General features: G+C 41.2%; 57 protein-coding genes, 5 tRNA genes and 1 riboswitch (1 of these 63 running past the window's edge). Of the genes, 23 read left to right on the top strand and 39 right to left on the bottom strand.

Features of this window, described 5'->3' with window-relative positions; translation table 11 throughout:
• Both FAX86_RS21255 and FAX86_RS21260 read right to left on the bottom strand, forming a co-directional pair.
• A partial coding sequence (locus FAX86_RS21255; RefSeq protein WP_144395516.1) for a helix-turn-helix domain-containing protein occupies window positions 1-366 on the bottom strand: 366 nt, incomplete at its 3' end.
• 8 nt (window positions 367-374) lie between these two features.
• Window positions 375-608, bottom strand: a complete 234-nt coding sequence (locus FAX86_RS21260; RefSeq protein ID WP_144395517.1) for a helix-turn-helix domain-containing protein — start codon at window positions 606-608, stop codon at window positions 375-377.
• 215 nt (window positions 609-823) lie between these two features.
• On the opposite strand from FAX86_RS21260, the gene FAX86_RS21265 reads away from it, so the two are divergent.
• Entirely contained in the window at window positions 824-1264 is a 441-nt protein-coding gene (locus FAX86_RS21265) for a helix-turn-helix domain-containing protein (protein WP_144395518.1), read from the top strand.
• A gap of 58 nt (window positions 1265-1322) precedes the next feature.
• Here the strand turns inward: FAX86_RS21265 and FAX86_RS21270 are convergent, their stop codons facing one another.
• The 5 genes from FAX86_RS21270 to FAX86_RS21290 all read right to left on the bottom strand — a co-directional run bounded on the left by FAX86_RS21270 (window position 1323) and on the right by FAX86_RS21290 (window position 3749).
• Entirely contained in the window at window positions 1323-1991 is a 669-nt protein-coding gene (locus tag FAX86_RS21270) for a peptidoglycan-binding domain-containing protein (protein WP_144395519.1), read from the bottom strand.
• Complete coding sequence (locus FAX86_RS21275) at window positions 1984-2583, bottom strand: hypothetical protein (RefSeq protein ID WP_144395520.1); 600 nt, start codon at window positions 2581-2583, stop codon at window positions 1984-1986. The genes FAX86_RS21270 and FAX86_RS21275 overlap by 8 nt, the downstream gene beginning before the upstream one ends.
• Before the next feature lie 73 nt (window positions 2584-2656).
• Window positions 2657-2992 carry a hypothetical protein gene (locus FAX86_RS21280; protein WP_144395521.1) on the bottom strand — a complete coding sequence of 112 codons (336 nt, stop codon included), beginning with the start codon at window positions 2990-2992 and terminating at the stop codon, window positions 2657-2659.
• The gene (locus FAX86_RS21285; RefSeq protein ID WP_144395522.1) at window positions 2989-3516 is read right to left on the bottom strand and encodes a hypothetical protein; all 528 of its coding nucleotides are present in this window, start codon (window positions 3514-3516) and stop codon (window positions 2989-2991) included. The genes FAX86_RS21280 and FAX86_RS21285 overlap by 4 nt, the downstream gene beginning before the upstream one ends.
• Window positions 3517-3518: 2 nt before the next feature.
• Complete coding sequence (locus FAX86_RS21290; RefSeq protein ID WP_144395523.1) at window positions 3519-3749, bottom strand: hypothetical protein; 231 nt, start codon at window positions 3747-3749, stop codon at window positions 3519-3521.
• Window positions 3750-4106: 357 nt separating this feature from the next.
• Between FAX86_RS21290 and FAX86_RS21295 the strand changes: the two genes are divergently transcribed.
• From FAX86_RS21295 to FAX86_RS21305, 3 genes are read left to right on the top strand one after another with little or no spacing between them, the layout of a single operon-like run.
• Window positions 4107-4289 (top strand): hypothetical protein, encoded by a 183-nt coding sequence (locus FAX86_RS21295; RefSeq protein ID WP_144395524.1) that lies wholly within the window; start codon window positions 4107-4109, stop codon window positions 4287-4289.
• 17 nt (window positions 4290-4306) lie between these two features.
• Window positions 4307-4492: a DUF4224 domain-containing protein gene (locus FAX86_RS21300; RefSeq protein WP_144395525.1), complete on the top strand. Its 186-nt coding sequence runs from the start codon at window positions 4307-4309 to the stop codon at window positions 4490-4492.
• 12 nt (window positions 4493-4504) lie between these two features.
• Window positions 4505-5578 (top strand): site-specific integrase, encoded by a 1074-nt coding sequence (locus FAX86_RS21305; RefSeq protein ID WP_144395526.1) that lies wholly within the window; start codon window positions 4505-4507, stop codon window positions 5576-5578.
• Between the two features lie 73 nt (window positions 5579-5651).
• On the opposite strand, the gene FAX86_RS21310 is transcribed toward FAX86_RS21305, so the two are convergent.
• The 7 genes from FAX86_RS21310 to FAX86_RS21340 all read right to left on the bottom strand — a co-directional run bounded on the left by FAX86_RS21310 (window position 5652) and on the right by FAX86_RS21340 (window position 11539).
• Window positions 5652-5728: transfer RNA gene (locus FAX86_RS21310), tRNA-Arg, on the bottom strand.
• Between the two features lie 158 nt (window positions 5729-5886).
• Window positions 5887-5978: transfer RNA gene (locus tag FAX86_RS21315), tRNA-Ser, on the bottom strand.
• Between the two features lie 58 nt (window positions 5979-6036).
• Window positions 6037-6228: a carbon storage regulator CsrA gene (gene csrA / locus FAX86_RS21320; RefSeq protein WP_144395527.1), complete on the bottom strand. Its 192-nt coding sequence runs from the start codon at window positions 6226-6228 to the stop codon at window positions 6037-6039.
• A 377-nt stretch (window positions 6229-6605) separates the two neighbouring features.
• Window positions 6606-9203 (bottom strand): alanine--tRNA ligase, encoded by a 2598-nt coding sequence (gene alaS, locus FAX86_RS21325; RefSeq protein WP_205859282.1) that lies wholly within the window; start codon window positions 9201-9203, stop codon window positions 6606-6608.
• Between the two features lie 5 nt (window positions 9204-9208).
• Window positions 9209-9694, bottom strand: a complete 486-nt coding sequence (gene recX, locus FAX86_RS21330; protein WP_144395529.1) for a recombination regulator RecX — start codon at window positions 9692-9694, stop codon at window positions 9209-9211.
• Window positions 9681-10712 carry a recombinase RecA gene (recA, locus tag FAX86_RS21335; protein ID WP_144395530.1) on the bottom strand — a complete coding sequence of 344 codons (1032 nt, stop codon included), beginning with the start codon at window positions 10710-10712 and terminating at the stop codon, window positions 9681-9683. The genes recX and recA overlap by 14 nt, the downstream gene beginning before the upstream one ends.
• A gap of 323 nt (window positions 10713-11035) precedes the next feature.
• Entirely contained in the window at window positions 11036-11539 is a 504-nt protein-coding gene (locus FAX86_RS21340) for a CinA family protein (protein WP_144395531.1), read from the bottom strand.
• 68 nt (window positions 11540-11607) lie between these two features.
• Between FAX86_RS21340 and mutS the strand changes: the two genes are divergently transcribed.
• Window positions 11608-14187: a DNA mismatch repair protein MutS gene (gene mutS / locus FAX86_RS21345; protein ID WP_144395532.1), complete on the top strand. Its 2580-nt coding sequence runs from the start codon at window positions 11608-11610 to the stop codon at window positions 14185-14187.
• A 4-nt stretch (window positions 14188-14191) separates the two neighbouring features.
• The gene (gene fdxA, locus FAX86_RS21350) at window positions 14192-14515 is read left to right on the top strand and encodes a ferredoxin FdxA (protein WP_144395533.1); all 324 of its coding nucleotides are present in this window, start codon (window positions 14192-14194) and stop codon (window positions 14513-14515) included.
• A gap of 88 nt (window positions 14516-14603) precedes the next feature.
• On the opposite strand, the gene FAX86_RS21355 is transcribed toward fdxA, so the two are convergent.
• From FAX86_RS21355 to sdhC, 9 genes are all read right to left on the bottom strand, one after another.
• Window positions 14604-15038: a DUF2057 family protein gene (locus FAX86_RS21355; RefSeq protein ID WP_144395534.1), complete on the bottom strand. Its 435-nt coding sequence runs from the start codon at window positions 15036-15038 to the stop codon at window positions 14604-14606.
• A 287-nt stretch (window positions 15039-15325) separates the two neighbouring features.
• Window positions 15326-16198 (bottom strand): succinate--CoA ligase subunit alpha, encoded by an 873-nt coding sequence (gene sucD / locus FAX86_RS21360; protein WP_144395535.1) that lies wholly within the window; start codon window positions 16196-16198, stop codon window positions 15326-15328.
• Window positions 16199-16200: 2 nt separating this feature from the next.
• On the bottom strand, window positions 16201-17367 hold the full coding sequence (gene sucC / locus FAX86_RS21365) for an ADP-forming succinate--CoA ligase subunit beta (RefSeq protein WP_144395536.1): 1167 nt from the start codon (window positions 17365-17367) through the stop codon (window positions 16201-16203).
• A gap of 38 nt (window positions 17368-17405) precedes the next feature.
• A complete protein-coding gene (gene odhB, locus FAX86_RS21370) occupies window positions 17406-18623 on the bottom strand; it encodes a 2-oxoglutarate dehydrogenase complex dihydrolipoyllysine-residue succinyltransferase (RefSeq protein ID WP_144395537.1) in 1218 nt (405 codons plus the stop codon).
• 32 nt (window positions 18624-18655) lie between these two features.
• The gene (locus tag FAX86_RS21375; RefSeq protein ID WP_144395538.1) at window positions 18656-21475 is read right to left on the bottom strand and encodes a 2-oxoglutarate dehydrogenase E1 component; all 2820 of its coding nucleotides are present in this window, start codon (window positions 21473-21475) and stop codon (window positions 18656-18658) included.
• Window positions 21476-21596: 121 nt separating this feature from the next.
• Window positions 21597-22295 carry a succinate dehydrogenase iron-sulfur subunit gene (locus tag FAX86_RS21380; RefSeq protein WP_144395539.1) on the bottom strand — a complete coding sequence of 233 codons (699 nt, stop codon included), beginning with the start codon at window positions 22293-22295 and terminating at the stop codon, window positions 21597-21599.
• Between the two features lie 9 nt (window positions 22296-22304).
• Window positions 22305-24071, bottom strand: a complete 1767-nt coding sequence (gene sdhA, locus FAX86_RS21385; RefSeq protein ID WP_144395540.1) for a succinate dehydrogenase flavoprotein subunit — start codon at window positions 24069-24071, stop codon at window positions 22305-22307.
• Window positions 24072-24419 (bottom strand): succinate dehydrogenase, hydrophobic membrane anchor protein, encoded by a 348-nt coding sequence (sdhD, locus tag FAX86_RS21390; protein WP_144395541.1) that lies wholly within the window; start codon window positions 24417-24419, stop codon window positions 24072-24074. It lies immediately after the preceding gene.
• On the bottom strand, window positions 24413-24787 hold the full coding sequence (sdhC, locus tag FAX86_RS21395; RefSeq protein WP_144395542.1) for a succinate dehydrogenase, cytochrome b556 subunit: 375 nt from the start codon (window positions 24785-24787) through the stop codon (window positions 24413-24415). The genes sdhD and sdhC overlap by 7 nt, the downstream gene beginning before the upstream one ends.
• A 348-nt stretch (window positions 24788-25135) precedes the next feature.
• Between sdhC and gltA the strand changes: the two genes are divergently transcribed.
• Window positions 25136-26425, top strand: coding sequence for a citrate synthase (gene gltA, locus FAX86_RS21400; RefSeq protein WP_144395543.1), 1290 nt, complete (start codon window positions 25136-25138; stop codon window positions 26423-26425).
• An 88-nt stretch (window positions 26426-26513) separates the two neighbouring features.
• On the opposite strand, the gene FAX86_RS21405 is transcribed toward gltA, so the two are convergent.
• Both FAX86_RS21405 and FAX86_RS21410 read right to left on the bottom strand, forming a co-directional pair.
• A complete protein-coding gene (locus FAX86_RS21405; protein WP_144395544.1) occupies window positions 26514-27554 on the bottom strand; it encodes an XrtA/PEP-CTERM system-associated ATPase in 1041 nt (346 codons plus the stop codon).
• Between the two features lie 24 nt (window positions 27555-27578).
• A complete protein-coding gene (locus tag FAX86_RS21410) occupies window positions 27579-28973 on the bottom strand; it encodes a TIGR03013 family XrtA/PEP-CTERM system glycosyltransferase (protein WP_144395545.1) in 1395 nt (464 codons plus the stop codon).
• 154 nt (window positions 28974-29127) lie between these two features.
• Here FAX86_RS21410 and FAX86_RS21415 point away from each other — a divergent pair, with 154 nt between their 5' ends.
• Window positions 29128-30234 carry a tryptophan 2,3-dioxygenase family protein gene (locus FAX86_RS21415; protein WP_246128715.1) on the top strand — a complete coding sequence of 369 codons (1107 nt, stop codon included), beginning with the start codon at window positions 29128-29130 and terminating at the stop codon, window positions 30232-30234.
• Between the two features lie 4 nt (window positions 30235-30238).
• Here the strand turns inward: FAX86_RS21415 and FAX86_RS21420 are convergent, their stop codons facing one another.
• The gene (locus FAX86_RS21420; protein WP_144395546.1) at window positions 30239-30739 is read right to left on the bottom strand and encodes a GAF domain-containing protein; all 501 of its coding nucleotides are present in this window, start codon (window positions 30737-30739) and stop codon (window positions 30239-30241) included.
• Between the two features lie 21 nt (window positions 30740-30760).
• Window positions 30761-32494 carry a putative bifunctional diguanylate cyclase/phosphodiesterase gene (locus FAX86_RS21425; protein ID WP_144395547.1) on the bottom strand — a complete coding sequence of 578 codons (1734 nt, stop codon included), beginning with the start codon at window positions 32492-32494 and terminating at the stop codon, window positions 30761-30763.
• A 220-nt stretch (window positions 32495-32714) separates the two neighbouring features.
• Between FAX86_RS21425 and FAX86_RS21430 the strand changes: the two genes are divergently transcribed.
• The 4 genes from FAX86_RS21430 to FAX86_RS21445 all read left to right on the top strand — a co-directional run bounded on the left by FAX86_RS21430 (window position 32715) and on the right by FAX86_RS21445 (window position 35193).
• Window positions 32715-32909, top strand: coding sequence for a DUF1289 domain-containing protein (locus FAX86_RS21430; protein WP_144395548.1), 195 nt, complete (start codon window positions 32715-32717; stop codon window positions 32907-32909).
• A gap of 17 nt (window positions 32910-32926) precedes the next feature.
• Window positions 32927-34324, top strand: coding sequence for an asparagine--tRNA ligase (gene asnS / locus FAX86_RS21435; protein ID WP_144395549.1), 1398 nt, complete (start codon window positions 32927-32929; stop codon window positions 34322-34324).
• Window positions 34325-34335: 11 nt separating this feature from the next.
• Entirely contained in the window at window positions 34336-34911 is a 576-nt protein-coding gene (locus FAX86_RS21440; protein WP_144395550.1) for an NADPH-dependent FMN reductase, read from the top strand.
• 102 nt (window positions 34912-35013) lie between these two features.
• Entirely contained in the window at window positions 35014-35193 is a 180-nt protein-coding gene (locus FAX86_RS21445; protein WP_144395551.1) for a CBU_0585 family protein, read from the top strand.
• An 86-nt stretch (window positions 35194-35279) separates the two neighbouring features.
• Here FAX86_RS21445 and FAX86_RS21450 read toward each other — a convergent pair whose 3' ends face one another.
• The 3 genes from FAX86_RS21450 to FAX86_RS21460 form a co-directional block, all read right to left on the bottom strand.
• Window positions 35280-35837, bottom strand: coding sequence for a nitroreductase family protein (locus FAX86_RS21450; RefSeq protein WP_144395552.1), 558 nt, complete (start codon window positions 35835-35837; stop codon window positions 35280-35282).
• A 33-nt stretch (window positions 35838-35870) separates the two neighbouring features.
• A complete protein-coding gene (locus FAX86_RS21455; protein ID WP_246128717.1) occupies window positions 35871-36254 on the bottom strand; it encodes a c-type cytochrome in 384 nt (127 codons plus the stop codon).
• A 258-nt stretch (window positions 36255-36512) separates the two neighbouring features.
• A tRNA-Glu gene (locus FAX86_RS21460) sits at window positions 36513-36588 on the bottom strand.
• A 139-nt stretch (window positions 36589-36727) separates the two neighbouring features.
• On the opposite strand from FAX86_RS21460, the gene FAX86_RS21465 reads away from it, so the two are divergent.
• From FAX86_RS21465 to FAX86_RS21490, 6 genes are all read left to right on the top strand, one after another.
• Window positions 36728-38116, top strand: coding sequence for a M61 family metallopeptidase (locus tag FAX86_RS21465; RefSeq protein WP_205859278.1), 1389 nt, complete (start codon window positions 36728-36730; stop codon window positions 38114-38116).
• Between the two features lie 107 nt (window positions 38117-38223).
• Window positions 38224-39588, top strand: a complete 1365-nt coding sequence (purB, locus tag FAX86_RS21470) for an adenylosuccinate lyase (protein WP_144395554.1) — start codon at window positions 38224-38226, stop codon at window positions 39586-39588.
• Window positions 39589-39621: 33 nt separating this feature from the next.
• Window positions 39622-40767: a cupin domain-containing protein gene (locus FAX86_RS21475; protein ID WP_144395555.1), complete on the top strand. Its 1146-nt coding sequence runs from the start codon at window positions 39622-39624 to the stop codon at window positions 40765-40767.
• Between the two features lie 30 nt (window positions 40768-40797).
• Window positions 40798-41235 carry a GNAT family N-acetyltransferase gene (locus FAX86_RS21480; protein WP_144395556.1) on the top strand — a complete coding sequence of 146 codons (438 nt, stop codon included), beginning with the start codon at window positions 40798-40800 and terminating at the stop codon, window positions 41233-41235.
• Complete coding sequence (locus FAX86_RS21485; RefSeq protein ID WP_144395557.1) at window positions 41232-41759, top strand: DUF7931 domain-containing protein; 528 nt, start codon at window positions 41232-41234, stop codon at window positions 41757-41759. The genes FAX86_RS21480 and FAX86_RS21485 overlap by 4 nt, the downstream gene beginning before the upstream one ends.
• Before the next feature lie 137 nt (window positions 41760-41896).
• Window positions 41897-43276 carry an MATE family efflux transporter gene (locus tag FAX86_RS21490; RefSeq protein WP_144395558.1) on the top strand — a complete coding sequence of 460 codons (1380 nt, stop codon included), beginning with the start codon at window positions 41897-41899 and terminating at the stop codon, window positions 43274-43276.
• A gap of 126 nt (window positions 43277-43402) precedes the next feature.
• On the opposite strand, the gene FAX86_RS21495 is transcribed toward FAX86_RS21490, so the two are convergent.
• Together FAX86_RS21495 and FAX86_RS21500 are read right to left on the bottom strand one after the other, a co-directional pair.
• Window positions 43403-43478: transfer RNA gene (locus FAX86_RS21495), tRNA-Glu, on the bottom strand.
• A 14-nt stretch (window positions 43479-43492) separates the two neighbouring features.
• A tRNA-Ala gene (locus tag FAX86_RS21500) sits at window positions 43493-43568 on the bottom strand.
• A 350-nt stretch (window positions 43569-43918) separates the two neighbouring features.
• Between FAX86_RS21500 and pyk the strand changes: the two genes are divergently transcribed.
• On the top strand, window positions 43919-45364 hold the full coding sequence (pyk, locus tag FAX86_RS21505; protein ID WP_144395559.1) for a pyruvate kinase: 1446 nt from the start codon (window positions 43919-43921) through the stop codon (window positions 45362-45364).
• A 68-nt stretch (window positions 45365-45432) separates the two neighbouring features.
• On the opposite strand, the gene FAX86_RS21510 is transcribed toward pyk, so the two are convergent.
• From FAX86_RS21510 to pepN, 3 genes are all read right to left on the bottom strand, one after another.
• Window positions 45433-45858, bottom strand: coding sequence for a DUF3718 domain-containing protein (locus FAX86_RS21510; protein ID WP_144395560.1), 426 nt, complete (start codon window positions 45856-45858; stop codon window positions 45433-45435).
• Between the two features lie 79 nt (window positions 45859-45937).
• Window positions 45938-46030: riboswitch (cyclic di-GMP riboswitch) on the bottom strand.
• Between the two features lie 92 nt (window positions 46031-46122).
• Window positions 46123-46449: a zinc ribbon domain-containing protein gene (locus FAX86_RS21515; protein ID WP_144395561.1), complete on the bottom strand. Its 327-nt coding sequence runs from the start codon at window positions 46447-46449 to the stop codon at window positions 46123-46125.
• Between the two features lie 14 nt (window positions 46450-46463).
• On the bottom strand, window positions 46464-49082 hold the full coding sequence (gene pepN / locus FAX86_RS21520) for an aminopeptidase N (RefSeq protein ID WP_144395562.1): 2619 nt from the start codon (window positions 49080-49082) through the stop codon (window positions 46464-46466).
• Between the two features lie 295 nt (window positions 49083-49377).
• Between pepN and pdhA the strand changes: the two genes are divergently transcribed.
• From pdhA to FAX86_RS21540, 4 genes are all read left to right on the top strand, one after another.
• Window positions 49378-50463, top strand: coding sequence for a pyruvate dehydrogenase (acetyl-transferring) E1 component subunit alpha (gene pdhA / locus FAX86_RS21525; RefSeq protein ID WP_205859279.1), 1086 nt, complete (start codon window positions 49378-49380; stop codon window positions 50461-50463).
• Window positions 50463-51443, top strand: a complete 981-nt coding sequence (locus FAX86_RS21530) for an alpha-ketoacid dehydrogenase subunit beta (protein WP_144395564.1) — start codon at window positions 50463-50465, stop codon at window positions 51441-51443. The genes pdhA and FAX86_RS21530 overlap by 1 nt, the downstream gene beginning before the upstream one ends.
• Window positions 51440-53164 (top strand): 2-oxo acid dehydrogenase subunit E2, encoded by a 1725-nt coding sequence (locus FAX86_RS21535; protein WP_144395565.1) that lies wholly within the window; start codon window positions 51440-51442, stop codon window positions 53162-53164. Before FAX86_RS21530 ends, FAX86_RS21535 begins: the two co-directional genes overlap by 4 nt.
• Before the next feature lie 154 nt (window positions 53165-53318).
• Window positions 53319-55055 carry a GGDEF domain-containing protein gene (locus tag FAX86_RS21540; RefSeq protein ID WP_144395566.1) on the top strand — a complete coding sequence of 579 codons (1737 nt, stop codon included), beginning with the start codon at window positions 53319-53321 and terminating at the stop codon, window positions 55053-55055.
• Window positions 55056-55060: 5 nt separating this feature from the next.
• Here the strand turns inward: FAX86_RS21540 and FAX86_RS21545 are convergent, their stop codons facing one another.
• From FAX86_RS21545 to FAX86_RS21560, 4 genes are all read right to left on the bottom strand, one after another.
• The gene (locus FAX86_RS21545; protein WP_205859280.1) at window positions 55061-55879 is read right to left on the bottom strand and encodes a DUF2797 domain-containing protein; all 819 of its coding nucleotides are present in this window, start codon (window positions 55877-55879) and stop codon (window positions 55061-55063) included.
• Window positions 55880-56058: 179 nt separating this feature from the next.
• The gene (locus tag FAX86_RS21550; protein WP_144395567.1) at window positions 56059-56643 is read right to left on the bottom strand and encodes a gamma-glutamylcyclotransferase; all 585 of its coding nucleotides are present in this window, start codon (window positions 56641-56643) and stop codon (window positions 56059-56061) included.
• A 246-nt stretch (window positions 56644-56889) separates the two neighbouring features.
• The gene (locus tag FAX86_RS21555; RefSeq protein WP_144395568.1) at window positions 56890-57522 is read right to left on the bottom strand and encodes a GAD-like domain-containing protein; all 633 of its coding nucleotides are present in this window, start codon (window positions 57520-57522) and stop codon (window positions 56890-56892) included.
• Window positions 57515-57671 carry the final stretch of a polymorphic toxin type 15 domain-containing protein gene (locus FAX86_RS21560; protein WP_205859281.1) on the bottom strand. 7838 nt of this gene lie beyond the right edge of the window, so only the last 157 of its 7995 coding nucleotides appear in the window; the start codon falls outside the window, past its right edge; it ends in the stop codon at window positions 57515-57517. The genes FAX86_RS21555 and FAX86_RS21560 overlap by 8 nt, the downstream gene beginning before the upstream one ends.

The following is a 57671-nucleotide window of genomic DNA, read 5'->3' on the forward strand; positions in this document are numbered from 1 at the left end:
GGTACCGTTTTCGGGACTGCTTTTGGCCTTGCTATCAGCGGGCTGCAGCGATGCCTTAAAATGAGTGGTACCGTTTTTGGGACTCGTCGAAATTTTATAGCGTAAAAAATTAAATTTATAATTCGTGCGAACGCCTTTTCTTTTCACCACGGATATCAAACGGTGTTGCTCTAATTCAGCAATTCCCGCCATCACCGTTTTACGATTTAAACCGGAATACTCCGCAATGTGTGCCACTGAGGGATTGCACTGTCCAGTCTCTTGATTATGACAATCGGCTAATTCACGTAACACCGAACGTTGCGCTGCGGTTAGCTCTAATAGCCGCCCTACTTCTCGCGCCCAAAAGGTTGCTTTTGCACTCATGACGCCACCTATTTAGTTTTTTGTTTGTTTTGTTTTTTCTTTTGCGCTTGATAAAAATCGTACAATAACTCTTGCTCAGTTAAACTATGATCAAATAGCTCTAATAATCTGGGATAATGCTTTGGAGGAAAGCACCCTTCTGATTTAAACTTGCTTATCGACTTTTGAGAAATATTCAATTTTTTTGCTAAACAAGATTGAGTTCCACCAGATAAAAGAATACACCGCTCGACAGTGCTCACAGGTATATATTCTCCTTTAGGTTCTACCGTAGAACCATTATAAGTACTTTGAGAATTTAATCAATTGGTCCCGTAGTACTTTTAGTGGTATATTCACCTGTAAGTACTATGAAAATTTCAATTCGAGAATATATTCTTACGAAGAAGGGTATACTTTTAGTACTATGTTTAAACCATTTTATTTTCATCAAAAGTTTGGCATTGAGGTTTAGTTAATGCATCCAGGTTCTAGAGTTCGCATAGCCCGTAATCAACTTAAAATGAAACAGTCCGAGCTTGCAGAAAAAACCGGCTTGAGCCAAAAAGCTATTAGTAAAATTGAAACGGGAGTAACCCAACGTTTTGATACGTCAGTTTTTGCAGATGTATTGAACGTTTCTAATGACTGGATATTAACTGGCGAGAATTCACCTGACTGGCTAAAAGTAAAGTCTCTTCACGGATTAAGCGATAAAGATCTTGCAAGTATTTCCATGGCATTTCAATTAGCTATTGATGCAGGAGTTACTTCGAACCCAAACATTGATGACAAAGTTAAAATCGAATTATTTAGACATATCTCTCCTCTCGACTTAGCTAGAATGGCTTTGTATGCTTACAAAGAAGGAGCAAAAGATAAAGAAGATGTTTTTAAAATATTAAAAATGGGGCTTTAACCCCGCTAAGTAAACCAAGTTTTTTTACTAAAGATAATCATTTTAAATAAACTGAATGTTATTCTTCTATTCTTTTCATTAATATCGAAAAAAGCGACTTTTCAGCCTGATTTTCAAGTGTTACAAAATCTAACTTTCCGGTTTGGGGTAATCCGTTTTCTGATTGATATAGTTTAACTTTATCAACAAAAAACTTAGTGAGTACAGTTGCATTTTGTTGCGGATCAAATTGTATAACTGCATCTTCATCAGTTACGTTCAAAGACTTCGCAAAGGATAAATAAGCACTAACACGAGCGCTACTAGCTTTTTCTGAATCTATTTTATCCATCCGATAAGCAAACTCGGTATAACCCAGTGCGGCAGTACCATATTGCCCTTTTTCTTCCAAATTAATTGCATTATTAATCAAATTATCAGCAAATGATTTTGAAGTAACCTTAACAATGGTATTTTTACTTCTACTACTACAGTCTGAAGTTCCCTTGTAATAAAGAGAGTTAATAGGCTCAGCTTCAACCAATTCCCCAGGCTGGCAGAGGTTGCTTAGCGCCAGATTTCCAGAGTCATCTGTGATACCTTTTGGTTCGTTATCATTACCCAATAAAACAAAGATTTTGCTTTTTACTCCTTTCCCAGAGTCATCTAGTACTTGCACAATTTGTTCTTCGGAATAAATATCTATAGAGAAAAGAGCGAATACAATAACGCCTATGTTTCTAAGCATCTTCTTTGTCCTCTTTTTTAGAACCCTCACTTTTCAAAAAAAAATGCAATAGTAATAATAAAGACAGAATGATAAAAATAGTTAGTAAAATTTCTGTTTCATATTTTACTATACATGTTTCATAATTTGTTTTGGTTAAATTAATTGGAGTCGAGCTTTCTTGCAGTCTTAAAGATAATTTTGCACCTGTACTAGCTTGAATATCTAATAAAAAAGCAGCTCCTGGATGAAACTTCATGTTATAAAATTCGGCATGTGTCAAATAACATTTTTCAGGTGTGTCAGCAGATACTGCAGGTTCAACAGCGCGCATTCTTACGCTAAAAATTTTTCCAACATCAGCTCTGACCATCAAAGAAACTTTTTCAAGTAATTTATTAATTGACAAATTCTTAACTATGTATCGAGTAACCTCTACCTCTTTGGGCTTTAAATTGTCCTCACAACTAACTAAATCCTTCACAGAGTCAACTGAAATTACTCGATATTCTAGAATAGGCTTTTCTAATGTTCGATCAACAATGTGAGTTATAATCCAAGAGATCACGCTTACACCTATCACTATAAGATATGTAGGTTCCGTCTTATTCAAAATCATAAAACTCCAAAATTCGAGAAATCTACCTAGAAAATAGAATTATAAATCGAGTTAACAAGTGACAATACTAAAGACTAAATGTTTTGTCTGTTAACCTTATTGGTTCCTGAATCACTGACTCTATCTCAAAATTTTCAATCCGAATAAGAGTATTAAGCTTCGCCATTTTAAGCTCCATCGAGCGATCAAACTCAGCAATACTAACTTGTCTTTCTTCTTCAAGTATATTTTTAAGTTCAATTAGCAGTCCAATTGCTAATCTTTCATTATGATTTTTTGCACTCTCAACTCGCTCATCATAAAGAGAACGTTTAGAGACAAGCTTTTTAACTTCGAATGTCAAATACACAAAGGACACTAGAAGGGCTACCGCAATAATAAATAGTCCAACATATTCATTCATATTCTAGTTATTCCCTGATTCGATTTATTAGCGTGCTTGTGGAGCAAATGAAAAGTCCGAAGAGCTAAATTTATCAGCTTTCCAATCAGATTTTTAAGAAGGTCTTGAGTAAGGACAACAACCAATAAAGTATTAATGGTTGGAGTTGTAAATCGCACAACATCTCTCATTACAATATGCCCATAAAAATTCCAATCTACAAACTGCATCGCCTGGGTTAGCATATAAACAAACGATAAGCCTAAAATGTACAAATCTCGCTTATCAGGCCAGAATCTTCTCTTTAAAACCACAGCGCTAAACATCAAAAAATCCAAAAGCATCCATGACAAATTCCAAGTCACGCGAACGTTCGGAAGATGATATATCGCATCATACAAACATCGATACAATACATGAAAAGAAAATAAGATAAGTGCTAAATAGCAAATTGATTTGTTATTGCGATAATAAAATGCTGCAAATAACATAAACCCCATTAGCACAATATCGTAATCAATCCTTAAAATTTCTTCAGCTAACAATCTCAGCTCCCATTGTTTGAATCTCCGGACTCACCGGTTTCTCCAACGCCGCCGCCGCCATCTTTATCTCCATCAGGAGGAGTATTTCCCGAACCGCCACCCAATATCATTTGTGGCGACTCATCAATTGGCTGTGTCTGGCAAATGTCAGGGTTGTTTTCACAGTAAACTAAAGCTTCCGATTCCGAAAAATTAAACTGCAGCATTATCCAAGTAAAGAATGAAAGAAACATTGAGATATACCCTTTTATTGTTTTGTTAATGCCTGTTTTAGTGTGGAGAAGGCCTCACAGGGTAGTTATATCAAATTCATTCATCATTGTTGACAACAAATAGTACTCTCGCAAATCTTGACTTTCAAGTACCTACGGTACTACAGTAGAACCATAGGGTATATATTCTCCTTAAAGGCGAGTTTGGAGATTAATATACGCGGGTAAATTCGGTTTTTAGTTCTATTGAATGGATATTAAACATTGAATAATTCAGATTATCAATCGAAGTACCATGCGCTCCAACATCTTTCCAATGTAATTCACAACTAAAGGTATACGAAGTACCAAGTGTGAACATTAAAAGAGGCGATGAAAATGTTGAAACAAATCGTGTATGACAAAAATGGCTTTAGACTACACACGCATTTTTTTGGTTGGGTAAACAGCAAAGATTGGACTGAACATCTGGAACATTCTGTTTGTGATGAAATTTATCGACAAAATCCCAAAACCGGTAAATTCGAATTAATTGATTTTAACGGTTTCGTAATTCATTAATCATCGGAAACTATACAATGTTAGTGAGCCAAGAAGATATTGAAAGAGTTACACAATACAGTCGTGTGTCAGACATTGAGAAATGGTTGAAGCGTCATGGAGTTGCTTACTGGACAGCCAAAAAAGGTAAAGTAGTAACAACTACCGAAGCAATCAATAAAGCGCTGATATCATCAAACGAATCGACCATAGAGTTTAAATAGTCGTCAGTTACGATGAGCAAAAGTAAAGCGCCTAAATATTGCTACTTCCGAAAAGGTCGATGGGTATACATCCCCTATTCAGATGGGAAGCTCGGAAAAGAAATTCCACTTCGTAGAGAAGGCAACCTTATCCGAAAAACTGATCCTATGTCTTGGGTATGGGTCGCCTATGAAAAGCTCATCGATAGCCCTTCAGATTCTTTACGCTACTTGATCGATAAATATCTACAGTCGGAAACGTTTATCGCTTTAAAGCCTCGCACAAAAGACGATTATCTTTCTTCCGCAAGATATCTCAAAAATAAAGAATTAACTAATGGCGATACTTTTGGTGATGTCGCGTACGAATCCATAACACCTGGTGTATTAACTAAGCTGATGGATAAAATGTCTGACACACCGATAGCCGCGAATCATCGTCTGCAATTTTTAGCGGCCGTATATTCTTGGGGATATGCGCGTGATATATGTTCAAAAAATCCATGCCAAGGTGTTAAACAGTTTTCAAAAGTCACAACAAAAGAATACGTGAGCGATGAACGTTTCTATTTTGCCCTGAGCGTCGCGAAAGAGCTAAAAACATATCTATATCCCATGATGATAATTGCGTACTGTTGTCGCGCGAGAATCAGCGAAATAAGTCGTACTCAAAATATAAACAACGAAACCATCTGTTCGGGTATTCGAATGAACGACATAAATGATGAAGGAATTTTTATTTATCGATCGAAAGGCAGCTTACCTGAGGTTACTCTTTGGTCAGATTTTTTAAAACAAGGATTTAATGCAGCCATTGAGTACAGCAACAAACAAGATGCACGTTCAAAAATAATCTATATCGAAAAAAATTCTTTTCTCATTCACGATCAGTTTGGTAACCCGATTAAAAAAAATGCATTTGATAGTGCCTGGCAACGACTCATGAAAAAATGCAAAAAATTAAAAAAAGAATTTAAACCGTTCTCAGTTCACGAACTTAAAGCGAAAGGTATCGATGATCATAAGACACAAGAGTCGGGCCATAAATCGGAAAGTGCTAAGGCAGTTTATTTAAGAAAAACAAAACGCACTGAGAGTACTAAGTGATAAGTTTTTTGGGAATTCTTTTGGGAAAATTAAAAAAGGCTAGTTTACACTAACTGCAAACTAGCCTTGGATATGGCGCGCACGGAAGGATTCGAACCTCCGACCGCCTGGTTCGTAGCCAGGTACTCTATCCAGCTGAGCTACGTGCGCGAAGTGAGTCTTGCAACTCGCCCTCTCTGAGGGTGCGCTATTATGCGTATCTGATCTTAGCTTGTCAACTTTAATTCGATAACAAAATAGCTTGCAATTTAACGCCTTAAATTGAAATTTTTAATTGAACAAAAGTCATTTAATTTATTTCAATAAAGTGGCGGAGAGAGAGGGATTCGAACCCTCGATACGGGATAAACCGTATACTCCCTTAGCAGGGGAGCGCCTTCAGCCGCTCGGCCATCTCTCCTCGTCAGCGGCGGCAAATGTTACCTTAATGAATTTAAATTGCAAGCATTATCTTAAAGTTATTCTGTTGAATTACCTGACATTTCTTTTTCACGTTGAATGCGTAAATAAATCTCTTCACGATGAACAGAAACTTCTTTCGGCGCGTTGACACCAATCCGAACTTGATTACCTTTCACACCTAACACTGTGACGGTTACTTCATCACCAATCATTAATGTCTCGCCAACACGACGTGTTAAAATAAGCATCCTAAATCTCCTTTATTTGCCCCATTCCCTGACAGGGCATAATTTCAGCACTTGATATGAGGCGCGCATTATAGCAGCAACTATTCTCATTGTTTACTATTTGTAGCTGTACGTTGCTGATTTTGTTTTAGATTTCTTGTCGGCCTCTATAATTTATTTAATTTTACGAGGCCCCAAAAGTCAATCGTAATATAAACATCGAAAATTCACTTTCGGTCGAAGAACGCCAATAAGTATAGCCTATCGAAGCTTTATTTCGATATCTCAAAAACAGCTGAAGCAAGGTACTATTAGACTAGGAAAAAGAATAGATATCAATAGGTTACTTTAATCTCTTAAAGTAACCTATTATTTTCAAGAATTTCGCAGACTATTATTTAGTTAATAGACTGCTCAATAAATGGAACAACAGAGCTGATCGCTTGGCCGAGCTTTTCGGGGTTTGGTCCACCCGCTTGCGCCATATCAGGACGACCACCACCCTTTCCGCCAACAAACTCAGCCGCGTGTTTAACCAAATCTCCAGCTTTAATTTTGTCAGTAAGATCTTTTGTCACTCCCGCAATCAGAGAAGCCTTTCCTTTGCTTTCAACACCGAGAACAACGACGCCACTCCCCACTTTATTTTTAATTTGGTCCATTAAATCTCTAAGCGATTTGCCATCAACACCGGTTAGCTCTTCAGCTATGACCTTAATCCCTTTTACGTCTTTAGCATTAGCGACTAATTCTGTTCCTCGATTAGAGGCTAACTTACCATTCAGCTTTTCTAGCTGCTTTTCGAGTTCTTTTGTTTTATGCAAAAGCTGTTCAACTTTTTCTGACACTTTAGCAGGTTCAGATTTAACTTGATGCGCTAATTGTTGAATAAGCGCCATCTGCTGTTGCGAAAACTTAACAGCAGCCCTGCCTGCTAAGGCTTCAATTCGTCGTACGCCAGATGCAATGCCTGACTCTTGAATAATTTTAAAGCTACCAATATCACCCGTACGCGAAACATGTGTACCACCACATAGTTCTGTCGAATAATCACCCATGGTTAACACACGAACGTCATCACCATACTTTTCACCAAATAGAGCCAATGCACCACGTTCTTTTGCTTTATCCATTGGCATCACTTCAGCAGACACGGCGTGATTTTTACGAATTTCATCGTTGACACGCTTTTCAATTAAAGCAAGTTCGTCACTAGATACAGCTTCAGGATGAGCAAAATCGAACCGAAGCCTCTCATGATCAACATACGAACCTTTTTGCGTAACATGGTTGCCTAACACCTCTCGCAAAGCGGAGTGCAATAAGTGAGTTGCCGAATGGTGTACTGCGGTCGCGGACCGCTTATCCTCATCGACTATTAGTTGCACAGAATCCGATTGGGCCAATCGTCCTTCTAGCACCTTAACCTTATGAGCAAACGCATTATTTACTTTTACGGTGTCGAAGACCGCAGCCTTGCTATCACCTACAATCAAGATTCCTTTATCGCCGACTTGACCGCCGCCTTCGGCATAAAAAGCTGTTTTTTCAGTAATCACAACGCCAGTTTCGCCTTTTTCTAATTGCTCGACGGCATCGTTGTCTTTAAATAGATAAACGACTTTTGCTTCCGACTCGAAACGGTCATATCCTAAAAATTCGGTTTGAGTGTCAATGTTAAGTGATTCATTGTAATCAACACCAAATTTGCCAGCAGCTTTTGAAGTTTCTTTTTGTTTTTTCATCAATCGATCAAAACCTTCTTGATCGATTGTTAAGCCTTTCTCACGAGCGATATCAGCAGTAAGATCATCGGGGAAACCATAGGTATCGTACAAGGTGAATACAACCTCACCAGAAATAACCGTTCCGCTCATATCCTCAAGAGACTGCGCTAAAATTTTCATTCCTTTATCAAGGGTTCGGGCAAATTGCTCTTCTTCTCGTTGGATCGTCGACTCGATATGCGCTGACTTTTCTTTCAACTCTGGGTATGCATCACCCATTTGCTTAACTAAAGCGGCGACTACCTGGTAAAAGAAAGCGTCCGTTGCGCCTAACTTATGACCATGACGGATCGCTCGACGCATAATTCGACGCAATACATAACCTCGACCTTCATTACTAGGCACGACACCATCAATAATTAGAAATGCCGTTGAGCGAATATGATCAGCAATAACGCGCAATGACTTATTGTTTAAATCACCGACGTTCAGAATTTTCGCAATACTCTTAATTAAATCACTAAAAAGATCGATTTCATAATTACTGTGAACCTTTTGCATCACAGCCGCCATTCGTTCTAATCCCATACCTGTATCAACAGAAGGTTTGGGCAGAGGTGTCATAGTACCGTCTTTATCGCGATTAAATTGCATGAAAACGAGGTTCCAGATTTCAATATAACGGTCCCCATCTTCATCGGGAGAACCTGGAGGGCCTCCAGCAACATCAGGACCATGATCGTAAAAAATCTCGGAACAGGGTCCACAAGGTCCAGTATCACCCATCGACCAATAGTTATCGGCTTCACCTAATCGGGAAAACCGCTCCTGATTAATTCCCATTTCATTAAACCAAATATCTTCGGCTTCTTGGTCTTCGTGAAAAACAGTCACCCAAAGCTTTTCTTCCGGCAATCCAAGCTTTTCAGTTAAAAATTCCCAAGCAAATTTAATGGCTTCGCGCTTTGAGTAATCCCCAAAACTAAAATTACCTAACATTTCAAAAAAAGTATGATGCCTCGCGGTATAACCGACATTCTCTAAGTCATTATGTTTACCGCCAGCTCTGACACAACGTTGCGCCGAAGTCGCTCTTACATAATCGCGTTTATCGGTTCCTAAAAAACAATCTTTAAATGGAACCATTCCAGCATTAACAAACAATAAGGTGGGATCATTGGCAGGTATTAATGACGCGCTGGCTACGCGGCGATGCCCTTTGTCTTCAAAAAATTTTAAAAATGTTTCTCTTAATTCGTTGCTCGTCATGAAGCTCATGATTCACCCTGTTGTTCTTTAATTGTATTAAACATCGTTTCAATATCTTCCGTATAAAATCCACGGTACTGCAAGAATCGAATTTGCTTCGCTTTGTCTTCCCAGCTTTCTGGAAGTCTGGAATATTTCTTCCGCCAGACCTGTCGTGCCAAATCGAACCAATTGAGCTCAACCTCATCGAGCTTCTCATTGATTATTTCTTGGCCAACTCCTTTCGCATTTAACTCTTGTTGGATTCGATACGGACCATAACCGCCCTGAATTCTATGTCGAATCCAGCTTTCGGTAAATCGAAAATCACTTAACCAGCCTTTGTTTTCTAAGGCATCGAGATCTTCGATGATATCAGATTCTGCAAATCCTTTTTGGAGAAGTTTTTGGTGAAGTTCTTTTCTGGAGTGCTCACGACGCGCGAGCAAACTAATTGCCTTTTCACGCGCCGAGATTTCATTAGATTGGGAGGAAGAGTTACGCTTCTTCAGTTTCTACTGCCTCTTGTTTGGCCTCAGAACCAGGAAGTAATTTAGCTCGCAATATTTTTTCGATTTCTTGCGAGATCTCTTGATTTTCCTTTAAGAAATTAATCACGTTCATTTTGCCCTGACCGATACGATCACCATTGTAACTGTACCAAGCACCAGACTTATCAACGATTCCCTCTTTAACCCCTAAATCCAAGATTTCGCCTTCAAGAGAACTCCCTTGTCCATACATAATTTGGAATTCCGCTTGACGGAAAGGAGGTGCTACCTTGTTCTTAACAACTTTTACGCGAGTTTCATTACCAACGACTTCATCGCCTTGTTTTATTGAGCCTGTACGGCGAATGTCCAATCGTACTGAGGAATAGAATTTTAAAGCATTACCCCCCGTCGTCGTTTCAGGATTACCAAACATAACCCCTATTTTCATACGAATCTGGTTTATAAAGATAACCGTGCAATTCGCTCGCTGAATGTTAGCTGTCAATTTACGCAGAGCTTGCGACATCAATCGAGCTTGTAATCCCATGTGAGAATCGCCCATCTCCCCTTCTATTTCCGCTTTCGGCGTCAATGCAGCCACCGAATCGACAACAATCACATCAACAGCGCTCGAACGAACCAGCATATCGGTAATTTCTAACGCTTGCTCACCGGTATCAGGTTGAGAAACGAGTAAGTCGTCCAAATTGACACCTAAACGCTCGGCGTAAACCGGATCTAATGCGTGCTCCGCATCAACAAAAGCCGCTGTACCACCAGTCTTTTGGCAGTTGGCAACGGCTTGCAAAGCAATGGTTGTTTTACCTGATGACTCAGGTCCATAAATCTCAACAATTCGCCCTTTGGGGAAACCGCCAACGCCTAACGCGAGGTCTAACCCAAGTGAGCCTGAGGATATAACATCTATATCGCGTCCTGCTTGCGAATCGCCCATCCGCATGATGGAACCTTTTCCAAATTGTCGCTCAATTTGCGATAACGCGGCACCAAGGGCTTTCTGTTTGCTATCGTCCATTTTCATCTCCAGACTTGTTTGATTTGTTTTGGTATCGAACAATATGACATCAACTTAAACATGATTGCTTTGACAAAATAAAAAACTAATTTTAACTTCCAAAACATCCACAAAAGCGATGTCGGTTAGCAATACACCATGAGTCATTCAAACTGGTTAAAATTAACCACAAAACGCAATTACTTATTGATACCGCTATCTTTTCAGATATCTTTCTCAATATCAAAATAAAGTCGCTTCGTTGTCAAAAACACACTTCGACAATGCTCACATAACGCACTCTAACAACTGAAAATGATTATTTCATATAACTACTCAAATGACTAGTCCTTTTCAACAGGAAATTTTGCCATTTCAATGTACAAATTGAGTGCCGTTAGTAACGTTTGCTCGCGAACCGCGGCTCGATCGCCAGAAAAATGATAACAACGAGTATTGGGTTCCTCATTTTTTCTTTGCCAACCAACCCACACGGTCCCGACAGGCTTTTCAGCGCTACCTCCGCCCGGCCCAGCAACGCCACTGACAGCAACAGCTAGCGTCGCAGTAGAATTCAAGATAGCGCCACGACACATAGCCTCCACTACAGATTGTGATACTGCGCCTTGAGATTCTATGATATCGATATCAACTCCGAGCATTATATGTTTTGCTCGATTACTGTACGTAATAAATCCTGAATCGAACCAACCAGAACTGCCCGCAAAATCAGTTAACGTTTTAGCGATCAGTCCTCCAGTACAAGACTCGGCCGTGGCAATCATGTGATTATTTTTTTCACAATGTTCTGCAATTAATGTCACCAATTCGGTAAGATTGTTTAGCATTTCGCCATCCTGTTTATTTTAAAGAGTTTTACTGGTTTCATGGCATTGTGTTCAGTACAATTCGCAACATGAAATCAAACAGCCATTCTATCTTAGACGACTTAAAGTCTCATACACCCATGATGCGACAATACTTGTCGATTAAAGCAGCTCATCCAGATCAGCTGTTATTTTATCGTATGGGTGATTTTTACGAACTATTTTTTAACGACGCAATTCATGCTGCCGATTTACTCGATATAACCTTGACCAAACGCGGACAGTCAGCCGGTGAACCGATTCCCATGGCAGGTGTTCCGTACCACGCCGTTGATAATTATTTATCTCGACTTTTAAAACTGGGTGAATCCGTCGCTATTTGTGAACAAATAGGTGATCCTGCCACGAGTAAAGGTCCTGTTGAACGAAAAGTTGTTCGCATATTAACGCCAGGCACTGTCAGTGACGAATCATTATTAGCCAATGAGTCGATACAATTACTCGGCGCAATCCACATTGGAAAGAAAACCTTCGGTATGTCCTGGCTCGATCTTGCTGGAGGACAATTTTGGGTTGGTGAATACGCATCCAGTGACGAACTGTTAAGTGAACTGAATCGACTTCAGCCAGTTGAGCTTCTCATTTCAGAAAAAAGCAAATTTGACATTCAACATTCGTGCTTACGCCAATTGCCTGACTATTATTTTGCCATCGATGAAAATCGCCAAAGTTTGTGCAAGAAATTGGATGTAGAATCTTTAGCAACATTTGGTTGTGACAGTTTTAATGAAGCCATTGGTGCTGCAGGAGCAGTTTTACAATACGCCGAAGAAACTCAGCGTGGTACCTTACCGCACATAAAACAACTGATTCCATTCTATAATCAAAATTGTATTCGCCTTGACGCAGCGACGCGTAAAAACCTCGAGATCACCCAAAATTTACAAGGCGGCGACAGTCATACTCTCTTTTCGGTGATTGACAAAACTTGCAACGTTATGGGAAAACGATTGCTTAAACAGTGGTTACACCAACCTCTGGCTGAAAAACATCAAGTAATCGAACGCCAAGAGGTTGTCGACGCATTTCTCAATAACGGAACAGCCGATATTCGGCTGTCTTTAAAATCCATTTCTGACATAGAGCGAATCGCAACAAGGATTGCGCTGGGTTCTGCTCGCCCTAGAGATTTAGTGCGATTAAAAGACAGTTTAAATTTCGTTGATCAGTTAAAATCCTCTCTCGATGATTCAAAAAATGATTCGATCAATCGAATAACGTCAGAGATACAAGATCAATCACAATTAAAACAATTGCTCAGTAGAGCCGTTGTGGATAATCCTCCAGTAACCGTACGCGACGGTGGTGTTATTGCAACCGGATTTAACAAAGAGCTCGATCATTTACGAGAACTTGCTTCCAATGCCGATAACTTTTTAATTGCGTTGGAGGAGCGTGAAAAAGCAGAAACCGGTATTTCGACTTTGAAAGTCGGCTTTAATAAAGTTCACGGATTTTATATTGAGATTTCTCGAGCTCAAAGTGGACAAGCTCCCGACCGTTTTGTACGACGACAAACACTAAAAAACGTCGAGCGTTTTATAACCCCTGAACTCAAAGAATACGAAGAAAAAGTATTAACCGCGAAATCAAAATCTTTGTCGCTTGAGAAGCAAATTTACACCGACTTAATTGAGTCAATTCAGCCCGATGTAAAACAAATTCACTCCACAGCTAAAGCCGTTGCGCAAATTGATGTTTTACAATCATTTGCTGAAACCGCATCAGCGCACAATTACTGCCGTCCAAAGTTTGTTGATGAGAAAATTATCTCGATAACAGAAGGCCGACATCCTGTTGTCGAGCATACGGTCGAGCCTTTTATAGCGAATGATACAAATATCAATAAAGACCAACGTACTCAAATAGTCACCGGTCCAAACATGGGTGGTAAATCAACTTACATGCGCCAAACGGCGTTAATCGTTCTATTGGCTAATGTTGGAAGTTTTGTCCCAGCCCAAGCAGCGACGCTTGGGCCGATCGATCGTATTTTTACCCGGATTGGCGCATCGGATGATCTTGCATCGGGTCGATCAACTTTTATGGTAGAAATGACTGAAACGGCCTATATTTTAAAAAATGCGACACCCAACAGCTTGGTTTTATTGGATGAAATAGGTCGAGGCACCAGTACCTTTGATGGACTGTCTCTCGCTTGGGCAATAGCCGAGCACATTCATCAATCCATTCAAGCCTTTACGTTATTCGCAACCCACTATTTTGAAATGACCGAGTTTGCAGAACAATTTGAAGACGCGACCAATTGCCATTTCGGTGCCCAAGAATATCAAGAGCAACTTATTTTGGATCATACGATTCATACTGGACCGGCTTCACAAAGCTTTGGTATTCAGGTCGGAAAACTGGCGGGTCTGCCGACATCAGTAATCGAAGCAGCTCGCCATCAATTAAAACAGCTCGAGAGCAGCTCAAGTGTTCACAACATGCATAAGACACCCGTTGAAGAGTTAAAAACATCATTGGTTTCAGCTCACAAAGAGCAAATATTTGAATCCATTAAAGCCATTGATGTTGATGCTTTGAGCCCTAAAGAGTCACTGGAATTGGTTTATCAGTGGCAAGAACAGCTAAGAACTATGGAGTAACATTATGGCATTTGTCGTTACTGAAAATTGTATCAAGTGCAAATATACAGACTGCGTAGAAGTCTGTCCGGTTGATTGCTTTTATGAAGGTCCAAATTTTCTGGTCATCCATCCCGATGAATGCATTGATTGTGCACTGTGCGAACCGGAGTGTCCTGCAGAAGCCATTTTTGAAGAAGATGATTTGCCTTCCGACCAAAAACAGTTTATCGAATTAAATGCAGAACTCGCAGAGAAATGGCCAAATATTTCTGAAAAGAAAGATCCCCTGCCCGATGCAACAGAGTGGGATGGAAAATCAGATAAGCTGAAACACTTGGAAAAATAATAGCTTTGGACAGGTAGAATAATTCTCGTGATATAAGAGGTTTTACAGTTACAAAAGTTATGTTTCAAAGAACCTCTTAGCCTGTCTTCTAGTCTCTTCCTACTACGTGTTTTGTTCTTTGCAAATCGGCAGTATCATTGAACGCTTTAATGATGTTTCCTGATGAGTCGAGTGGGATCCTTTCAACATCATAACTTGGACTATTCGCAAATTCTCGAGCTGGAGCGTAACGATCGTGTTTGCGTGTTTTTATTCGGTAGAGATAACCTTCTTCAGCTTTCAGAACAATGATAATATTTCGGGAGACAACCTTTTCACCGGCAACATCATCAAACTCATCGGCATAACGAACAATTAACTTATGTTCTCCAGGCGATAATTCGATTTCGGTCTTGTCGATTTCGTTGTCGTTAAATACTTTTTCATTAATCGCAACAAGCTGCAACTGTGGAGCAAGCGTCACCGAAACATCAGCAAATACTTGAGTTGATAAGAATAAGGCTAGTAGACCTACAATTCGCATAATTAAAAACTTCCAAACAGAGTAATCCTGCCCTGAAACCACTTTTATAAATGATCATTTTTAATGGATAGCCTTACATGGCACTCATTCAGAAACATTATCCGGGCAAACACCGGCTATTTTTAAACTAATATTAAACAAACTAATTTGACGCAGTTCACAGCTTGGTACAAAACTTATCACTTTTACGATTTATTCATATAAAAATTAAAAAATCACTTCTAAAAAACAGTTATCCATAAAAAAAGGCCAGATAATCCTGGCCTTTCTTAAACAAGCTTAACAAATTACCAGCCAGTTACTTCTTTTAAAGCATCACCGATTTGAGCCAAACTTCTCACTGTTTTAACACCAGCATCTTCTAGTGCAGCAAACTTCTCGTCAGCAGTTCCTTTACCACCAGAAATGATGGCACCAGCGTGACCCATACGCTTACCTTTTGGTGCTGTAACACCAGCAATGTAAGACACGACAGGCTTGGTAACGTTAGCTTTAATGAACGCTGCAGCTTCTTCTTCTGCTGTACCGCCAATTTCACCAATCATTACGATAGCTTCGGTTGCCGGATCTTTTTCGAACATTTCTAAAATGTCGATGAAGTTTGAACCGGGAATAGGATCTCCACCAATACCAACACAAGTTGATTGGCCAAATCCAGCATCGGTTGTTTGCTTAACGGCTTCGTAAGTTAAGGTACCTGAGCGAGAAACGATACCAACTTTACCAGGTAAATGAATGTGACCAGGCATGATACCAATTTTACACTCACCCGGAGTAATTACACCTGGACAGTTTGGACCGATTAATCGAACACCGGCATTGTCACAAGCAATTTTTGCTTCAAGCATATCTAAAGTCGGAATACCTTCGGTAATACAGACAATAAGCTTGATACCGCTTGTCGCTGCTTCCAAAATTGAATCTTTACAAAATGGAGCCGGAACATAAATAACCGATGCCTCAGCACCCGTTTCTTTAACCGCTTCTTCAACGGTGTTAAAAACCGGTAATCCCAAATGAGTTTGACCGCCTTTTCCTGGAGTCACACCACCCACCATCTTTGTGCCGTATTCAATCGCTTGCTCTGAATGGAAAGTTCCTTGACCACCAGTGAATCCCTGACAAATCACTTTGGTGTCTTTGTTAATCAAAATCGACATTATTATTTACCCCCAGCTGCTTTAACTGCTTGCTCAGCAGCGTCGGTTAAACTTTTTGCTGCAATGATGTTTAAGCCACTTTTTGCAAGAAGCTCGGCACCTTTATCGGCATTGTTACCTTCAAGTCGAACTACGACAGGAACTTTAACGCCAACTTCTTCAACCGCGCCAATAATTCCTTCTGCTATTAAGTCGCAGCGGACAATACCACCAAAAATATTAACTAAAACAGCTTTTACATTTTCATCTGAAAGAATAATTTTAAAAGCTTCTGTTACTCGCTCTTTCGTCGCACCACCGCCAACGTCAAGAAAGTTTGCTGGGAAACCACCGTGCAAAGCAACGATGTCCATAGTTCCCATCGCTAATCCGGCACCATTAACCATGCAGCCAATATTGCCATCAAGCGCAACATAGTTTAGCTCCCACTGAGCAGCATGCGCTTCACGCTCATCTTCTTGAGAAGGATCGTGCATTTCTTTCAATTCTGGCTGACGATACAAAGCATTTCCGTCAACACCGATTTTCGCGTCGAGACAATGCAAGTTGCCATCTTCTTTAATCACCAATGGATTAATTTCGATTAACGCCAGATCACGTTCAGTAAACATGGTCGCTAGACCCATATAAATTTTAGTGAACTGCTTAACTTGATCGCCTTTTAAGCCAAGTTTAAATGCTAAACTACGGCCTTGATAAGGTTGTGGACCGACTAAAGGATCCAATGCAACCTTGAATATTTTCTCAGGCGTTTCTTCAGCAACTTTTTCGATCTCTACACCACCTTCTTGTGATGCCATAAAAACAACACGTCGAGTTGAACGATCGACAACAGCACCAAGGTACAATTCATCAGCAATGTCAGTGCAGCTTTCGACTAAAATTTTGCTGACCGGTTGTCCGTTTTCGTCTGTTTGGTAAGTCACCAAATTTTTACCAAGCCATTTGCTGGCAAACTCTTTGACTTCTTCTTTTGTCGAAACAAGTTTAACGCCGCCCGCTTTTCCGCGACCACCAGCATGTACTTGTGCTTTTACAACCCATTTGTCACCACCGATTTGACCAGCAGCTTCAAAGGCTTCCTTAGGTGTTTCGCAGGCAATGCCCTCAGATACGGGTAATCCGTATTTTTTGAACAGCTGCTTACCTTGATATTCATGAAGGTTCATTGTTCTCTTCCAATTTAGTTAAATGTTAAATAAGTTGCTTAAAGTTCAAGTAAGATCCGAGCCGGATCTTCAATGTAATCTTTAATAGTTTTCAAAAAGCCAACTGACTCTCGACCATCAATAATTCGATGATCGTAAGAGAAAGCTAAATACATCATCGGCCGAATGACAATTTCACCATTTTCAACAACCGGACGTTGTTCGGTACGATGCATTCCTAAAATGCCGCTTTGAGGCGGATTTATAATCGGCGTCGACATCAAGGAACCAAAGGTTCCACCATTCGAAACAGTAAAAGTACCACCCGATAAATCTTCCACTGTTAATTGATTATTTTGCGCCTTTTGGCCAAATTCCATGATCGTTTTTTCAATCTCCGCCATGCTCAGTTGATCGGCATCACGAATAACAGGCACAACAAGGCCGCGAGGACCAGACACTGCAATACCCACATCAAAAAACCCGTGATACACAATGTCGTCGCCATCAATTGAAGCATTAACCGCAGGGTAACGTTTTAACGCCTCGACAGTTGCTTTAACAAAGAACGACATGAACCCCAATTTTACATCGTGAGTTTTCATGAATTGATCTTTGTATTTCGCTCTCAAGTCCATGACGGGTTTCATATTAACATCATTGAAAGTCGTCAATATCGCAGCAGTATGTTGAGCATCAACCAAACGCTCAGCAATTCGTTTACGTAAGCGAGTCATTGGCACACGCTTCTCTTCCCGCGGACCTGACGCAATTACCGGTTCAGCAGAAGATTTTGCCGAAGATGAGACAGCTTTTTTGCTTCCGCCTTTGATGTATTTCTCAACATCTTCTTTAGTTAATCGTCCACCTTTACCACTGGCAGGAATATCTGCCGCATTCAAACCATGCTCGCTAACCAAACGACGAACTGCCGGGCTTAATACATCGTCGGAACTTGGTTTGTCAGATGAGCTTTTTGTTTCTTCAACGGAAGCTGAGGACTCTTCTTTTTTCGGCTTTGAATCAGAAGACGCTGCTGCACCGGCTTTAAACTTTGCAATAACTTCTTCAGCAACAACCGTATCTCCTTCATTTTTGATGATTTCTTCAAGAACACCATCATCGGGAGCAACGACTTCTAAAACGACTTTATCCGTTTCAATATCAACTAAGTTTTCATCTCGTTCACAAGCCTCTCCGGGTTGTTTATGCCAAGTTGCAATGGTTGCATCGGCAACTGACTCGGGTAACACTGGAACTTTTATTTCTGTTGACATGGTTAATTAACCCTTTTACCAAATGACTAAAATTATTTTGACTTAATACCTAATGCTTTCTCGACCAGGTTACGCTGTTGCTCAACATGCTTTGAAGCTAAACCCGTCGCCGGTGCCGCGGATGCTGAACGCCCTGCATATTCGACATAACCATCCTTTGGAATGGACGCTTGAAAATTATGTCGACTGCAATACCATGCGCCCTGATTTTTCGGCTCTTCTTGACACCAAATAAATTCTTTTGCGTTTTTATATTCCGCAATAATATCCTTCAAATGTTTGGGGAAAGGATACAACTGTTCAATCCGGATAATCGCCACTTCGTCCAACTCTTCGGCTCTGCGCTTTTCCAGTAAGTCGAAATAAACTTTACCCGAACACATCACCACACGCTTTACTTTGTTCTTGTCTAAATTATCGATCTCATCAATCACGGATTCAAATTTTCCGCTTGTGATATGCTCAATTTGACTCGTCGCCATTTTATGACGCAATAAACTTTTCGGCGACATCACAACCAAAGGCGTGCGCCAATTTCTGATCATTTGACGACGTAGCATATGAAACACTTGTGATGGCGTGCTAGGAATGCAAACTTGAATATTATGCTCGGCACAAAGTTGCAAGAAACGTTCTAATCGTGCCGATGAATGCTCTGGACCTTGCCCTTCGTAACCGTGAGGTAACAACATTACAAGACCACACAGACGTCCCCACTTGTGCTCGCCTGAACTGATAAACTGGTCAATAACCACTTGAGCTCCATTAGCAAAGTCGCCAAACTGCGCTTCCCAAATGACCAAGCTTCTCGGTTCAGTGGTCGAATAACCGTATTCAAAAGCTAAAACGGCTTCTTCTGATAAAACAGAGTCGATAACGTCAAACTTAGGTTGATCTTCACGAATGTTCTGCAATGGCAAGAAACACTCGCCAGTCGCTTGATCGTGCAAAACAGCATGACGATGGAAGAAAGTTCCTCGGCCACTGTCTTGTCCCGATATACGCACACGATAGCCGTCATCTAATAAAGAGGCATAGGCCATAGTTTCAGCAAATCCCCAATCCATTGGCACTTCGCCTTTAGCCATTTTTGAACGCTCTGACATGACACGCTTAACTTGAGTTTGTAAATTTAATGAGTCGGGATAATCCGTAATCCGTTCTGCCAATTTATCAAATTGCTTTTTCGTTAAATTAGTTACGGCAGGTGTAAGCCAATCGTTACCAAAGTAAGGAGACCAATCTACCGAGAACTCATGTTGCGTCATCGGTAACCAATGACTGACCACGTTTTTACCTTCATCCATTTTATCCCGATATTCGGCGGACAAATCACTCGCAAATTTTTTCTCGATGACACCATTGTCGGAAAGCAAGTCTGCATAAATTTTTCGCGTTGTTGGATGTTTTTTAATTTTGTCATACATAACAGGTTGAGTGGCTCGTGGCTCATCTGCCTCGTTATGACCGTGACGCCGGTAACATACAAGATCAATCACAACATCTTTTTTGTAAGTTGTTCTGAAATCTAAAGCTAATTGAGTGACAAAAATAACTGCTTCTGGATCATCTGCGTTGACATGAAAAATCGGAGCTTCAATCATTTTCGCTACATCGGTACAGTAAGTTGTTGACCGTGTATCTTCAGGACGGCTCGTCGTAAAGCCCACCTGATTATTTATTACGATATGAACAGAACCGCCTGTCGTGTATCCGCGCGCCTGGGACATGTTGAAAGTTTCCATGACAACGCCCTGGCCAGTAAATGCGGAATCACCGTGAATCGAAATCGGCAAAACTTGAGAGTAAGTTTCGTCATTACGTCGCTCAAGACGAGCTCTAACAGAACCTTGAATTACCGGAGAGACAATCTCTAAGTGTGAAGGATTAAATGCCAACGCGACATGAACAACTCCACCGGGAGTATTAATATCTGACGAAAAACCTTGATGATACTTAACATCACCAGAGCCTTTTTCAATAACGGATTTACCAGCAAACTCTGCAAATAGCTCTTCCGGTTTTTTACCCATTAAATTGACCAAGACATTCAATCGACCACGATGCGCCATTCCCAAGGCAACTTCTTTAATTCCCGCACTACCGGCACGTTGAATCATCTCTTCAAGCATTGGCATTAACGAGTCACCACCTTCCAGCGAGAATCGTTTTGCGCCAGGAAACTTGTTGTGCAAATATTTTTCAAGACCTTCAGCTGCGGTTAGCGCAGACAATATTTGGCGTTTGCGATCGTCATTAAAGTCAGGAGTTGCAAGCGTACTTTCAAGTCTTTGTTGTATCCATTGCTTTTGACCAGGATCACTAATATGCATAAATTCAGAACCAATCGAGCCACAGTAGGTTTGCTCTAATTCTTGAATAATCTGCTTAAGCGGCTTTGCAGTCGCACCAAACATTGAACCCGTACGAAATTCGGTGTCGTAATCCATCTTATCTAAACCGAACTTGGCAAGATTGAGATGATCGATGGTAGCTTGTTTCCACAACCCTAAAGGATCTAATTTGGCGTATTGGTGCCCATGTGCTCGGTAAGCCTGAATCAATTCGAGAACATTCACTTGCTTCGCATCAAAAGATTTGTCGCCCGAACTCGAGCTCGTCGCCATCCGATGCTTATTAAGACCAATCTGTTTAAAATAATTACGTATTTCTGAATGCGCCGTATCGTGAACATCGGGTGCATTCTTTTTCAATGAATCAAATTTCTCTCTCCAACTATCGTCTATCGACGTTGGATCTTCGAGATATTGCTCATAAATTTCTTCGATGTATGCCGAGCTACCCCCAGTGAGAAAACTGGCAGCAAACTGTTCTTGAAGGGTTTTTTCCATGATTTTGTAAACTTATACGTTGTTTGAACAGTAAATCTAAACAAACAAACGCTCTGAGGCATAGCCTCAAAGCGTATGTTAATGCTCTAATAATAGACTAAAAATCAATAATTTCAGGCCATTAAACGCCGCGTGATAGAAGCATTGAACGAACATGTCCAATTGCTTTCGTTGGATTGAGTCCTTTAGGACAGACACTCACGCAGTTCATTATGCCTCGACATCGGAATACGCTGTAGGCATCATCGAGATCGGCCAATCGAGCGTCTTTCTCGGTATCTCGACTGTCCGCCAAGAAACGATAGGCTTGTAGCAACCCTGCAGGACCTACAAACTTATCTGGATTCCACCAGAAAGACGGGCATGATGTTGAACAACAGGCACAAAGTATACACTCGTACAAACCGTCAAGTTTGGCTCGGTCTTCTGGAGACTGTAATCGTTCTCTCGCAGGAGGTTCATTGCGATTTTGTAAATACGGCTTAACCTTCTCATACTGACGGTAAAACTGAGCCATATCGACAACAAGATCACGCACAACCGGTAAGCCTGGAAGAGGACGAATGGTGACTTTTTTACCCAGTTTTGACAGAGGTGTAATACAGGCTAAGCCATTCTTTCCGTTGATGTTCATGCCATCTGAACCGCAGATACCTTCGCGACAAGCACGTCGAAACGTTAAAGAAGGATCTTTGTCTTTCAGCATAACCAATGCGTCCAATAACATCATGTCGGAGCCTTCTGGAATCTCCAGGTCGTACTCCTGCATTTTTGGACGACTATCGGTGTCAGGGTTGTAACGATAAATTGAAAATTTCATAACTTCCCCTTAATAGCTTCGTACTTTAGGCGGGAACGGATCAACCGTTACCGGCTTCATATTCACATCACGTTTACCCATTTCTTCGGTATCCGCGTAGTAAATAGAATGGACTAACCAATTCTCATCATCACGATCCGTAAAGTCTTCTCGACTATGAGCACCACGACTTTCAGTTCTGAAAGCGGCAGCCTTCGCAGTTGCGTAAGCCGTTTCCATTAAGTTATCCAACTCCATACACTCAACACGTTGTGTGTTGTATGTTTTGGATTTATCAGCCAATACCGCAGACTTTAATCGATCACGTACTTCAGATATTTCCTGCAAACCTTTGTCCATTAGGTCTCCGGTTCGGAAAACACCAAAAGAGTTTTGCATAATGCTTTGCATATCATCGCGAATTTTAGCCGGATCATCACCGCCTTTTGACTCATCCCAACGACGATAGCGTGACATCGCTTGATCAACATCATCATCGGAATAGGTATTGTACTCAACACCTTCACGTAAAGCTTCTTCGAGATGCATACCGGCAGCTCGACCAAATACCACCAAATCGAGTAACGAGTTTCCACCGAGACGATTCGCACCATGCACAGAAACACAAGCACACTCACCGACTGCGTACAGACCTTTCACAATACGATCTTCAGAGTCAGTCGAATTGCGGGAGACCACCTGGCCGTATTTATTCGTTGGAATTCCGCCCATCATATAATGACAGGTTGGAACAACAGGAATTGGATCTTTGACGGGATCAACGTGCGCAAAGGTACGAGATAATTCCAAAATACTCGGCAAACGCTTGTTCAGCGTTTCTTCACCTAAGTGATCCAACTTCAAGAAAACATGATCACCTTTTGGCCCACATCCCCTGCCTTCTAGTATTTCTTTGGTCATGGACCGAGCAACAACATCACGTCCTGCCAAGTCTTTGGCATTCGGCGCATATCTTTCCATAAAGCGCTCACCGTCTTTATTTATCAGATAACCACCTTCACCACGACAACCTTCAGTTACTAGAACACCAGCACCCGCGATTCCGGTTGGGTGGAATTGCCACATTTCCATATCCTGTAAGGCTATACCTGCTCGGTGCGCCATACCGTTACCGTCACCGGTGTTAATGAATGCATTGGTCGTTGACTGGTAAATTCGCCCCGCTCCACCGGTCGCGAAAACCGTTGCTCGAGATTTGAACATGACCACTTCGCCCGTCTCAATAGACATCGCGATGACACCAGCGACATCACCTTGATCGTTAGTGACTAAATCAATGGCATACCACTCAATGAAAAACTGCGTGTTGGCGGCAAGATTTTGTTGATACAGAGTATGCAACATTGCATGGCCCGTTCTATCGGCTGCAGCTGCTGTACGCGCTGCTTGTTCACCACCAAACTCTTTAGACTGTCCACCAAAAGGACGCTGATAAATGCGTCCGTCATCAGTACGTGAAAAAGGTAAGCCCATGTGCTCAAGTTCTAAAACGGTCGCAGGACCATTTTGACACATATATTCGATGGCATCTTGATCACCAATGTAATCTGATCCTTTAACGGTGTCGTACATATGCCAACGCCAATCATCCTCATGTGAGTTGCCCAGGGCCACAGTTATTCCGCCTTGAGCAGCAACTGTGTGAGAACGAGTTGGAAAAACTTTCGAAATTAATGCGACCTTTTGGCCGGATTTTGCCAATTGTAATGAAGCACGCATTCCGGCTCCACCACCGCCGACGATAACGGCGTCATACGTATAAACTGGAATTCCCATTTATACACCCCAAAAAATCTGAATGCCCCAAAAAATGATTGCCAAGCAGTAAATAACTAGTAAAGCTTGGAAAATCAAACGAATGCTCAACGGTTTTAAATAATCGGTCGAAACGATCCACATCCCAACCCAGATGTGTAAACTCATTAGAATGATCGTTAAAATGCCGAAACCTTTTACGAGCGTTGAACTAAAAAACGCGTTCCATAATTCGTAATTAATATGTGGATTCGACGCAAAAAACCAGATGAGGTAAAAGGTAAACAACGCCATTACAATCGCACTTAGACGTTGAATAACCCAATCGTGTAAACCGCTGCGACCAAGACTTGTTACTGTTGTTACCATAACCAAACTCCCAAGCCAATAGCGACGATTGCACTTAAAACGATAACAATTTGGGCTCCGAATGCACCGCCTTCTAAGGTTTCACCGATGCCCATATCCATCAATAAATGACGAATACCCGCAATAATGTGAAAGGCAATTGCGGTCAAAATGGCCCAAAAGAGAAATTTGCCAAATCCGGCGCCAATAAATTTGGACGCTTCTTGAAAACCTTCTCGCGATTCGAGCGACGTTCCAAGTAGCCACAATAAAATAGGAATTCCAATAACTAGAAATACTCCCGTGATTCTGTGTAGAATCGACGAGATAGCAGTTACCGGAAAACTGATCGTTTTTAGATCGAGATTAACTGGTCTTTGCTTGTTCACGGCTGATTACTTTCTTTTTTGATGATTAGCCAAATAGAGTGAGACAGACATGCGACATCACTCTCCTAGTTTTTCTGCTGTACTTCGCAGGCTACCACTAAAGCTTTGTAAGCTATACTTACTATAGATTAGCCAGTAGGTCGCGCAAGTTTGCGCAAATTATATAGTTGCAACTGCTTGTTTACAAATGGATTTGTGCTTTGCGAAAAATCTTTGCGATTTTGATTACTAATTATACGATTTGCGATATTTAAAGCGGCATTCCATTGACAAAAATATTCTGCAACCTATAGTTACACCAATTTTTTTGCAGCACGACATGAAACAGACTTATTTAAGGAGTCAATAATGGGACAAAATACCGCCAAACTCAAATTACATACGGGTAAGGAAATTGAGTTGCCGGTGTATTCACCAACCCTAGGTAATGATGTAATTGACATTTCAAGTCTCGTAAAAGAAGGCGTATTTACTTACGACCCGGGCTTTATGTCAACCGCTTCTTGCCAATCAAAAATTACGTTTATTGATGGTGCCAAAGGTGTGCTTTTATATCGCGGTTACCCAATAGAAGACCTGGCCACAAAAGCTGACTTTATGGAAGTTTCTTATTTGCTTCTTAATGGAGAACTTCCCAATAAAGAAGAAAAACAAGCTTTCTTAGATGAGCTCAATAATCACACAATGCTTCACGAGCAATTGACACACTTCTTTAATGGTTTCCGTCGAGATGCTCATCCGATGGCTGTAATGGTCGGTGTGGTTGGCGCGTTATCAGCGTTTTATCACGATTCTTTAGACATCAACGATCCTGAACATCGTCGTAAAAGTGCGTATCGCTTAATTGCAAAAGTACCAACCATTGCAGCGATGTGTTACCGATATTCAATGGGTTTCCCTTTCGTTTATCCGCGCAATGAAATGTCTTACGCAGAAAACTTTCTCAACCAGATGTTTTCAATGCCATCAACCGATGACAAACCCGACCCAGTACTCGTTCGAGCAATGGATCGAATTTTTACTTTGCACGCTGATCATGAACAAAACTGTTCAACATCAACCGTTCGTTTAGCAGGCTCTTCTGGTGCAAATCCATTTGCATGTATCGCATCGGGTATTGCCAGCCTATGGGGACCAGCTCACGGCGGTGCGAACGAAGCCTGTTTGAAAATGCTTCACGAGATTGGTGATGTTAAAAATATTCCTGAGTACGTGGCTCGTGCAAAAGACAAAAATGACTCTTTCCGTTTAATGGGCTTTGGTCACCGAGTTTATAAAAACTTTGACCCTCGAGCGAAAGTAATGCGTGAAAGTGCACATGAAGTTCTCGAAGCGTTAGGTAAAAAAGATGATCCGATTCTTAAAGTTGCGATGGAGCTGGAACGTATCGCCCTTGAAGATGAGTACTTTGTTGAAAAGAAACTTTACCCTAATGTCGACTTCTACTCAGGTATCATTCTATCGGCTATTGGCATCCCAACAAATATGTTTACAGTTATTTTTGCATTAGCGCGTACTGTAGGTTGGGTTTCACAATGGACTGAAATGATTAGCGAACCAAACCAAAAAATTGGTCGTCCACGTCAAATGTACAATGGTTACGAAGCACGTGAGTTTGTTGAACTAGACAAACGTTAATTGTTTATATTCAACAATTTCGATTGAATCAATAGTAAAAAAGGGAGCAGAAGCTCCCTTTTTTAAAAGTCTCTCAAATCAAATTAGTTTAATCGATTTCATCGTCATCAAAATTCAAACTGATTTGTACAATCTTGCGCATGTACTCACGCTCTTTATTGAACCTTTTTTTCATTGCTTCCATTTCTACTTCTAGTTGAATGATGCGATTTTCCAAGTCACTTTGATAAGAGGTTACGGGAGTTGAAGATTCTTTCGAACGTACCGATAATGATGAATTAACCGGGCTTTTTACTGTTTCTGGCGCCATGCTAGGCTGTTCTTGTGCAATTTCATCTGACACAATTTTTACAATTTCACCATCAATGCGATGTTTCTCTTCTAAAAAACCATAAAGTAACAATCGATCACATGTCGTGTTTATACGACGAGGAATTCCTCGCGTAAACTCAAAAATTTGCTGATAAGCCTCCGCTGTAAAAACAGGATCGTCTTGCCAATCAACCTTTTTCAATCGATGTTCAATATAAGCTTGCGTTTCTTCAGCGGTAAGATGAGATAAATGATAAGAAGCAGTAACTCTTTGTCGCACTTGTTCGAGTTGCGGAATAGCCAGATTCTCCCGAAACTCAGACTGACCTAAAAGAAAAATTTGAATTAACGTTTTTCCGTCATTATGCATATTAGACAACATTCTCAACTCTTCTAGTGTCTCAAATGGAAGATTTTGGGCTTCATCGACCACTAGCATGCAGCGTTTACCTTCTTGTTGTCGAGAAATAAAAAAGGTTTCCAAATTTTTGATCAGTGATGTTTTTTCACTCGATTTATGCGCCAAACCAAAAGTGGCTGCTACCATTCTCAAGATATCGGCTGAATCCAGTTGCGTATTGACTAATTCAGCAGCAACGATGTCTGTTTTATTCTCAAGTGAACCAAATAAGGTTCGTACTAAGGTACTTTTCCCTGTCCCAACATCGCCAGTAACAATGATAAATCCTTCACCTTGGGATAAACCATAACGCAGATACGCTAAGGCCCTTTTATGCGTGCTACTGCCAAAAAAGAAAAAGGGATCAGGCGCTAACTGAAACGGTTTTCCACTTAACTTATAGTAGGAATCGTACATAATATCCCCTGTGTGACTGGCGGTTTATCGAGAACCTTTTTGCCAAACAATAACCTGAATCGTTTGTAATAAGATAGTTAAATCCAAGAATAAACTAAAGTTCTTAATATAATAGAGGTCAAATTGAAGCTTTTGTTTAGCGTCTTCATCGTTATCGCCATAGGGATAACAAATCTGAGCCCATCCCGTTATTCCAGGTTTTACTCGATGACGCATGTTGTAAAAAGGTATTTTCTCAGCTAAATCAGCAACAAATTCAGGTCTTTCAGGACGCGGACCAACGAAACTCATGTCACCTTTGAGAACATTCCACATTTGAGGAATTTCATCGAGTCGAGTTTTACGCATAATTCCACCAATACGAGTCACTCGGGCGTCATTTTTTGCAGCAAATTGAGGGCCATCCTTCTCTGCATCAACCACCATGCTGCGAAACTTATAGATAGTGAATGGCTCACCAAATTGCCCAGTACGGATTTGGCTGTAAATAACCGGATCACGCCAACGAGATTCATGCTTAATCAAAAAGTATAAAACGAAACAAATTGGCAACGACAAAATTAAAAAGGTCGCACTGACTATAATGTCGAACACTCTCTTTATTGCTTCTCGGATGTAATCGGTGTGAAATCCGTCAAAAAAGATGACTTGATTGGGCGATAGTGTATCAATTTCCATTCGACCCGTACGTCGTTCAAAAAACTCTGTGATATCAGTTATTCTCAAACCACCGAGTTTTAATGAAATAATATCATTAACTGGATAATTCTTTCGCGTATCATCAACGGCAATTACCAAATGATCAATTCCATATCGCTCGACAATCTTTTGTAAGGGCTCGTCTGATCGAATGACAATACTTTCGTCATCTACCTCGTTTTTGTCACCTTTCAAATGAAAAAAGCCCACAAGCTTTATACCTTGCCAATCACTTTTACGCTTTAATCGCATGATTTGTTTTGCGCGTTTGCCAGTTCCCAAAACCAATATTCTTGATTGAAACAGCTCTTTATTTGCAATGGAATAAAATGAGTATCGAACGATCACTAAAAAGACAAAACCTAAGCCCAGACTGATACCAAAAACACCTCGACCAATAAAAATACTAGGAAACAGATAAAATAGAATCGAGAGCAAAGCAAAAGCTAAAACTATCGACCAAAATAAACGGGAAATGACCGATGTAAAACTATCTCTGGTAGCCCTTCTATAAAGCCCAACCGCAATCATCACCAATACATGAATCCCGGCAAAAACCGAAGCTTTAAGATTAAATGATTGAAAAAGTTCTGTCGCCTCAGGGGATTCTGGAAATCGAATTTCAGCTGCTATGTACACACTCAAAAATAGAGCGAGAAATTCCAACGCCAATAAAAGAAATAACGCCCTTGGTATGTAATGGCCAAACAGCCTAACCATAAACCAATCCTTGTTAGTAATTAAATAATTTCGAATGCTTTTCGGAGAAGTTGGAATTATATCTCTTCTGTAATAAATTGCCAGAAATCAGTATACTGAATGCTTTAAATAGTAAACTGCTTCACGGTTTTAAGCATAACGAGTAGAGATAACTATGTGCGCAATGCAACGGAACACAACACCTTGTTATTACACCGACTATCTTCAATTGGATAAATTGCTCGACAGTCAACACCCGGAAAGCTCTAAGTACGGCATTGAAGCTCACGACGAAATGCTGTTTATCATTGTTCATCAAGCCTACGAACTGTGGTTTAAACAAATATTGCATGAAATGCACTCAATTTATGGGGAGTTTAACCAAAACCAAATCCCCGAAAAATCGATGGGCCGCATTGTATCTAGACTCGATCGCATTGGTGCAATCCAAAAGCTACTCATTGACCAAATCGGCGTTTTGGAGACCATGACGCCTCTGGACTTTCTCGACTTTCGAGATTACCTGGTGCCGGCTTCCGGCTTTCAAAGTATTCAATTCAAAGAAATTGAAATCTTATTGGGCTTAAAGAGCAAATTTCGAATCAATTTCGACAAAGATTCTTTCTACAAACGATTGAATGAAAAAGACCGAACTCATCTTATGGAGTTGGAAGAACAACCCAGCTTGTTCGATTGCGTCGAAAAGTGGCTCGAACGGATGCCATTTTTTGAATACGGTGACTTTAAATTTTGGGACTCCTACAAACAAGCTGTTGATAAGATGCTCGAAAATGACCGAGCGATTATTCAAAATAATGACTATTTGAGCGAATCCGATCGCGAATTCCAATTAAAAGATCTTGAGAACACGCGCCGCAGCTTTACTGCCCTACTCGACGAAGAACAATACAACTTATTGAAAAAAGAAGGAAAGTTTCGGTTTAGTCAAAAAGCGTTACTCGGCGCAGTATTTATTAATCTGTATCGAGACGAGCCCATTTTCCAACTCCCCTTTCAACTTTTGATGGGATTATTGGAAATCGATGAACACTTCACGACCTGGCGTTATCGCCATGTCATTATGGTCCAAAGAATGTTGGGTTCCAAAATAGGAACGGGCGGCTCCAGTGGTACCGATTATCTTCGTCAAACGACAGAAAACAATCGATTTTTCAAAGATCTTTTTAGCTTATCGACCTTTTTATTGCCGCGCTCGGCGCTGCCTGAATTACCCGAACCTCTAAGAAAAGCGCTTAATTTTTACTTCCACCCAGAAGAGTAAATCGTTAAAGGTTGGTTGCCGCTGCAAAAGTAGCAGCCAACTTTTCGAACCCAACCAAATCATCATCATCAAAACGGTTCAGTGTCGGGCTATCGATATCCAGCACGCCAAACAGTCGCCCATCATGAACAATTGGCACCACGATTTCAGAATTACTCGCACTGTCACAAGCAATATGACCCGCAAAAGAATGCACATCATCCACTCTGACGGATTGTCGCTGTTGCGCTACAGTACCACAAACACCTTTACCGAACGGAATATGAACACAGGCGACTTTGCCATTAAACGGTCCCAAGCGTAAATTTTCGTCATCGACATTTAAATAAAAGCCCGACCAATTTAAATCTGGAATAGAATAAAAAACAAACGAAGCCACTTGAGACATGTTTGTGATGGGATCGCGCTCAATCGAGAGTAACCCTTCCAACTGTTGGCACAGTGACTGGTAATAGGATGACTTATTGTCGTAATAAAGAGAAAAATCGGATTCTAATTGGTGCATGGTTAACCGCCTGATAACTAGTTAGCGGCTGCTAGAATAAGGATAACTATGCTCTTTTTCAACTAATGAATCAATGGGTTCTGGCAACCCAATGCCATACCCCTGCGCAAAATCGACACCAAGATCGATCAATTGCTCTTTGATGGCGTTATTCTCAACGTATTCGGCAATCGTTAATGCGCCTATTTCATGGGCAACATCATTGATGGATCGAACCATCGCGACCGACACTCTGTCTTCGGTAATTTCCCGCACAAATTCACCATCGATTTTTACGAAATCAACGGGCAAGTTTTTAAGGTAAGAAAATGAAGCCATACCGGTGCCGAAATCATCCAAAGCAATACGGCACCCAAAAGATTTTATGGTGTCAATGAATTCGCGAGCTTTCATTAAATTTTCAACCGCTGCGGTTTCCGTAATTTCAAAACAAAGCTTTTCAGGAGGAACCAAAAATCGAGTCATTAAGTCATCAATGTAAGTCAGAAATTCCGGTTGTGTTAAACTAATACCGGATAAATTAACATTGATGTGATCGAGAAAAATTCCCCGATGTTCCGACAACCAGCGAAAACTGTTCAAAACAACCCAACGATCAATCATATTAATCATGTTGTATTTTTCAGCAGCTATCAAAAAGGCCGCCGGGCTTGATGCCTTATTGTGTTCATCGCGAACTCTTAATAACACTTCACAATGATTTAAATCTCGCTCACCTTTTAAACTGATAATTGGCTGCTGATAAAACTCAAACCAATCATTACGCACTGCATAAACAAGTTTAGAAACCCACTGCACTTCTTCTTGATGACTTTTTAATTCAATCGCTGACGGCGAGTAAATACAATATTGATTCGGTCCAGTAACTTTAGCTTGCGAGCAAGCCATTTCTGCGTGTTGAATCGCTTGCACCCAAGATTCAACGGTTGAATCGATTTTAGTTACTCCAATAACAGAACCCGCTAGATACTCCTTCTTGTTCCAAGTAAAACTGAATCGCTCTAAATTCGCCAGTAGTTTAACGGCAATTTTTTCAGCCAGTTCGATATCGACACGCCATAACAAGAGGCAAAATTCATCATTACCGATACGTGCTAACAAATCATTACTGCGCGTATTGTCGGAAAGCTTTTCAGCGAAAGATTTTATTAATTCATTACCTGCGAGATAACCAGCCGCTTCGTTAATCAATTTAGTTTGACTTAGTTTAATTAAAAACATCGAATGCGTGGCTTTATTCAATTTTGCATCTTGCAAAGTTTCCATAAGCACTCGTTCAAATTCACTGCGATTTACCAATCCCGTCAATTGATCGTATTTTTTTTGGAAGTCGATGGTTTCTTTTAATTGATTGGTTTTCGACTCATCAACAATCGTAAAAATACAATACTGGCTTTTTCCTCCGTTTAGCTTCGCAGATACAAATTGAGCGGATATTTTAAAAGGAATTACACGACCATCTTTACCCGATAAAAAGCACGTTTGTTGCAGCTCCATTAAAGCTTGATCTTGACAAAGCTCTTCAATCGATACCGATCGAAATCGTGTGTCTGACTGCTGAATAAATTTTAAGCTATCGGTGAGGTTTTGATGAGAAGAGTCATTCACCGCCAATAACGACTTGGCACAATCATTGGAAAAATGAATGACCCCATCAGTGTCCGTAATAATGACACAATCGCTTACGGCATTCAGCGCAACACAAAACGCAGTGAGCTTAATATCATCGTCCATCTCTAGAATACGCGTAGGCATCGTTTCAACTTAAATCCGGTGAAATCTTGATTCGATATAAAAGTTACTCTGATATCGAAACTGTCCACGATTTAAAATCGCTAATCTGTATTAAGATTAGTCTATTTTTGGGGCTTACGCGCGCATTTGTCCATCAAGCTAAGAGAAAAATACAGGAAGGTGGTAAGTCTCTGCGAGGCAAGGTAACATATCGCGTTTGTGGAGAATTTAGGTTTGTTATATGTCGGATCAACAACCCCCCTCTCCTTGTATTGCGGTTTGTAAGCTCGAAACCGACCAATTCGGTATTGAGATATGCAAAGGTTGCTACCGAACTATCGACGAGATAGTTCAGTGGTCTCGGATGTCCGCAAGCGAGAAAAATAACGTCTTAGAACGCATTAAACGGGCAAAAGCTTCGCCCCTGACAAAATGACTGGAGTAATTAAGAAAATGACCGTACTGAGTGCAAGTGAGTTTTTATCGGGTAAGGCGCCGGTTGGCTCAGAAGTAACCGTAAATGGCTGGGTTAGAACCAGTAAGAATTCAAAGGGTGGATTTTCCTTTATCAACATCCACGACGGTTCCTGCTTTGCAACTTTGCAAGTGATTGCAGATGACAAGCTCAGTAATTATGACGACATTGCCAAATTAACCACTGGATGCTCTATCTCTGCGACTGGAAAAGTTGTTGAGTCTCAGGGCAAGGGTCAATCATTTGAAATGCAAGCGTCCGAGCTCAACATTTTAGGTTGGGTCGAAGACCCCGCGACTTATCCGATGCAACCCAAGCCTCACAAAATGGAGTTTCTGCGAGAAAACGCTCATTTGCGTCCACGTACTAACATTATCGGAGCAATGACTCGCGTCAGAAACTGCTTAGCGCAGGCCATTCACCGTTTTCATTATGAGCGCGACTTTAACTGGATCCACACACCAATCGTCACCGCATCCGATTGCGAAGGCGCTGGCGAGATGTTCCGAGTTTCTACCCTAGATCTCGAAAACTTGCCCAGAAATGAACAAGGAAAAGTCGATTTTTCAAAAGACTTTTTCGGTAAAGAGGCTTTCCTCACCGTTTCAGGTCAACTTAACGTCGAAACCTATTGCTTGGCGCTCTCCAAGGTTTATACCTTCGGACCTACATTCCGTGCTGAAAACTCGAATACCAGCCGACATTTATCAGAATTTTGGATGGTTGAGCCCGAAGTCGCTTTTGCCGATCTCAAACAAAACGCCGATTTGGCCGAAGCCATGCTGAAATACATTTGTAAAGCCGTTCTCAATGAGCGCGGCGACGATATGGAGTTCTTCGCACAACGCGTCGATAAAACTTGCATCAGTCGTTTAGAGCAAATTGTCGAGCATGATTTCGAACGTATGGATTACACCGATGCGATTGAAATTCTCAAAAAATCGAACAAGTCTTTCGAGTTCCCTGTCGAGTGGGGTGTTGACCTTCAATCAGAACATGAGCGTTTCCTGGCAGAAGAGCACATCGGTCGCCCGATTATTCTGATGAATTACCCAAAAGATATTAAAGCGTTTTACATGCGCTTAAATGATGACGAAAAAACCGTCGCGGCGATGGATGTACTTGCTCCCGGAATTGGTGAAATCATCGGTGGCAGTCAGCGTGAAGAGCGATTGGAAGTCTTTGACCAACGCCTCGATCAAATGGAATTAAGTAGAGAAGATTACTGGTGGTATCGAGATTTGCGACGTTACGGCACCGTACCCCACTCTGGTTTTGGTCTGGGTTTTGAGCGCATGGTGGCTTACGCCACTGGAATTTCAAACATTCGTGATGTGATTCCTTTCCCACGAACACCTAAATCAGCAGAGTTTTAACAGGAGAGAAAATGAGCGTAAAAATACTCGTATTTGCGGGAAGTTTAAGAAAAGAATCTTACAACAAGAAATTAGCGAAAATTCTTGCTGAGTCTGCCAAGAAAGCCGGTGCAGAAGTCAATTATGTCGATCTTATTGATTTACCACTGCCATTGTTTAATGAAGATGATGAGGCTGAAAACGGCATTCACCCCAATGCGCTGGATTTAAAGAAAATGATGAACGAAGCCGATGGCTTTCTTATTGCGTCACCGGAATACAATGGTTCCTATTCTGGCGTTTTGAAGAACGCTATTGATTGGGCGTCACGTCAAGCTGATGGCGAGGGTATTTTAGAAAGCTTCAAAAATAAATACGCTGCGATTTTTGCTACTTCACCCGGCGCATTTGGTGGCCTTCGCGGATTAAGTCAATTACGACTTTTATTAAGCGGTATTGGCACCACTCTGCTCAATGATCAAGTAGCCATTCCAAAAGCTGCTGACGCATTTACAGAAGACGGCCAGTTGGCCAGTGAAAAACGCCAACAAACCATCGACCGAATTGTTGGACGATTAGTAGAAATGATTGAAAAAGTTAAAAGTTAATCAATTCGACTGGCGGCTATCGGTGTCGCCAGTTATACTTTTCCTCGAACTCAATTTCTTTTTACAGTTTCTGTTCAATGCATAAAAAGCACTGGAGCAATTATGGCGATCGACCGTAACTACGTTAGTGAAATGGACAAGTTTCTAAAAGAATTCGATGAAAAGCCCGAAAGCCACTCTGAAAGTCGCCGTGCCGAAGAAGAAAAATACAAAAAGATTCATGACTTACGCGACAATCAATACCCTGAGCGTCAAAAATCAAAAATATGGAAAGACTTTTAACAACTCACCAACACTCTGTCTTCTTTAAACCAATAAAAACTTATTAAGTCTTTATTAGGCTGCACCGTGCCTTTTAATTTAGCTCTTTAACTTTTAAAAAAATAATCTTCTGGCACCACTTGATCGGGTTTGGTAATCGATACTTTTGGAGTGCCAGCGTATAAGAATCCGACAATTTCATCCGAAGGTTTAAGCCCTAACAATTCTTTCAAAAACGGATTAAACGCCAAGTCACCTGTCCGCCAATAGCCGGCAAATCCTTGTGCTTGTAGAGCAAATAGCATTCCGTGCACTGCACATCCACAAGAAATCGCTTGTTCGATTTTAGGTACTTTTTCGTGCTCTTGATATTCAACACAAGCGATAATAATCATTGGCGCTCGGAATGGCATGGCCAAAGCTTTTTCTTGTTTTGCTTGCGGTAAATCGGGCTCGCTTTTTAATTTTGCTTGTAAGAATAACTCGCCCAATTGTTTCAATGAATCATTACCTTGATAAACAAAAAACTTCCAGGGACGCAAACCTTTGTGATCAGGAGCCCTTAACGCAGCACGTTGAATGATCTGCAATTCTTCATTACTAGGCGCGGGCTCTTCCAACTTGCCAAAAGAACCTCGATTCAACAATAATTCGATAGCGTCCACGGTTTGCCTCCTGCTATATGATATTTCACTGATTTATTTTTTTGCGGGTAATGATGAATAATAAGCGGCCAAGTTTTCAATATCATCATCGCTCAAAGGTTTTGCCATCGGCATCATGATCATATTTTTTCTGTCACCATCACGAAATGCTTTCATCTGGGCAACTAAATAGGTTTCTTTTTGGCCTGCTAAATTTGGATAATCGTCTGAAATTCCAACACCATCTTTACCGTGACAACTGGCGCACATCATCGACTTTGCTTTACCTTTTTCAATATCACCAGCTTGCAACATCGGCGCAGAAAAAATGGAGAAACAAAAAACGAAAAACACGTTCTGCCAGCGACCAGTAAAAAAGTTATCATCAACTAGGTATTTTGATAAAAACGATGTTTTCTTTGTTCGAATACTTTTCATATTTACCCTCGACATATTGCTACTCATCTAGTCAGATATATGAACGTATATTATAAGAACAATTAGTTTAAGCAACACTTGGATACGTTGATTTGACGAAATAATGTTTGAGTACATCCAAAACAGCCTATTTTCGGCTGATTATCATCCAGTTAATATCGACTAAATAAGGTGAATGCAAAATACAGATATCCAACAATAAAACGTTGGAAAACTATCAGGCAATAAAAAGCCCAGCATTAGCTGGGCTTTTTAAAGTGGCGTCCCCTAGGGGATTCGAACCCCTGTTACCGCCGTGAAAGGGCGGTGTCCTAGGCCTCTAGACGAAGGGGACTGAAACTGTTCAATCTCGTTTAGAGGCGCGCATTCTATATAGGAGCCTGGTCTTTGTCAAAAGTTTTTTTACATTTATTGATGTAAATTTAAAGACAATCGATTCATACTGAACAAGTGGGTTATTAATCGAGCAAATGATGCGATATTCAACACTATTTTTCTTTTTAGCGACTTCTATTGCTAACGCTGCCAGTATCAATTACACACTCGATCTTGCTAATCAAAAAGACAGTCCTATCGTAACTATTTGTAGTCAAGGTATTGATTCACAGCGTTGGGTTTCAGAGTTAAGAGATGCCTCAAATTATATAAAACCTCTATCTAACAATCTTACGATACACCCTCACAGCATTAACGTGTCATTTTCAAATGTTGATAATGGCTGTTTCAAATTCCAAATTGACGGCAAGTCTTTCAGACAAAGAAAAAGCCGTTCACGATGGATGTCGACAGTCGATTCAGCGATACATCGATATCAAACGGGTTTGTTTAATTGGCGTCCGGTTAATGAACCTTCGAAGGTTCAACATCAATTAACGGTTTTGCGATCGGATGATCAATCACTTTCATTTCCTTTTGAAAGATTGGTTGAATCCAATGAAAAGGTGACTTACCATTTAAATCACGAACCCAGTTTCATGTCTCTTCCCTTCTACAGTGGCAACTTTTTAACACACGATCTGAAAATTCTGGATGCCAGAGTTCAAGTCGCCTTCTTGTCTCCTCACAGTGAAGAGCACAGACGTAAAATTGAACGATGGCTGACGACCTGTCTCTCGGCATTGTCAAAAATTTATGGCGCATTACCGTTTAAAGATTTACAGATTACCGTTTTAGATGTAAATCGTCCCACAGCTGAGCCAACACCTTTTGCCATGGTATTTCGTGGCGATGGTAAAAATATTAGCTTTTTTATTAATCGACACGCGGCAGAAAAAGAATTTGTTCAAGATTGGACGGCCTATCACGAATTGTCACATCTGGTGTTACCTTTCATTGATCGCCGAGATGCGTGGGTGTCAGAAGGCTTTGCCAGCTATTACCAATACATCATTATGGGACGTGAAGGAATTCTATCCGCCCCAAATGCACTTAAGCGACTACGAGGCGGCATTCAAAGAGGACTAGAAAACCATTCATCGACGGCTCATTTAAGCCTGGATAGAGCCAGTCAAACAATGCGACAAACGCGCTCTTTTCGACGCGTTTATTGGTCTGGCGCCATTGCGTGGATGGAAGCAGATATCGAGTTACGAAAAAATAACTCGTCGCTCGATCAAGTTATCAAAGATTTTAATCAATGTTGCCGACATGAGTATGCCATTTGGGACAGCCAACAACTAGCGCAACGTTTGGACGACGTAGCTCCCATTAAAGTATTCCATTCAATCTTCTCTAAACTCGAGTCCTCAAAAGAGTTTCCAGCTTTCCACTCCCTACTTCGCCAATTGGGTGCTCATTTCAAATCATCCAATCAGGTGGAGTGGCATCCAACATCGTTGGGAACCGACATCCTCTCACCATGACGATTATCTCATAACACTCAAGCATTCAGTCACTCTGCCACGGCGGCAATCACTGTGGTAGAATACGGCGCTTTCTAGCTTACACCATTTATCCTTGAGGAAACCTGATGGAACTGTCTTCTCTTACTGCGATTTCACCCGTTGACGGCCGCTATGGCTCTAAATCCGAAGAGCTTCGTGAAATTTTTAGTGAGTTCGGCCTGATAAAATATCGAACAACCGTTGAAGTTCGTTGGCTACAAAAGCTTGCTGAAACTCCGGAAATTGCAGAGGTTCCAAAATTCTCAGAGGAAACTAATGCTCTGCTCAACAAAATTATCGATGAGTTTTCATTGAGTGATGCCCAGCGTGTTAAAGATATCGAGAGAACAACCAATCACGACGTTAAAGCTGTTGAGTATTTACTCAAAGAAAAAACCGATTCGAATGAAGAACTCAAGCAAGTTTCTGAGTTTATTCATTTTGCCTGTACCTCCGAAGACATCAATAATTTATCTTACGGCCTAATGCTTAAAGACGCTGGACTGATTATTGAAGAATACCAGTCGCAAGTCATGAACGAATTGCAACGATTAGCTAATGACTATGCAGAAATCCCCATGATGTCTCGTACCCACGGTCAACCGGCCTCTCCTTCAACCATGGGTAAAGAAATGGCGAACGTTCTTGCTCGACTGCAACGTCAGCACGAGCAATTTAAGTCAGTCGAAATTTTAGGAAAAATTAATGGTGCCGTTGGTAACTTCAATGCCCACCTAGTGGCTTACCCAAATGTTGACTGGCCTAAGTTTTCAGAAGAATTTGTCAACTCGATAGGATTAACGTTTAATCCATTCACCACTCAAATCGAACCTCACGATTACATTGCAGAATATTTTGATGCCATCACTCGATTTAATGTCATTTTACTCGACTTTGATCGCGATGTTTGGGGTTATATCGCTCTGGGCCACTTTAAACAAAAAACGGTTGCCGGCGAGATAGGATCATCGACCATGCCTCACAAAGTAAATCCGATCGACTTTGAAAACAGTGAAGGAAACTTAGGAATCGCAAACGCATTATTTACTCACCTTGGTCAAAAACTTCCTGTATCGAGATGGCAGCGCGACTTATCCGATTCAACCGCTTTACGTGCCTTGGGTGTTGGTGTCGCTCACTCTATTATTGCTTATAAGGCCACACTAAAAGGTATTAGTAAACTCGAAGTTAACCCGGCTTCACTCAAAGCTGAATTGAATGACAATTGGGAATTACTGGCTGAACCCATTCAAACGGTTATGCGTCGCTACGGAATAGAAAAGCCCTATGAGAAACTCAAAGAACTAACTCGCGGCAAAAAAGTTGATCAAGCTGGAATGGCAGAATTTATTGATGGACTGGCACTTCCCGACTCAGTGAAAAGCGAATTAAAACAGTTAACACCCGAATCTTACATTGGCAATGCAATTTCACAAGCACGAAAAATTTAGTGATTCGACCGTCTCATTTTATAGACTCAAATTATGAAAACTCTGGGTCAATTCTCTGTTGAACACTTTCTTGAGCACTACTGGCAACAAAAGCCGGTGGTGCTACGTCAAGTTTTCCCTCGTTTTGAAGATTTATTAACTCCGGAAGAACTTGCTGGAATGAGCTTGGAAAGCGATGTTGAGTCTCGCTTAATACAGTATCAATCTGAAAACTCGCAATGGCATTTAAATACCGGTCCTCTTTCCGAATCAATTTACTCATCACTGCCAGAGAATCATTGGACACTATTGGTACAAACCATCGATGAGTGGTTACCAGAAGCCCATGAATTGCTCGAGCATTTTAACTTCATCCCAAACTGGCGACGGGACGATCTAATGGTGAGTTACGCGACACCAGGCGGTGGTGTTGGTCCTCATGTGGATCAATACGATGTTTTTCTGGTGCAAGGATTAGGCAGTCGACGATGGAAAGTTGGCAGTCCCAATCAAAAAGTCACGCCCAGCTTCCCTCACCCTCAACTAAAACAAATAGCCGACTTTGATCCAATTATCGACGAAACTCTTGAACGCGGTGATGTTCTGTATATTCCTCCCAATACCCCGCACGATGGTGTCGCAGTCGAAGCCTGTATGACTTATTCTGTCGGATTTCGAGCGCCATCTCACCACATGATTTATGAACAACTCTTGGACGATATTCTGAGTGAGGAAGAATTCTCTTCACCCAGATTTAAAGATGTCAGCCCTAATAGAGCTTTCAAAACGCAAGCGCTACCTTCCCAGTTAATGGATTGGTTGAGAGCCAGTTTGGCTTCCATTTCCGATGAAGCATTAATCCAAGCTTTTGGAAAATTAGTCACCGAGCCTCGTTACGAAAATGAACCATTCGAAGATTCGCTTGGTCGTGCATTCAAAAATATTGGCAATCGTCCATTTACTTTGCAAATCGATCCACAAGCTCGTGTTACATACACCGAGTGTAACCAACAATTTTTCCTTTTTATTAATGGTGAATCTGTTCTTTTCTCCACCAGATATCAACCAATCCTAAAAAAATTATGTGAATATGAACAAATTCACGGAAAAGACCTCAATAATTGCCTTCAAGATATTGAATTTGTAAACGAAATTGCTAATCTTATTGATAAGGGCTGGATAATTTTTATCCAAATGTAATTTATTATCGCAAGATAGCGAACTCCGAGCATGCAAGAAGAATTTATTGTCAGCGAAGTATCCTGGAACGACGCATGTGACTTACTTAAACAAGTGCGAGAAAAAGTCTTTGTGCTGGAACAGCGCGTATCCACTCAAATTGAAATTGATGGAAGAGATCCTGTTTGTTACCACGTGCTTGTAAAAACCAAACAAGGTGAGCCGATCGGCACCGGGCGATTAAGTCCGGAAGGAAAAATTGGCCGGGTGTCGGTGCTGATGCCCTATCGCGGTCTCGGACTCGGTTCAAAAATACTTCAAGCCCTTCTCAATATCGCCGACCGAGAACAACTTAGCCCCGTTAAACTTCACGCCCAAATCCAAGCCATCGACTTTTACGAACGTCATCAATTCGTTGCCAATGGTCCAGTATTCATGGAAGCTGGAATACCTCACCAAACGATGAAGCGCTACAGCAGTCAACCATGAGTGAAGAACTAGAAAACACATTACTGAATGCCGAGCTTGGAGAAACGGAAACCCCATTACATTTAGATCGAAGCAGCGAGTTAAAATTGGCTTGCTACCGAATGTATTCCCTCGCTAAAAAGCGCATTGATATTTTGACCTACGACCTTGAGCCAAGAATATTAAGTGAACGAGAAATCGAACAGGCGTTAAAAGAATTCATTCGACAAAGCCGTCACACTGAAGTTCGAATTTTGGTCTTTGATACCACCATGTTACAAAAAGTTGATCATCGACTCGTTGCTCTTGCTCAGGCTTTTCCAAGCTACGTCAGCATCCGTGTTCTCGCAAAAGATTTTCAACAAATCCCCTACTCGTTTCATCTAGTTGATGACAGTGGCTTAATTTATCGTACGAATCATAGTGAGTTAGAAAGCTTGGTGAGTTTTAACAGTAAACTCAAAGTTAGAGAATACCGCAAAGAATTCAATGAAATGTGGGAACACAGTCGAGTCGCCAGCGAACTACGCTCCCTCTCAATCTAAAAAACACTTTCTTTTTAATCGACCTAGTAATTTCAAATTAAACCGAGAGCTCTTTTTACAAGACTTGGTTCTGTTTAAGTGCTATAAGATCCATTCTCTCAAAATAAACATTCGCGATAGATTATTTAACCGCTTTTATGTCCCGCACTCAATCGTCCCCTACTCAATACGAGCTAACCGAACTGTTTAAGTTAGGCTTGCCCGCTGTGTTAGCGCAGATTTCACAAATGTCCTTGGGCGTTATCGATACAATGATGGCAGGTCAAGTTAATCCTGAAGCACTTGCCGCCATAGCGGTCGGTACTAATATTCTCAATCCCGTCATCGTTTTTATTTTGGGTGTCTTTTTAGCATTAAACCCAATCGTGTCGCACTTAAATGGTCGTGGTGATCTTCAACAAATTGGTGTCGTTTTTCAGCACTCACTAGTTTTGGGCATCTTGTTAGCCCTTCCTTCCATTTACTTTTTGAATAACTCACTCCCATTAATGGAATCTATCGAAATTCAGTCAGACTTAACCGGCATCGTCCACCAATATTTACAAGCCTGCTCTTACGGAATCATTCCTTTGTTTATGTTTTTTGCTCTTAGATTTTGTAATGAAGGATTATTTTCTAATCGAGCAATTATGGTTGTTTCGATCATCGCGATTCCGTTCAATATATTGTTCAACTTTTGGTTTATCTGGGGTGGGCTCGGTATTCCTGCGATGGGAGCAGTCGGCGTTGGTTATGCCACCAGCACTGTCTGGTTTATTATGTTTGTGTCATTAGGCATCTACACCATAAAAACGCCCCGCTATAAACACCTTGCCATTACCGATCAACTCCACCGTTTTAATCCAAGACAAATTAAAGAAATATTTCGCTTGGGATTACCAATGGGCATTGGTGTTGGAATGGAAATCGCAATGTTTGCCTTTATTGGACTTCTCATCGGACGCTACGAAGTGACTATTGTCGCGTCTCATCAAATTGCCATTAATATTGCATCGATGGCTTACATGGTTCCTTTGGGTTTATCCATCGCAATTTCTGCCCGGGTCGGATTTTATGCTGGCAGAGAAGATGTCGAGTCGCTCAAGTTAGCCGGGAAAACAGGAATTCTAACGGCAATTGGACTGGCAATAATGTCTGCCATGATTATATTTTTTACATCGACTTTTCTAGCAGAACTATATACGGATGATATTAAAGTAATTACGCTGGCGGCTTCTCTTTTATATCTGGCAGCCATTTTTCAACTATCTGATGCTATCCAGGTATCGATTAGCGGTGCTTTACGAGGCCTAAAAGACACCCAAATACCCATGGTGATCTCTGCTATTGCCTATTGGTTAATTGGCTTTCCGGTAGGTTACTATTTTGCCGAATATTCTCAAATGGGTGTCAGAGGCTATTGGATGGGAATTATTGCCGGGCTTACCGCAGCAGCGATTCTCTTATTTTTCCGTTACCAACAAGAAATCGATAAATTCCAGATAAAGCAAGCTCAGCAAACAGCGGAAGATCTCTAACAATTCATTCTGCTGTTATTTTGTAATGTTATCTACAGACATACATTGGTTCTGGAGTTATACATTGATCTATGACTGTTGAAGGCATAAAAAAAGCCTAATCCTTTCGGATTAGGCTTTTCAATATGGCGTCCCCTAGGGGATTCGAACCCCTGTTACCGCCGTGAAAGGGCGGTGTCCTAGGCCTCTAGACGAAGGGGACGAAACCTTCGTATCTGGTGGAGCTAAGCGGGATCGAACCGCTGACCTCAACACTGCCAGTGTTGCGCTCTCCCAGCTGAGCTATAGCCCCGAATTGGAGGCGCATTTTAATGAGGCCCTTCTCCCCTGTCAATAAATATTTGTCACTTTTTTCATTTAACTCATTGATTATTCTAAACAACACAATTTTTGATCAAATTGAGCAGTTAACAATCTGAAGGCTAATTATCTGAACGTTCAACGAGCTTGTTAACCCTCCATCAAAGGCGATATAGTTAGACAACATTTTATAAAGTTGGCTTAACAACTTATATCTTAGTCCAGCTCGACTTCTTTTTATTCTTAAATTGCAGCGTAGCTGCCAAAAAGCCACTGAAAAATACACTAAAGTTAATATGTCAAAACAATCCGATTTTCAATATTCTAAAAAGGAAATGTACTGTGTTTAAGCGTACTAAGATCGTGACAACATTGGGTCCAGCAACCGATAACAAAGATGCTCTCAAAAAGCTATTCGCAGCAGGAGCAAACGTTGTACGTATGAATTTCTCGCATGGTAGTCCAGAAGACCATTTGCACCGAACTCAATTGGTTCGCGAAGCATCGCATGAAATGGGTATTGAAGTTGCCATTCTCGGTGACTTACAAGGACCTAAAATTCGAATCGCTCGATTTAAAGATTCCAAGATCACTTTAAAGAAAGGCCAAACGTTTACCCTCGATGCCAGTCTTGAGACCGACGCAGGCGATGAGACACAAGTTGGCATTGATTACAAAGCTCTGCCGAATGACTGTAAAACAGGAGACTTTCTATTGCTCGATGATGGCCGCGTCCAACTCGAAGTCACCAAAATAGAAAACTCGCGCGTCGAAACAACAGTTGTCATTGGTGGACCACTGAGTAACAACAAGGGAATTAATTTAAAAGGCGGTGGATTATCAGCGCCGGCATTAACCGAGAAAGATAAGCGCGATATTCAATTAGCCGCATCAATGGGCGTCGATTATCTTGCCGTTTCTTTTCCGCGTCATGCTGAGGATATAAAAGAAGCAGAGCAATTATTACGAGCCACAGGATCGCAAGCTGGTCTGGTTGCGAAAATAGAACGAGCTGAAGTCGTCAATTCCGACGAAATACTCGATGAAATTATCATTGCTTCAGAAGCAGTCATGGTTGCGCGCGGCGATTTAGGCGTCGAGATCGGCGATGCAGAGCTTATTGGAGTACAAAAGAAAATCATTGCTCGAGCAAGAGCTCTTGATCGGGTCGTTATAACAGCCACTCAAATGATGGAATCGATGATCACCAATGCGATTCCAACTCGAGCAGAAGTCTTCGACGTTGCCAACGCCGTGCTCGATGGAACCGATGCTGTCATGTTGTCTGCCGAAACCGCTACGGGCGAACATCCGATATTGGTGGTTGAAGCCATGGCGAGAGCTTGTCAGGGAGCCGAAAAGCAGAAGGTCTCACAAATTTCCAAACATCGAATGGAAGATCAATTTGATCGCATTGATGAGGCTATTGCGATGGCTACCATGTACACCGCGAATCACCTGGTTGGTGTTAAAGCGATTTGTTGCCTTACCGAATCGGGAGCTACTGCATTGTGGATGTCTCGAATTCGCTCCGGTATGCCCATTTACGCATTAACCAAACGAGAGGATACCCAAAGACGTCTCGCTCTTTACCGTGGTGTTGAAGCCATTCCTTTTGATCCCACCGTTTTGGCACGCCACGATGTTAATCGACTCGCGGTTGAGGAGTTAAAAAAACGGGATATTGTTGAAGACGGTGATCTAGTCTTACTGACCAAAGGCGATCACATGGGAATCTTAGGCGGTACCAATGCCATGAAAATTGTTCGCGTTGGTGACGTCGTATAATACTTATATCAAAACATTAAAAAGGGCCAACAAGGCCCTTTTTAGAATAATTTAGCCGGTCAAAACCTTTATTCACCAAATCGGCTTTCTGCCTCAGAATAAATGGTTTTTGCCTTGTTAACGTCTTTAAGACTGCCACTGGCAAGCGCTTCTTTCATCCAGACGCTCGTTTTTACGCCATCATGCTCTTCCAATTGAAAGTCATCTCGAGACATTTTCTTTATCAAAAAAGAAGATACTTCTGTCGCGCCGTAAAAAGTCGCGGTTCGTAACAGACTTCCACCAGGGAAATCGCCTTCAGGCTGACATACAAATCCAGCATACGTGTGACGAAGCTTTAAATTTGCAGAACGGAGCTTTTTGCGAATATTACTGCGATCGTCACTTTTAACGTAATCACACATCGACTCCGTTAAACGATCAATTGTTGAGTTAGCAGACACATTCACGCTGAAAAGAGTAACAATACATAAAGAAAAAAGTGACCTAATCACAGCAATCTCCAAAAAATTCAAAAGGTTAAAGCAGTTGTGATAATGGCATTCATCAAGAGTTGATGATCAGGAAGTGACGTTTGGTAACCCCGCTATCATGAGCTAATTTCTTAACTGTTAGACCGGAAGCTTTGCGTACCACATCTTTCAATGATGGTTGCCTTTATCAAGTTGGCGCCGATTATATACATATTCGAGATATACACAAGCTTTTTTTGAATGTTTTTTAATCACCCAGAAATCCTGTTTTCTATGACTGAAGCGCTAATGGCGCTTCAGTAGAAAAGATTGAATACGGCTGAACAAGTATCCCGCTCCTCCTAAAACGATGCCGATGTAACCCAGCCAACGATAAAGGTCATCCGCTTTCCGCCCACCAAAATACATAAAAAGGACGCCCGCAATAAAAACGATCATCGATAAATACACAATCATTTGAATACGATTACGCTTTTTCAGTCGAATAATCCGATGAGCCCGTTCCCGCTCTTCATCGGACGCATCTTTAGAAATCGTGTAACCACAATGATTACACACCCTGGCTCTATCGGATATTGGCTTTCTACACTCTGGACATTTAACTATCGCCATCTAAATGCATCCCCTTACTTCAAAGTTTCAAGTGTTTTTGACACTATCTCAAAGACATCTTTTGACAATTTTTCTTTATTTTTTAAGTTTTCCAATATCGACTTAACCATTGCTTGTCGTGATTGATCAAGGTGACGGGCAACTGAAAACTGTTTTGATAAATTTGCCGCAACTTGTGGATTAAAATCATCCACTTCATAAATAACGTCTCCCAACAATTGATAACCCAGGCCATCCAGTCGATGAAACTGAGCGAAATTTCCTGCAGCGAATGCACCAAATAAACTGCGTAATTTATTTGGATTTTTAATATTAAAGGCAGGACTTTGTCTTAACTGATTAATCGTTTTAACAACATCCTCGTGGTCGTGCGTTGCATGAGCCACGAACCACTTATCCATAACCAAAGGTTCATCTTGCCATTTCTTATAAAACGCATCCGATAGTTGCCCCGCTTCCTTCGTATTTTCATGAATTGCACACGTTAGTGCAGCAATTTCATCGGACATAAGTTTTGCGGCATTAAACTGTTTCTCGACATAGGAACTCGCTGTGGATTCACCATGTACCAAATATTGCATCGTTAAATTTTTGAGTGCTCGATTGGCGGCGGCTTCTTGTGATAAATCATCGTCGCCTTCAACATACAATTCGTTATATTTTTCCTGCCACAAAGTCGCCAACTCTTTTGCAATATAACTTTTCAGACCTCTTCTTTTTTCAACTAGAAAATCAATACCTTTCGAATAATCGAGTTCAAACAAAGTTTTCAAATCAGGAATTTGCAGCGCACGCGCTTTAAAGGCGTTATCAACATCAGTATCTTTCAGAATATTTTCGAATGCTGATTTAATGGAGGTCGCTAAACCATTATCATCCGACAGCAGATAACGTTGCATTAATTGTTGACCAGCGTCCCATCGGTTAAACGCGTTGACATCATGTGCAAACAACAGCGCCAAATCTTTTTCCGTTAATTCACTGCTAATCTTCACCGGCGCTGAAAAATCTCTAAACAAAGAAGGAACAACATCCTTTTCGACATCATGAAAAATAAAAGACTCTCCACTTTGATCAAAGTTTAATAAGACTTCATCTTGGGGATCTCCATCAGGCGACAGACGAAACGTAACGGCGTCACCATCTCGAGCAATAAGCCCTAACTTTACTGGAATTAAATAGGCTTGTTTTGCCGATGGATGCGAGTTTGATTGTATAAATTGGAGTTCCAACGTTTTGTTCGTTTCATCATAACGATGCGTTACCTTGACGGTTGGCGTTCCCGCTTGACTGTACCAATGTTTAAAAGTATCCAAATTTACGCTACTTGCATCAGCCATCGCCGCAACAAAATCGTTACAGGTAACAGCTTGCCCGTCATGGCGATCAAAATACAAGTCCATACCTTTGCGGAAACTATCTTCTCCTATTAAGGTATGAATCATCCGAATAACTTCAGCACCTTTATTGTATACAGTTACCGTGTAAAAATTATTCATCTCAATGTATTCATCGGGACGAATCGGATGTGCCATTGGACCCGCATCTTCAGCAAATTGGTAACTTCGAATAACTTTGACATCATCAATCCGTTTTACTGCTTTCGATCGTAAATCTTCCGTAAATCGTTGATCACGAAAAACCGTAAGGCCTTCTTTCAAACTCAGTTGAAACCAGTCGCGACAGGTTACTCGGTTACCGGTCCAGTTATGGAAATACTCATGACCAATAACACTTTCAACATTTTCAAAATCTTGATCCGTCGCTGTTTGTGGATTGGCTAATACGTATTTGGTATTAAAAATGTTTAGGCCTTTGTTTTCCATTGCGCCCATATTAAAATCACCGACCGCAACAATCATATACAGGTCCAAATCGTATTCCAAATTGAATTTCTCTTCGTCCCACTTCATTGCATTTTTAAGCGACTCCATCGCAAACTCAGTTTGATCCAACTTTCCTTTATCGACATACAGTTCCAATTTAACCGTTCTTCCTGATTGCGTCGTAAACGTGTCTTCCAATAAATCCAAATCGCCTGCTACCAACGCAAATAAATAACAAGGCTTTAAAAAGGGATCTTGCCATTCACAAAAGTGACGATCATTCGCTAAATCTCCGGCATTAACTTTATTACCATTAGACAAAAGTAATGGATATTTGTCTTTATCAGCTTCAATCCGAACATCAAATTTCGCTAAAATATCTGGTCGATCCATATAGTAAGTAATTTTACGAAATCCTTCAGCTTCACATTGCGTACATAATTTATCACCGGATTGATATAACCCTTCTAATGATGTGTTTTTATGGGGCTCGATCGAACACCGAGTAAACAGTTCAAATTTATCGTCAACTTTATTTAATTGCATGCCCTGTTCGTTGATGGTGTATTCACTCTCGTCTAATACCTGTCCATTAAACTCAATGGCCAACAATTTAAGCTCTTCACCATCGAACCAAACTGAATTTGCATTAACATCGCCTTCTGGGTTGCGTCGCACCATTAACCGAGATTCGACTAATGTTTCTTCGTCGTTAATTAAAAAATTTAATGAAATTTCGTCAATTAAAAAATTAGAAGGTTTATAGTCTTTGCGATATTTCGTAACCGGTGCCGTTGAAGTTTTCATGGTCGTTTTTGTCGCCTTTTATTCGTGAATCACTGAGTCAAAATGTTGCTTTGAATAATTGTTAAAGACTAACGGAATACACATTAAATCAAAACCGGTTTCATGAATTACTGGTCCGATTTGTTTTAAAAAGGGTTCGATTTTTCATTAAAACTGAGCAAATAACGCTCAATCACTACTAACTTTTGTTGTTTAGCGCTATACAAATGCGCTTCAGATCCTTATGATCGGCGCCGCAATATTATTGACTCTACGCCAGCCGAAAAAATTCGGCTGCCTCGAAAGGAGGTTTATTGTGACCACGGTTGCAAAGTTTGACATAAAGTACACGCAATACATTGATCAAGATGGAAAGCCAACCAGCAAAAAATTACCCAAGCTGGCGAAAGACATCGACACCTTAAAAACTCTCTATCGATCAATGCTTCGAATTCGTACCTTAGATACGAAAGCTTACGCACTTCAGCGAACTGGAAAAATGGGAACCTACCCAGCAGCCCTTGGCCAAGAAGCCATAGGCGTTGGCTTTGGGTCAGCACTCAACAAAGAAGACGTGCTTGTTCCCTATTACCGTGGTCAAGCAGCCATGGTTGAACATGGTGTCACCATGGAAGAAGTATTACTCTACTGGGGTGGTGACGAGCGTGGTTCCGATTATCAACACGCAAAAGAAGATTTTCCGATTGCCGTACCGATCGCCACACAATGTTTGCATGCCGCTGGCGTTGCCAAAGCAATGCAATTGAAAGGTGAAAAGCGATGTGTTGCAACCGAAATTGGAGAAGGTGGAACTTCCGAAGGCGATTTTTATGAAGCCATCAATGTTGCTGGTATCTGGAAATTACCGGTTGTCTTTTTCATTAATAACAACCAATGGGCTATTTCAGTTCCTTCCGAAATTCAAACTGCCTGTGAAACTTACGCGCAAAAAGCCATTGCAGCCGGTATCGAAGCCGTTCAAGTTGACGGTAACGACATTGTTGCCGTTCGTGAAGCAGCCGAAAAAGCCTATGAAAAAGCTCGGAAAGGCGGTGGTGCCACGTTAATTGAATGTATCTCACTCCGCTTATGTGACCATACAACTGCTGATGATGCCAGCCGCTACCGTCCAGAAGGTGAATTAGATGAAGGCTGGAAAGCAGAGCCGATTCTTCGTTTGCGTAAATACTTAGAATCGATGGGAGAATGGGACGACGAGCAAGAAGAAGCGCTCAAAGCGGAACTTGCTAAAGAAGTCCAAGAAGCCGTTGATAATTATCTCAATACAGCCCCCGACAAGCCAGAAGCCATGTTCGATTATTTATACTCCGAGCTGCCCGCACGTACTATGGAGCAGCGCCAATACGCGATCGACAAAGCGAACAATAAAGGAGCGAAATAATGTCAGCCATCACGCTTATTGAAGCCGTTAATAAAGCAATGGCTTACGAAATGGAAAATGACCAAACAGTTGTTGCTTTGGGAGAAGATGTCGGTGCCAACGGTGGTGTTTTCCGCGCCACTGATGGACTACAAAAGAAATTTGGCCCTGATCGTGTCATCGACACACCACTGGCAGAATCGATGATTGCCGGTGTTTCTATTGGTATGGCTGCACAAGGTATTAAACCTGTCGCTGAAATTCAATTTATGGGCTTTATCTTCCCTGCATTTGATCAAATCGTGTGTCATATGGCGCGAATGCGTCACCGAACGCGTGGCCGAATTACTTTACCGATGGTTATCCGAGCGCCTTACGGTGGTGGTATTCACGCGCCAGAGCATCACTCTGAAAGTACAGAAGCTTTGTTTGCTCACATTCCTGGATTAAAAGTTGTTATTCCTTCGAATCCATCACGGGCATACGGTTTAATGCTAGCCGCCATTCGTGACCCAGATCCCGTCATTTTTCTTGAGCCAAAACGTGTTTACCGAATTGTTAAGCACGAAGTTGAAGATAATGGCGAAGAGTATCCGATTGGATGTTGTTTTGTGGATCGCGAAGGCACGGACATTACGCTAATATCTTGGGGCGCCATGCTACATGAAACGCATCAAGCTGCGGAAAAACTCGCCGCAGAAGGTATCAGCGCTGAAGTTATTGATGTAGCGACAGTGAGCCCACTCGATATTGACACTATCTTGGAGTCTGTAGAAAAAACAGGCCGCGCAATGATTGTTCAAGAAGCCCCAAAAGCGGGAAGCCTGGGTTCAGAAATTGCCGCAGAAATTGCTGAAAAAGCAGTCATGAGTTTACTCGCACCCATTGGCCGGGTTTCCGGATACGATACAGTAATGCCGTATTATCGACTGGAAAAGCAATACATGCCTACCGTGGATCGTGTTCTCGAAGAAGCCAGAAAAATAATGGAGTACAAATGAACATCTTCAACTTACCCGATTTAGGTGAAGGACTTCCCGACGCAGAAGTCGTTCGCTGGTTAGTTAAAGAAGGCGACACTGTAACCGTTGACCAACCCATGGTCGAAATGGAAACAGCCAAAGCCGTAGTCGAAGTACCTTCTCCCTACGCGGGAAAAGTTACCAAGCTGCACGGTCAGCCCGGAGATGTTATTCAAGTGGGTGCTCCTTTGGTTGAGTTCGATGGTGACGGCAGCTCGTCAGCACCTTCTACAGAAGCCAAATCAGAAACACCAAAACAACAACCAGCTGCAGAAAAACCTGCTGCGCCGGTCCAATCAGGTTCAGGCGAAGTATTCAAGCTACCTGATCTTGGTGAAGGATTACCTGACGCCGAAGTGGTTCGTTGGTTAGTCAAAGAAGGTGACACTGTAACGGTTGATCAACCCATGGTTGAAATGGAAACAGCCAAAGCCGTCGTTGAAGTCCCCTCACCTCTTGCTGGAACGATTTCCAAATTACACGGCAAAGAAGGCGACGTTATTCAGGTGGGCTCCCCGCTGGTTACTTTTGGTGGCCAAGGCGGAGAAGCCGCTGCTCAACCAGAATCCAGTGACGATTCAAAATCGGCCGATGCCGGTACCGTTGTCGGTGCTGTCGAAGTCGGCAATCAAATCGTTGCCGAATCAGCCGACTCCATTGCCAAAGCATTGGCTCGCAAATTAAAAGTCGATTTAACGAAAGTTAAAGGCACTGGCAAAGATGGAAAAATTACGCAAGCCGATGTGAAAGCCGCAGCCAAAGCAGGAACAGCCACAGCATCAGGCAATGCATCAGCAGGTCAACCAACCGTCGGTACAGATACCAACAATCCTTTGTCCTACAAAGCATCGCCAGCAGTAAGAGCTTTAGCGCGACGCTTGGGCGTTGATTTGGGTCAGTGTCAGGCAACCGGTCGCAAAGGCAGTATTACACGCGCTGACGTCGAGCAAGCATCCAGTGGTAAGCCATCGGCTGCAGCTCAAGCAATGTCTCAACGACCAGCAGCAACCAGTTCAACCGCAGCTCAATCAACTGGTTCACGTTTGCCGAGTATTAACATCACTCGTGATCCTCAGCCAGTTCGTGGTGCACGACGTGCCATGGCTCAAGGCATGGCTCATTCACACGCAACCGTTGTTCCAACAACTTTGGTTGAAGATGCCAACATTAGTTCATGGCCGAAAGGCACCGATTCACTCGCTCGTTACATTCGAGCCATGGTGTATGCATGCCGAGTTGAACCATCGCTAAACGCTTGGTTTGATGGTGAAAACATGGAAAAGCTGCACCATCCAAATGTAAGCATTGGTATTGCGGTTGATACACCAGATGGTCTTTACGTTCCTGTTGTTCACAATGCTGATCAACAAACAATGGCCGAGTCTCGAGCAAGTGTTCAAGTCCTTCGTGACAAGATCGCAAACAAAGCCATTAAACCTGATGATCTTGCCAATGCGACAATCACCCTGTCGAACTTTGGTTCTATTGCGGGTCGTTATGGAACACCTGTTGTTTCACCGCCACAGGTCGCCATTTTAGGCACTGGCCGATTCCGTAATGAACTTCAATTAACGGATAAAGGCATTGTGAATCAAAAAATGTTGCCGCTTTCTTTAACCTTTGATCACCGAGCTTGTACGGGTGGAGAAGCAGCAAGATTTTTAGCTGCCTTAGTCGAAGATCTTCAAAAGCCAGCATAGTCAATAGACCTTACGACTCAAGGTGACTGATAACACCTTGAGTCGTTTCGTAACAACCGAAGAAACATCAGTAATCTTCGTTGACTGTACTGTATGGCAACGGTAAACTTCTGAGTATCTCGTAGTAGTCGTTCTGGCATTGGATGCTTATTTAATGAAACAATGGAATTGTATTTCGAAACTCATCAATTCAATAAAATTTATCTTATTATTTTTCTGTTTTGGAATAAGCAACTCGCTGTTATCGTCTGACAATATCCGTGCATTATACTCACCACCGATCGGAAGTTCTCCGGTTTTAGATGGTCAGTGGACATTATGTTTTGCTAATGGCTTTAAACCCTATAACAACCTTTCAAAATGCCACCCGTTTAAAATTCCCGGCTCTTGGGAAGAGCAAGGATACGAAGACTATGATGGCTTTGTCAGACTCAGCAAGTTATTTTTCCTTAGTGAAGAACAAACAAAAGATTACACCGGAATTTATTTTCATAAAATTCGTGACGCCGACAAAGTCTATATCAACGGTCACTTAATAGGAGAAACAGGAGAGTTTCCTCCAGATTTTAAAAAGGCAACGCTCTATTCACGCACTTATTCCATCGATCCGGATGTCTGGAAAATTAACGACATGAATAGAATTGACGTCTGGATTTATAATAACGCCCGTATGGGCGGCATTACTAACGAAGCACCCGTTCTCGATAACTACTACAACTTATTAAAAAAGCAAACCTACTCAAACTACGAAACCATTGCCTTTGTCAGTGTTCTGGCCGTATTCGCATTATTACATTTAGTCTACTTTGCTTTTCATCGACATTCTTTTGATGTGCTATTTTATGGAATTTTTGTTGGCACCTGGTCTGTCTACTTATTAACTTACACAGAAATCATTCTCGATTTAAATTTTGATTTAAACTTTATTTTTCGCCTGAACATTGCTCTGTTTTACATTATCTTTATTTCATTACCGCTGTTTATTTTCAAGTTTTATAATGAGCCGGTTCCGAAATATTTGACACTTGTTTTTGCGTTTGTTGCGCTAAATATTCCCTTCGTGCTTTTAGTGCCCAATATCGATCATATTTACTTATCGCTGACATTGATTGAAACGGTAGCACTATTAGTAACCTTGCCCGCGATTATTTACATCATTTACCAATCTTATAAACGACAACTTGATTATTCACGGTACTTAAATGCTTTCGTAATTTTATATTTGTTTTTGGGAACACTGGATATCTACTTCGACTTTACTAAAGGCGCACCCGATGTTGGAAACCGTTTATTAGGTCCTTATGCGTTGATTATTTTAAACTTCGCATTTAGCGCCATTGTTTATCATAAACATTGGGTTTACTACCAAGGCGCAACCTTTGACACATTAACCGGCTTATTACAACGAGAGCCTTTTATAGAAAGACTCACGCAAGACTTATATCGATTTCAGCGTAACGAACAGCGACTGATCATCATCATGCTAGATTTGGATCGCTTTAAATCCATCAACGATACTTTTGGTCATATGGCAGGCGATGATGTATTACGTGCAGTTGCAAACGGATTAACTCAAAGTTTGCGTACGTTTGACAATGTGGCTCGTTTTGGCGGCGACGAGTTTTGTATCTCTGCACTAGTAGACAAAGACACTCACGTTGAAAGTTTTGTTGAGCGAATACATCAAGCTATTTCAAATATAGAAATTGAAGTGAAAGGCGTCACGATTAAACCAGCCGCTACTTTTGGAGCGCTCGAGTATCACTCAACCTTTGGTGACGATCCGGAACAACTCATCACCATGGCAGACGACCAGCTCATTACCGCAAAATTTAACGACAAAGGCTCTATACTTTGGTTTAAAGAGCCTCTTTTAAGTTACGTCAGCTGAATTTTTTATGCTGCATCAAATGTGATTTCATAAGACGTGAATTTACGTATGTTTATCACGCCGGTATCAAGCAGTAAATACTGCCCTTTTATACCCATCAAAACGCCTTCGACCACCGGGTTTTTATCAAAATTATGAGAGGCGATTTTTGTTGGAAATGCTTCAACAGGATAGTTAATATCGACAACATCGCTCTTCATAAACTCGATTTCATTTTCACCGTGCTCGGATATTAATTGATTAAGAGACGCCGAAAGTTCATTTTTTAAACTTTCGCCTCTCTCCGCTAGATCAACCGAATCCGCATTCCCTTTTAACATGGCGCGCCAATTGGTCTTATCCGCAATAAGATCTTTAAACAAGGTTTCAACAAAGCCCGACTGTTGCCGCGTCGCCACTTTAAATAAAATCATTGCCTGTGTGGCGCCTTGGTCGATCCAACGTGTTGGAATTTGAGAATGACGAGTAATCCCGACTTTAAGACCGCTCGTATTCGATAAATAAACATAATGGGGAATAAAACAGTGGGTTTCGCCCCACTCTGGCTCGCGACAAGTTCCTTCATGATAATGACACGTTTCTGGCTTCATAATGCACATGTCACAGCGTGCTAATTTTTTCATACACGGATAGCAATAACCTTGCGAAAAGCTCTTCTTCGTTTTTTTAGCGCAATTGGAACAGTAGATATTTCCTGTATGCTCCATTCGAATTTTTTGGCCAATTAACGGATTTAATCCAATATCCTCTTCACCAACCGGCAAAAAGTATTGAACAGGAGATTCAAGTTGAGATTTAAGTTTATTGAGCGTTCCAGTAATCATTGCAGGTTTCTTGTTTTGATTATCGTTGAATGTGATCTGGCGCTAGTTTGACAAAGATCCTAGCAAATGAAAAGGACTCTTCAATGCTCAATCAATCTTAGTTCGGTACTATTGTATAAAGACCAACCGCTTAAAGTATTCACGATTGTTTTAAGTTGGACTTTACGAAGAATGACTAATTAACGATCAATAATATCGTTCAGATGGTTTTCAATGGTGAAAACATGTTCATCATGAGCACCCAGATTTCTTAAAGCCTCAGCAAGCAACAATAGGTACTCGCTGTTTTTTCCAGAAGGGCCTTCACTGCGTGCAATATGCTCTGCAATATCAGATTCGGGTAACGGACCAAGATAAGCGGCATTTTCTGGAGAGGCAATGTAAATGAGACCTTTTACAATTTTTGTAATTTGGTTGTGAGAATCTAATAACCGACACTCAATCTCGTGACGCAAATAACCATTCTTTTCTCGAATGTTAAGATGCTCAAAAACTTCTTCCGTCACTCGATAAGCCATTCCCATACATTCCGAGCCAGGCGACTCAATTAACGTTAGCACCCTTCCCGGCCGTTCTGGCGTCCCTCGATGATCGTGACTTCCCTGCCAAAATTTTCTTTGCCAGCCGTTAATAACGGCTTTTTGCTTGTCCAAAAAAGGAAAGTCCACTTTGTAAATTAGCGAGCCATAACCAAACAACCAGATCTCATGATAGTTCGATAAGTTCTGCCGTGATTGATTCTGTTTTGATGTGTCGTGGCTCATGATAGCGAATCCTTTTATAATCTGTAAAAAACTTATAACTACATTAATTAAAAACTATATATTAAAAGGAATTAAGTCTAATCCAGCCTAAATAAGCAAAAGAATTTCACCTTTGATTGCAACTTAGCAATAAATATTAATGTTATGTAAAAGAGTATTCGGTCGTGTAATATTTTTACTCCACGACCTAATATGCTAGTCAACCTACAATGAAAAATACCTTCCGATAATGGCAACTATTTATCGCTATTCATTAACGACAGGTTCTCCAAATTCTCTCAGAATAGTTAGATGAACTTGCATATCCATTGGCTTCGCATTTTTTGCACTAATACTTCCCCCTACAAAAAGAGGAGGCTGAAAACCAAATACATTATCTCTATTCAAGCTTCCATATTGTTGAATTAATTTCTCAAAGACAGATTCGCTTAACTCATCTTGCAAATCAAAACTATCAATATCACGAACTGCAAAAAATCTACCCAAGTTTTTTGAACGCTCTGCCTCACTAGACGCGATGTCTTTACCAATACCACCTGTAATATAGCTTCCAAAACAAGAAACGGTTATTACTCTTGAATCCATTTCACTCCATGCTATCAACCCACCAAAAGCAGTTCGGGCAATGACGTAATAACGACCATTCTCCCCGTAACGAGTGCCTTCAAGCCACATGTCTATTAATTCATTAAACTCATCTGGATTAGTAAACCAAAGCAAACCTTTTTGATATGAACTAAATCCTTCTTCCTTCCAAAGCTCAATAAGATTCGATGGAAGCAGTGAACTGTACTTGTCAATCAGTTCCTTTGATACTTGAGTCGTAAGATCTGGCTGTCCCATATTTTCTTTAAATATTTCAAAATATTCGTCAATCAATGTTAACACCTTTTGGTAGATTCAGTTTAATGTTCAAATAAGCTTTACCGTGTCCACTATTTATAGCGCCAGCAACAAAATTGTCAATATCATCTAAATGATTTTTCCAAGTGGCACCAATAGAAGAGTTTATATCTCGTCTTCCCATT

This window comes from Pleionea sediminis (assembly GCF_007570825.1).
Taxonomy (GTDB): Bacteria; Pseudomonadota; Gammaproteobacteria; order Enterobacterales; family Kangiellaceae; genus Pleionea; species Pleionea sediminis.

Coding starts and splice junctions, on each gene's coding strand:
- purB (WP_144395554.1), top strand. CDS start 38,224: ATGGAACTGTCTTCTCTTACTGCGATTTCACCCGTTGACGGCCGCTAT.
- FAX86_RS21490 (WP_144395558.1), top strand. CDS start 41,897: ATGTCCCGCACTCAATCGTCCCCTACTCAATACGAGCTAACCGAACTG.
- sucC (WP_144395536.1), bottom strand. CDS start 17,367: ATGAACCTTCATGAATATCAAGGTAAGCAGCTGTTCAAAAAATACGGA.
- odhB (WP_144395537.1), bottom strand. CDS start 18,623: ATGTCAACAGAAATAAAAGTTCCAGTGTTACCCGAGTCAGTTGCCGAT.
- fdxA (WP_144395533.1), top strand. CDS start 14,192: ATGGCATTTGTCGTTACTGAAAATTGTATCAAGTGCAAATATACAGAC.
- FAX86_RS21375 (WP_144395538.1), bottom strand. CDS start 21,475: ATGGAAAAAACCCTTCAAGAACAGTTTGCTGCCAGTTTTCTCACTGGG.
- FAX86_RS21480 (WP_144395556.1), top strand. CDS start 40,798: ATGCAAGAAGAATTTATTGTCAGCGAAGTATCCTGGAACGACGCATGT.
- FAX86_RS21430 (WP_144395548.1), top strand. CDS start 32,715: ATGTCGGATCAACAACCCCCCTCTCCTTGTATTGCGGTTTGTAAGCTC.
- pepN (WP_144395562.1), bottom strand. CDS start 49,082: ATGAAAACTTCAACGGCACCGGTTACGAAATATCGCAAAGACTATAAA.
- FAX86_RS21415 (WP_246128715.1), top strand. CDS start 29,128: ATGTGCGCAATGCAACGGAACACAACACCTTGTTATTACACCGACTAT.
- FAX86_RS21550 (WP_144395567.1), bottom strand. CDS start 56,643: ATGAGCCACGACACATCAAAACAGAATCAATCACGGCAGAACTTATCG.
- FAX86_RS21485 (WP_144395557.1), top strand. CDS start 41,232: ATGAGTGAAGAACTAGAAAACACATTACTGAATGCCGAGCTTGGAGAA.
- asnS (WP_144395549.1), top strand. CDS start 32,927: ATGACCGTACTGAGTGCAAGTGAGTTTTTATCGGGTAAGGCGCCGGTT.
- FAX86_RS21340 (WP_144395531.1), bottom strand. CDS start 11,539: ATGCTAAACAATCTTACCGAATTGGTGACATTAATTGCAGAACATTGT.
- FAX86_RS21440 (WP_144395550.1), top strand. CDS start 34,336: ATGAGCGTAAAAATACTCGTATTTGCGGGAAGTTTAAGAAAAGAATCT.
- FAX86_RS21405 (WP_144395544.1), bottom strand. CDS start 27,554: ATGTACGATTCCTACTATAAGTTAAGTGGAAAACCGTTTCAGTTAGCG.
- FAX86_RS21530 (WP_144395564.1), top strand. CDS start 50,463: ATGTCAGCCATCACGCTTATTGAAGCCGTTAATAAAGCAATGGCTTAC.
- mutS (WP_144395532.1), top strand. CDS start 11,608: ATGAAATCAAACAGCCATTCTATCTTAGACGACTTAAAGTCTCATACA.
- FAX86_RS21535 (WP_144395565.1), top strand. CDS start 51,440: ATGAACATCTTCAACTTACCCGATTTAGGTGAAGGACTTCCCGACGCA.
- csrA (WP_144395527.1), bottom strand. CDS start 6,228: ATGCTTATTTTAACACGTCGTGTTGGCGAGACATTAATGATTGGTGAT.
- FAX86_RS21265 (WP_144395518.1), top strand. CDS start 824: ATGCATCCAGGTTCTAGAGTTCGCATAGCCCGTAATCAACTTAAAATG.
- FAX86_RS21465 (WP_205859278.1), top strand. CDS start 36,728: ATGCGATATTCAACACTATTTTTCTTTTTAGCGACTTCTATTGCTAAC.
- FAX86_RS21270 (WP_144395519.1), bottom strand. CDS start 1,991: ATGCTTAGAAACATAGGCGTTATTGTATTCGCTCTTTTCTCTATAGAT.
- FAX86_RS21355 (WP_144395534.1), bottom strand. CDS start 15,038: ATGCGAATTGTAGGTCTACTAGCCTTATTCTTATCAACTCAAGTATTT.
- FAX86_RS21300 (WP_144395525.1), top strand. CDS start 4,307: ATGTTAGTGAGCCAAGAAGATATTGAAAGAGTTACACAATACAGTCGT.
- FAX86_RS21455 (WP_246128717.1), bottom strand. CDS start 36,254: ATGAAAAGTATTCGAACAAAGAAAACATCGTTTTTATCAAAATACCTA.
- FAX86_RS21420 (WP_144395546.1), bottom strand. CDS start 30,739: ATGCACCAATTAGAATCCGATTTTTCTCTTTATTACGACAATAAGTCA.
- sucD (WP_144395535.1), bottom strand. CDS start 16,198: ATGTCGATTTTGATTAACAAAGACACCAAAGTGATTTGTCAGGGATTC.
- FAX86_RS21545 (WP_205859280.1), bottom strand. CDS start 55,879: ATGATTACTGGAACGCTCAATAAACTTAAATCTCAACTTGAATCTCCT.
- FAX86_RS21305 (WP_144395526.1), top strand. CDS start 4,505: ATGAGCAAAAGTAAAGCGCCTAAATATTGCTACTTCCGAAAAGGTCGA.
- FAX86_RS21280 (WP_144395521.1), bottom strand. CDS start 2,992: ATGAATGAATATGTTGGACTATTTATTATTGCGGTAGCCCTTCTAGTG.
- FAX86_RS21290 (WP_144395523.1), bottom strand. CDS start 3,749: ATGTTTCTTTCATTCTTTACTTGGATAATGCTGCAGTTTAATTTTTCG.
- FAX86_RS21515 (WP_144395561.1), bottom strand. CDS start 46,449: ATGGCGATAGTTAAATGTCCAGAGTGTAGAAAGCCAATATCCGATAGA.
- FAX86_RS21380 (WP_144395539.1), bottom strand. CDS start 22,295: ATGAAATTTTCAATTTATCGTTACAACCCTGACACCGATAGTCGTCCA.
- FAX86_RS21410 (WP_144395545.1), bottom strand. CDS start 28,973: ATGGTTAGGCTGTTTGGCCATTACATACCAAGGGCGTTATTTCTTTTA.
- FAX86_RS21445 (WP_144395551.1), top strand. CDS start 35,014: ATGGCGATCGACCGTAACTACGTTAGTGAAATGGACAAGTTTCTAAAA.
- FAX86_RS21425 (WP_144395547.1), bottom strand. CDS start 32,494: ATGCCTACGCGTATTCTAGAGATGGACGATGATATTAAGCTCACTGCG.
- FAX86_RS21475 (WP_144395555.1), top strand. CDS start 39,622: ATGAAAACTCTGGGTCAATTCTCTGTTGAACACTTTCTTGAGCACTAC.
- gltA (WP_144395543.1), top strand. CDS start 25,136: ATGGGACAAAATACCGCCAAACTCAAATTACATACGGGTAAGGAAATT.
- recA (WP_144395530.1), bottom strand. CDS start 10,712: ATGGACGATAGCAAACAGAAAGCCCTTGGTGCCGCGTTATCGCAAATT.
- sdhA (WP_144395540.1), bottom strand. CDS start 24,071: ATGGGAATTCCAGTTTATACGTATGACGCCGTTATCGTCGGCGGTGGT.
- FAX86_RS21295 (WP_144395524.1), top strand. CDS start 4,107: ATGTTGAAACAAATCGTGTATGACAAAAATGGCTTTAGACTACACACG.
- FAX86_RS21540 (WP_144395566.1), top strand. CDS start 53,319: ATGAAACAATGGAATTGTATTTCGAAACTCATCAATTCAATAAAATTT.
- sdhD (WP_144395541.1), bottom strand. CDS start 24,419: ATGGTAACAACAGTAACAAGTCTTGGTCGCAGCGGTTTACACGATTGG.
- alaS (WP_205859282.1), bottom strand. CDS start 9,203: ATGACGAGCAACGAATTAAGAGAAACATTTTTAAAATTTTTTGAAGAC.